40 protein-coding genes (1 of these 40 only partly in view) are annotated in these 44,144 nt (G+C 68.6%); 23 read left to right on the top strand and 17 right to left on the bottom strand.

Translation table 11 applies throughout. The features are described from left to right. Positions 1–8: 8 nt before the first annotated feature. Positions 9–308, bottom strand: coding sequence for a hypothetical protein (locus ASE86_RS12645; protein ID WP_056427508.1), 300 nt, complete (start codon positions 306–308; stop codon positions 9–11). After that, positions 301–969 carry a ParA family protein gene (locus tag ASE86_RS12640; protein ID WP_056427505.1) on the bottom strand — a complete coding sequence of 223 codons (669 nt, stop codon included), beginning with the start codon at positions 967–969 and terminating at the stop codon, positions 301–303. Before ASE86_RS12640 ends, ASE86_RS12645 begins: the two co-directional genes overlap by 8 nt. Positions 970–1,304: 335 nt before the next feature. On the opposite strand from ASE86_RS12640, the gene ASE86_RS12635 reads away from it, so the two are divergent. The 4 genes from ASE86_RS12635 (at position 1,305) to ASE86_RS12620 (ending at position 8,073) form a co-directional block, all read left to right on the top strand. Then, positions 1,305–1,820, top strand: a complete 516-nt coding sequence (locus tag ASE86_RS12635; RefSeq protein WP_056427502.1) for a hypothetical protein — start codon at positions 1,305–1,307, stop codon at positions 1,818–1,820. Next, entirely contained in the window at positions 1,817–2,263 is a 447-nt protein-coding gene (locus tag ASE86_RS12630) for a hypothetical protein (protein WP_056427499.1), read from the top strand. Before ASE86_RS12635 ends, ASE86_RS12630 begins: the two co-directional genes overlap by 4 nt. A 43-nt stretch (positions 2,264–2,306) precedes the next feature. After that, complete coding sequence (locus ASE86_RS12625; protein ID WP_056427496.1) at positions 2,307–3,176, top strand: FkbM family methyltransferase; 870 nt, start codon at positions 2,307–2,309, stop codon at positions 3,174–3,176. Between the two features lie 280 nt (positions 3,177–3,456). Continuing rightward, positions 3,457–8,073 (top strand): Calx-beta domain-containing protein, encoded by a 4,617-nt coding sequence (locus tag ASE86_RS12620; protein WP_056427494.1) that lies wholly within the window; start codon positions 3,457–3,459, stop codon positions 8,071–8,073. Positions 8,074–8,273: 200 nt separating this feature from the next. Here ASE86_RS12620 and ASE86_RS12615 read toward each other — a convergent pair whose 3' ends face one another. The 3 genes from ASE86_RS12615 to ASE86_RS12605 are packed head-to-tail and all read right to left on the bottom strand — an operon-like array spanning position 8,274 to position 12,990. Next, positions 8,274–9,575: an HlyD family type I secretion periplasmic adaptor subunit gene (locus ASE86_RS12615; protein WP_056427491.1), complete on the bottom strand. Its 1,302-nt coding sequence runs from the start codon at positions 9,573–9,575 to the stop codon at positions 8,274–8,276. 8 nt (positions 9,576–9,583) lie between these two features. Next, positions 9,584–11,314, bottom strand: a complete 1,731-nt coding sequence (locus tag ASE86_RS12610) for a type I secretion system permease/ATPase (protein WP_056427488.1) — start codon at positions 11,312–11,314, stop codon at positions 9,584–9,586. Beyond that, a complete protein-coding gene (locus ASE86_RS12605; protein WP_056427486.1) occupies positions 11,311–12,990 on the bottom strand; it encodes a TolC family protein in 1,680 nt (559 codons plus the stop codon). Before ASE86_RS12605 ends, ASE86_RS12610 begins: the two co-directional genes overlap by 4 nt. Before the next feature lie 265 nt (positions 12,991–13,255). Between ASE86_RS12605 and ASE86_RS12600 the strand changes: the two genes are divergently transcribed. Beyond that, positions 13,256–13,567, top strand: a complete 312-nt coding sequence (locus ASE86_RS12600; RefSeq protein ID WP_056427483.1) for a hypothetical protein — start codon at positions 13,256–13,258, stop codon at positions 13,565–13,567. Positions 13,568–13,718: 151 nt separating this feature from the next. On the opposite strand, the gene ASE86_RS12595 is transcribed toward ASE86_RS12600, so the two are convergent. Then, complete coding sequence (locus ASE86_RS12595) at positions 13,719–14,564, bottom strand: helix-turn-helix domain-containing protein (RefSeq protein ID WP_082441905.1); 846 nt, start codon at positions 14,562–14,564, stop codon at positions 13,719–13,721. A 427-nt stretch (positions 14,565–14,991) separates the two neighbouring features. After that, complete coding sequence (locus ASE86_RS12590) at positions 14,992–15,927, bottom strand: replication initiator protein A (protein ID WP_056427482.1); 936 nt, start codon at positions 15,925–15,927, stop codon at positions 14,992–14,994. A gap of 306 nt (positions 15,928–16,233) precedes the next feature. On the opposite strand from ASE86_RS12590, the gene ASE86_RS12585 reads away from it, so the two are divergent. Beyond that, the gene (locus ASE86_RS12585) at positions 16,234–16,563 is read left to right on the top strand and encodes a hypothetical protein (RefSeq protein ID WP_056427479.1); all 330 of its coding nucleotides are present in this window, start codon (positions 16,234–16,236) and stop codon (positions 16,561–16,563) included. A gap of 6 nt (positions 16,564–16,569) precedes the next feature. On the opposite strand, the gene ASE86_RS12580 is transcribed toward ASE86_RS12585, so the two are convergent. Further along, positions 16,570–17,661 carry a nucleotidyltransferase family protein gene (locus ASE86_RS12580; RefSeq protein WP_056427476.1) on the bottom strand — a complete coding sequence of 364 codons (1,092 nt, stop codon included), beginning with the start codon at positions 17,659–17,661 and terminating at the stop codon, positions 16,570–16,572. A 135-nt stretch (positions 17,662–17,796) separates the two neighbouring features. On the opposite strand from ASE86_RS12580, the gene ASE86_RS12575 reads away from it, so the two are divergent. The 3 genes from ASE86_RS12575 (at position 17,797) to ASE86_RS12565 (ending at position 20,384) form a co-directional block, all read left to right on the top strand. Continuing rightward, positions 17,797–18,066 carry a WGR domain-containing protein gene (locus ASE86_RS12575; RefSeq protein ID WP_056427473.1) on the top strand — a complete coding sequence of 90 codons (270 nt, stop codon included), beginning with the start codon at positions 17,797–17,799 and terminating at the stop codon, positions 18,064–18,066. Between the two features lie 240 nt (positions 18,067–18,306). After that, positions 18,307–18,861, top strand: a complete 555-nt coding sequence (locus tag ASE86_RS12570; protein ID WP_056427470.1) for a hypothetical protein — start codon at positions 18,307–18,309, stop codon at positions 18,859–18,861. Between the two features lie 86 nt (positions 18,862–18,947). Next, on the top strand, positions 18,948–20,384 hold the full coding sequence (locus ASE86_RS12565; protein ID WP_056427467.1) for an FAD-binding oxidoreductase: 1,437 nt from the start codon (positions 18,948–18,950) through the stop codon (positions 20,382–20,384). A 106-nt stretch (positions 20,385–20,490) separates the two neighbouring features. Here ASE86_RS12565 and ASE86_RS12560 read toward each other — a convergent pair whose 3' ends face one another. Continuing rightward, on the bottom strand, positions 20,491–21,303 hold the full coding sequence (locus tag ASE86_RS12560; RefSeq protein ID WP_082441904.1) for a sterol desaturase family protein: 813 nt from the start codon (positions 21,301–21,303) through the stop codon (positions 20,491–20,493). A gap of 121 nt (positions 21,304–21,424) precedes the next feature. Here ASE86_RS12560 and ASE86_RS12555 point away from each other — a divergent pair, with 121 nt between their 5' ends. From ASE86_RS12555 to ASE86_RS12545, 3 genes are read left to right on the top strand one after another with little or no spacing between them, the layout of a single operon-like run. Then, the gene (locus ASE86_RS12555) at positions 21,425–21,604 is read left to right on the top strand and encodes a hypothetical protein (protein WP_056427462.1); all 180 of its coding nucleotides are present in this window, start codon (positions 21,425–21,427) and stop codon (positions 21,602–21,604) included. Positions 21,605–21,632: 28 nt separating this feature from the next. Beyond that, the gene (locus ASE86_RS12550) at positions 21,633–22,496 is read left to right on the top strand and encodes an exosortase/archaeosortase family protein (protein ID WP_082441903.1); all 864 of its coding nucleotides are present in this window, start codon (positions 21,633–21,635) and stop codon (positions 22,494–22,496) included. After that, positions 22,441–22,953, top strand: coding sequence for a hypothetical protein (locus tag ASE86_RS12545; RefSeq protein ID WP_156347161.1), 513 nt, complete (start codon positions 22,441–22,443; stop codon positions 22,951–22,953). The genes ASE86_RS12550 and ASE86_RS12545 overlap by 56 nt, the downstream gene beginning before the upstream one ends. A 210-nt stretch (positions 22,954–23,163) precedes the next feature. Here ASE86_RS12545 and ASE86_RS12540 read toward each other — a convergent pair whose 3' ends face one another. Both ASE86_RS12540 and kdsA read right to left on the bottom strand, forming a co-directional pair. After that, positions 23,164–23,916: a class I SAM-dependent methyltransferase gene (locus tag ASE86_RS12540; RefSeq protein ID WP_235524103.1), complete on the bottom strand. Its 753-nt coding sequence runs from the start codon at positions 23,914–23,916 to the stop codon at positions 23,164–23,166. Positions 23,917–23,978: 62 nt separating this feature from the next. Next, a complete protein-coding gene (gene kdsA, locus ASE86_RS12535) occupies positions 23,979–24,809 on the bottom strand; it encodes a 3-deoxy-8-phosphooctulonate synthase (protein WP_056427453.1) in 831 nt (276 codons plus the stop codon). 140 nt (positions 24,810–24,949) lie between these two features. Here kdsA and ASE86_RS12530 point away from each other — a divergent pair, with 140 nt between their 5' ends. From ASE86_RS12530 to ASE86_RS12510, 5 genes are read left to right on the top strand one after another with little or no spacing between them, the layout of a single operon-like run. Then, positions 24,950–25,942: a KpsF/GutQ family sugar-phosphate isomerase gene (locus ASE86_RS12530; RefSeq protein WP_056427450.1), complete on the top strand. Its 993-nt coding sequence runs from the start codon at positions 24,950–24,952 to the stop codon at positions 25,940–25,942. Next, positions 25,935–26,774: a 3-deoxy-manno-octulosonate cytidylyltransferase gene (locus ASE86_RS12525; RefSeq protein WP_056427447.1), complete on the top strand. Its 840-nt coding sequence runs from the start codon at positions 25,935–25,937 to the stop codon at positions 26,772–26,774. Before ASE86_RS12530 ends, ASE86_RS12525 begins: the two co-directional genes overlap by 8 nt. Further along, entirely contained in the window at positions 26,765–27,379 is a 615-nt protein-coding gene (locus ASE86_RS12520) for a histidine phosphatase family protein (protein WP_056427444.1), read from the top strand. The genes ASE86_RS12525 and ASE86_RS12520 overlap by 10 nt, the downstream gene beginning before the upstream one ends. A gap of 47 nt (positions 27,380–27,426) precedes the next feature. After that, on the top strand, positions 27,427–29,037 hold the full coding sequence (locus tag ASE86_RS12515; protein WP_235524102.1) for a beta-3-deoxy-D-manno-oct-2-ulosonic acid transferase: 1,611 nt from the start codon (positions 27,427–27,429) through the stop codon (positions 29,035–29,037). Beyond that, positions 29,034–30,227, top strand: coding sequence for a glycosyltransferase family 4 protein (locus tag ASE86_RS12510; protein ID WP_056427541.1), 1,194 nt, complete (start codon positions 29,034–29,036; stop codon positions 30,225–30,227). Before ASE86_RS12515 ends, ASE86_RS12510 begins: the two co-directional genes overlap by 4 nt. Before the next feature lie 4 nt (positions 30,228–30,231). Here ASE86_RS12510 and ASE86_RS12505 read toward each other — a convergent pair whose 3' ends face one another. Next, entirely contained in the window at positions 30,232–30,777 is a 546-nt protein-coding gene (locus ASE86_RS12505; RefSeq protein ID WP_235524101.1) for a sterol desaturase family protein, read from the bottom strand. 186 nt (positions 30,778–30,963) lie between these two features. Between ASE86_RS12505 and ASE86_RS12500 the strand changes: the two genes are divergently transcribed. After that, positions 30,964–31,773 (top strand): SDR family NAD(P)-dependent oxidoreductase, encoded by an 810-nt coding sequence (locus ASE86_RS12500; protein WP_235524100.1) that lies wholly within the window; start codon positions 30,964–30,966, stop codon positions 31,771–31,773. Here the strand turns inward: ASE86_RS12500 and ASE86_RS12495 are convergent. Then, positions 31,757–33,217: an LTA synthase family protein gene (locus ASE86_RS12495; RefSeq protein WP_321162993.1), complete on the bottom strand. Its 1,461-nt coding sequence runs from the start codon at positions 33,215–33,217 to the stop codon at positions 31,757–31,759. The two genes, ASE86_RS12500 and ASE86_RS12495, sit on opposite strands and share 17 nt — an antisense overlap. Positions 33,218–33,372: 155 nt before the next feature. Then, the gene (locus tag ASE86_RS12490) at positions 33,373–34,968 is read right to left on the bottom strand and encodes a carbamoyltransferase C-terminal domain-containing protein (RefSeq protein WP_056427529.1); all 1,596 of its coding nucleotides are present in this window, start codon (positions 34,966–34,968) and stop codon (positions 33,373–33,375) included. 259 nt (positions 34,969–35,227) lie between these two features. Between ASE86_RS12490 and ASE86_RS12485 the strand changes: the two genes are divergently transcribed. The 3 genes from ASE86_RS12485 to ASE86_RS12475 all read left to right on the top strand — a co-directional run bounded on the left by ASE86_RS12485 (position 35,228) and on the right by ASE86_RS12475 (position 38,058). Continuing rightward, positions 35,228–36,565: a capsular biosynthesis protein gene (locus ASE86_RS12485; RefSeq protein WP_200911546.1), complete on the top strand. Its 1,338-nt coding sequence runs from the start codon at positions 35,228–35,230 to the stop codon at positions 36,563–36,565. Positions 36,566–36,628: 63 nt separating this feature from the next. Beyond that, positions 36,629–37,735 (top strand): DUF2279 domain-containing protein, encoded by a 1,107-nt coding sequence (locus ASE86_RS12480; protein ID WP_235524099.1) that lies wholly within the window; start codon positions 36,629–36,631, stop codon positions 37,733–37,735. Between the two features lie 14 nt (positions 37,736–37,749). After that, entirely contained in the window at positions 37,750–38,058 is a 309-nt protein-coding gene (locus ASE86_RS12475; protein WP_056427441.1) for a hypothetical protein, read from the top strand. Here ASE86_RS12475 and ASE86_RS12470 read toward each other — a convergent pair. From ASE86_RS12470 to ASE86_RS12460, 3 genes are read right to left on the bottom strand one after another with little or no spacing between them, the layout of a single operon-like run. Beyond that, entirely contained in the window at positions 38,052–38,834 is a 783-nt protein-coding gene (locus ASE86_RS12470; protein WP_056427438.1) for a DUF5672 family protein, read from the bottom strand. The two genes, ASE86_RS12475 and ASE86_RS12470, sit on opposite strands and share 7 nt — an antisense overlap. After that, entirely contained in the window at positions 38,816–40,360 is a 1,545-nt protein-coding gene (locus ASE86_RS12465; RefSeq protein WP_056427435.1) for a glycosyltransferase, read from the bottom strand. The genes ASE86_RS12470 and ASE86_RS12465 overlap by 19 nt, the downstream gene beginning before the upstream one ends. A gap of 13 nt (positions 40,361–40,373) precedes the next feature. Beyond that, positions 40,374–41,534, bottom strand: a complete 1,161-nt coding sequence (locus ASE86_RS12460; RefSeq protein ID WP_056427430.1) for a polysaccharide biosynthesis/export family protein — start codon at positions 41,532–41,534, stop codon at positions 40,374–40,376. Positions 41,535–41,755: 221 nt separating this feature from the next. Between ASE86_RS12460 and ASE86_RS12455 the strand changes: the two genes are divergently transcribed. After that, positions 41,756–43,525: a glycosyltransferase family 2 protein gene (locus ASE86_RS12455; protein ID WP_056427428.1), complete on the top strand. Its 1,770-nt coding sequence runs from the start codon at positions 41,756–41,758 to the stop codon at positions 43,523–43,525. Then, positions 43,525–44,144: the 5' portion of a phytanoyl-CoA dioxygenase family protein gene (locus tag ASE86_RS12450; RefSeq protein WP_082441901.1), read on the top strand. The gene runs 481 nt beyond the window's last position; only the first 620 of its 1,101 coding nucleotides appear in the window; the start codon lies at positions 43,525–43,527; its stop codon lies beyond the right edge, outside the window. Before ASE86_RS12455 ends, ASE86_RS12450 begins: the two co-directional genes overlap by 1 nt.

Genomic DNA, 44,144 nt, shown 5'->3' with positions numbered 1-44,144 from the left:
CCCCCCCCCTACTCCGCCGGGTTCGCCGCGCGGTACAGTTTCCACGCTTCCTCGATCAGCACGCCCTGCGTCACGCCGCGGCGGGCGGCTTCGTCGGCGATGTCGGCGGACACGTCCGGGTACACCTTGGCGTGCACCTGGCCGGTGCGCGGGCTCGGGCGGCGGCCCGGGCGGCGGCCGGGTTCGCGGGCGATGAAGCCGTGGCGTTCGGCGACCGTGTCGGCCTCGGCGATGCGGCTCTGCGGCACGTCCTTCTGGCGCGACTTCAGGCTGGCCAGGTCGATGGCGAAGGCGGGTTTGTCAGTCACGGGCCAGCCCCTTCAGCAAGCGGTTCATCACGGCCTGCGCGAAACGCGCGGCATTGTCCTGCGCATTCGCGATATTCCCTTGCGCGGGCATCGAGGCGAGATCGCCGCCGAATTCGAAGAAGCTGGCGAACGCCGCCCGCTCCATCAACTCGGGCTCGATGATGTCGACGCCCTGTTCGCGGAGCGACGCGTAGATGCCCGAATGCTGCTTCGATCGCACCGCCTTGGTCATCGTGAAGACGATCGAGAACGGAATCTCGCGACCCAGCGCTTCCTCCTCCTCCTGGATCAGCGCGATCGTGCGCGCGCCGACCATCGCGTCGAGCGTCGTCGCGCGCATCGGCGTCACCACCAGGTCGGCCTGCGAGATCGCGCGCGACATCAGCCGCGACGCGACGCCCTCCAGGTCGACGATCACGATCTGGCCGTCGCGGTCGTGCTGCTTGATCGTCTTGATGATGTCGGATTCGGAAATGTCGCCGAACACCTGTATCCGCTCGGGCACCGTCCCGCGCGACGCCCACAATGACAGCGACCGGTTGGGGTCGCAGTCGAGCATCGTCACCGACACGCCGGCGCGCGCGATCTCGGTGCCGAGGATGACGGCGGTGGTACTCTTTCCCGCACCGCCCTTGGGTGATGCGATCGCGATCGTCGGCATTCCTCGCTCTCCATTTTCCGGTATATATCCGGTATACGTATTTACCTGGTTCAACCCGGTATAATTTGCAATTCGGTTAGACCGGATATACACATTTACCCTATCGGATTTTAGTCCTTATCGGGTAGTAACCTGATTACAACATATATCCGGTTTGTTACAAACCGGATACGTCAAATATCCGATAATCTCGGTTACCGGTTTTGACGGAACAGCCGTCAGGCCCGCTCCGGGGAATCTCGCCCGTGGGTCTTGCCGACCGATCCGCGGAGTATCTTCCGAACTTCCCCGTCCACCGATTGCGGTGCCCCTCGGGATCGCGCATCGTGGCGGTGATGCGGACCATCCACGCACTCCTGGCGGCTCTCGTGCTCGGCCTGTCCGGTGTCGCCGGGATCGCCGGGGGGCAGGCGGTGCGAACCCCGCGCGGGTTCGTGACGCTGCGATCCCACCCCGCGATGATCGACACGCTGGGCATCGGACCCGGGACATGTTTCGGGCCGGCGTGTCCGGCCGGCGTGGTTCTTCGCCGGACGGGGTGGGGCGCGCTTGTGCGGAACGGCGAAACGGGGCTGGAGGAATTTTCGGGGTTCCGCTTCGATCCGGTCGCCTTCGAGACGCTGGCGACCCGCGCGGCCGACATCCGCCACCGCGGCCTGCCGTGCACGTTGCAAGTCACCGATGGCGGCGGTGCGTCGATCTTCTGGACCACCGGGCGGCAGCGGGTCGAGATCGCCTTAACGAACGGTTGCCCGAACAAGGACGATGCGCCCGTGCTGGCGTTCTACGATGCCGTCGTCGGTGTGCCCGAGGTCAAGGCTGCACTGGCAGCCTACCACCGCGCGCCATGACAGGCACCACGCGCCCGGCACGGTTCGTCGCACCCGCCGCGATCACCGCGGCCGCCGCGCTCGTCGCGGCGGGCGGGGATGGCGCGGCGGCGCGCGGCGCGGCAAAACTGCCCGCAGGCTACCGCCAAGGCCGCTGCCTCTACGTCGTCGATGGCGTCACGCGGATCGCGGGGCAATGCTTCTACCGGATCGCGCGCGACGGCTCGATCGACATCGACGGACCCCGCCAGGTCTATGGTGGACGCGACACGGTCGATCGGGGTGCGTCGGCGCTGACCTATTCGCGGGCCTGGTGGGCGCAGGTCACGCCCGACGACGGCGGATGGTCGGGCTATGGCAACGAGCGTATCCCGGACGTCCACGGCGGCCGGCCCTGGACCCTGCGTCGGCGAGGTGCCTGCTTCCTGGGCGACGGAGTGACGCTCTGCGTGTGGCGGCGATAGGCGTGGCGGGGGCGCGGTGGCGGGGCCTGTGGGGAGGGGGACGATGAGTTTCCTGCGTCGCCTCCGCCGCGAACTCGGCTCGGTCCGGCAGGCCTTTCGATCGGGCAGGCCGCTGGGCGTCGTGCGCGCGCGCCGCGCCGCGCGGGAGCGCCGGATCGCCGACGATGCCGCGGCGCTCGGTTGCGACCCGGAGGAGATGCGCAGCGCCCATGACGTTCGGCGCGGAGGCGTCGCGGTGCTCGCGACCCGCTTCGGCCCGGTGCATCTTCGCCGGCAGGACACCGACCTGCTGGCGATCCGGCAGGTCCTGGTCGATCGCGAATATGATCTTGCCGGCCTGGCGCAGATGGATCGCCTGCGCGCCATCTATGCCGCGCATCTCGCGCGCGGTCGGCGGCCCGTCATCATCGATGCCGGCGCCAACATCGGCGCGGCCAGCCTGTGGTTCGCGTCGGTCTTTCCCGACGCGGCGATCGTCGCGGTCGAACCCGAGCCCGCGAACGCCGCCATCGCCCGGCTGAACCTGGCGGCCCTCCCGCACGCACGACTGGTGGAGGCGGCGATCGGCGCCGCCCCGGGCACGGTCGGCCTGCGGACGGTGGAGAACCAGGGCTGGGCCGCCCGGACGCACCGCGACACAGGCGGGGAGGGGGGCATCGCGGTCGTCACCGTGCCCGACCTGGTCGCCGCCGTTCCTCAGGGCCGGCCGTTCATCGTCAAGGTCGATATCGAAGGCTTCGAAAGCGACCTGTTCGACCGCAACATCGCCTGGGTGGAGCAGGCGGCGGCGATCATCGTCGAGCCGCATGACTGGATGCTGCCCGGCGCCGGCACCAGCCAGGCATTGCAGGCCGCGCTGTTCGGCAAGGGACGGGAAGTGCTGATCTCCGGCGAGAACCTGATCGTCATCTGATGCGCTGCGGCAGGGCGGGGCAGGGCGCCGCACCGCTTCGGGGCAGGAGCGGGGGGAGCGGGCCGGGAAGCAGGGCGGGCGACCGCCACCGTACATCCGGGCCGAGATACCCACAGAAAAATCCGATGCCCGGTAGATTCTGCGCAGGTGACATGAAACTGTCGCGGACGCACCGTAGCGCGGCGGGTGTTTTGCGGGATCGCCGGCTCGACACAGCGCATCCGCTCGCCTGGGCGTGATGGATGAGCGGCCGGTTCTGGAACTTCGGGGGAAAATCGATATGGCGAACGTGATCAAGGCGACGGGCCTGACCTATGGCACATCCTTCGGCACCAGGATGGCGGACAGCTTCGGTTCGGACGCAAACACCCCGTATGCAGCCGGTGATCTGCAATGGTCGTTCTGGAACGGCGCGGTCTCGAGCGTCGGCGACCGGTACGCCTACGGGTCGGGCGGCGCCGCCGACCGCGCACTCGGCCAGCTGCCCGCTGCGACGGCGATCGCGGCAGACACGACGATCTTGCCCGGCGTGAATGTCCCGGCGTGGGTCGATGTCGATACCGGCGATGTCCCTGCGCTCGTCGCGGTGCCCGCCGCGGCGGTTCCGGCCGGCCGGATCGACCTGGCGAACACGATCACGTCGTCGACGCTGACATACACGCAGAACTTCAACGCGCTCGCCAGTAATTCGGGCGGCAGCATCGTCCAGGATGCGACCGGTCCGAGCGATCTGGCGTTCCTGTTGCCCGGATGGGCCGCGGTCGAGGCCGGAACCGGGCCGAACACGACCTATTCGGCCGGCACGGGCAGCAGCACGACCGGCGACACCTATAATTTCGGGACCACCGGCGCGCCGACCGATCGCGCGCTCGGCAGCCTTGCCTCCAACGCGCAGATCTCGACCTTCGGCGCGGCCTTCGCCAACAGCACCGGCGGCACGATCACGTCGCTCGCCATGTCCTACACCGGCGAGCTCTACCGTGTCGGTGCGACCGGGCGCGAGGATCGCCTGGATTTCCAGATCAGCTTCGATGCGACCAGCCTGACGACGGGCACGTGGCAGGACGTCAACGCGCTCGACTACGCCGTCACCAGTGCCGCCGGCACCGCCATCGGTGCGAAGGACGGCAATCTGGCGGCGAACCAGACCAACCTGTCGACCACGCTGTCCGGCCTGGCGATCGCCAACGGGGCGACCTTCTGGATTCGCTGGGTCGATCTGAACGTGACGGGCAACGACGATGGCCTTGGCATCGACAATTTCTCGCTGACGGCGACCGCTGCGGTCGGCGGGGCAGGCAGTTTCGCGATCGCCGACCTGGCGGCCGCGAACGAGGGGACGGGCGGCGGAACGACCGACTTCAGCTTCACCGTGACACGATCGGGCGGCACGGCCGGTGCGGTGACGATTCCCTTCACGGTCGACTTCGCGGGGCTGACCAACGCCGCCAACGCCGCCGATTTCGCCGCGCTGACCGGGACCGTCAGCTTCGTCGACGGCCAGACGACCGCGCAGGCGATCGTTCGCGTTAACGCCGATGCGACGCCCGAGCTGAACGAGAATTTCCGCGTGACGCTGGGCACGCCGAGCGCAGGCTCGGTCACCACGGCCGCGGCGACCGGCACGATCGCCAACGACGACGGCGCCCCGATCCAGGTCGCGATCAACGACGTCTTCGTGGCGGAGGGCAATGCCGGCACCACGACGATGACCTTCACGGTCACCCGTTCGGGCGGCACCGGCGCCTTCTCGGTCGATTACGCGACCGCCGATGGGACCGCGAGCGTGGCCGGCGGCGATTATGCCGCGACCGGCGGCACGATCAATTTCGCGACCGGCGAGATGACCAGGACCGTGACCGTCCAGATCAACGGCGATACCACGATCGAGCCGAACGAGACGCTGTTCGTCAACCTGACCAATGCGACCAACGATGCGATCATCGCCGATGCGCAGGGCGTGGGCACGATCACCGACGACGATACGCCGCTGACGCTCATCTCGGCGATCCAGGGCACCAGCTATTTCTCGCCGATCGTCGCGGGTGCCGGGATCACCGGCTTCGGCACCGGTGCCAGCCTGACGACGAACGCGACCGCCTTCACCGTCACCGTCCGCGCGGTCGTCACCGCGATCGACGGGGTCGGTGCGCGCCAGGGCTTCTACATTACCGAGGAAAATTCCGACTGGGATGCCAACGACTTCACGTCGGAGGGCATCTTCGTAATGACGCGCAACGATTCGAACCTGGGCAGCGCGGTGTCGTCGATCGCGGGCCTGGCCGTCGGAACGGTCGTGACCGTCACTGCCAACGTCATGGAATATCGCCCGTTCAACACCAACGGGCCGCTGACCGTGCTGGTCAATCCGACCGTCCAGCTCGGCGCCACCGGCCAGCCCCTGCCGATCCTGACGCTGGATGCCGCGCACAAGATCCCGAACGCGCTGCTGACCGGCGTCGCGCCCGTCTTCACCGATTCGGTCGATGACGCCGGCGACAGCTTCGATGCGACCAACTACGCGATGTCGTTCTTCGAGACGATCGAGGGGATGCTGGTCACCGTGCCAGACGTGCGCGTCGCGGACGGCTTCACCGCCGTCCAGGGCGGGGGCACGAATTTCAAGGTCTATTCGGGTGTCTCGGCAAACCCGGAACAGATCAACAGCCGCGGCGGCTACACCATCGCGGGCGACCCTGTGCTGTCGCCGCCCGACACCTCGTCGACGACCGACGACGTCATCGCCGGCGGCCGCGGCGTGACCGATGGCGACATCAATCCCGATATCCTCGAGCTCGACTTCTCCGACTTCGCGGTCGGTGCGCCCGGCTATGTGTCGAACGGGCTGCTGTCGATGGGCGACCGCCTGGGCGACATCACCGGCATCGTCGAGTGGAACTTCACCGACATGAAGCTGATCCCGACCGCGGTCGGGACCTTCACCGACACGACGCTGACCAAGGAAGTGACGACGATCGCGGCCAACGATCGCGCGCTGACCTTTGCGACCTTCAACGTCGAGAACCTGGCCGGCAACGCCGCGCAGACGCGGTTCGATGCGATCGCGACGGTGGTGGCGACCAACCTCAACGCACCTGCGATCCTGTCGATCGAGGAAATCCAAGACAACAACGGGGCAGCGGCCGGCGACGGCATTTCCTCGACCGGGACCGACGCGACGACGACCTGGACGCGCCTGGTCGCCGCGGTCAACGCCGCGACCGGCCGGGTCTATCAATGGGTCGACCAGGCTCCGGTGTACAATGCCGAGGGCGGCGAGCCCAACGGCAACATCCGCGTCGGCTTCCTCTACGACACCGGCCGCGTCCAGCTCGGCAACCTGGCCGCCGATGCGCCGATCGAGGAACGCCGCAAATACGTCGATCGCCTGGGCGACAACGTCCGCGATGCAGGCGACCTGATCGCGTATTCGGACAACATGGTCTCGGGCATCAACACCGCCGACTATACGACGACGCGGCTGTCGCTGCTCGGCCAGTTCAGCTTCAACGGCAACACCGTGTTCGCGCTCGCCAACCACCTGCCGTCGAAGGGCGGGTCGGGCACGTTCTGGGACGCCAGCCAGATCAACCCGCAGAACGGCACGCCGGTCAACGCCGACTGGGTGCAGCGCTCGAACATCGGCGAGGACATCTATTCGCTGCTGAACTACATCCAGACGCGCAACGGGTCGGCCCACGTACTGTCGGGCGGCGACTACAACGATTTCTACTTCTACCGCCCGCTCGAAACCGCGACCGGCTACGTCTTCGCCGACGGCACCGCGCGCAACGACGGGGCGAGGCTGGTCAACCTGGCGCTGTCGCTCAGCGAAGCCGAACGCTACACCTACACCTTCGACGGGCGCAGTCAGGCGATCGACCATATCCTGGCGGACGCGCGCACGGCGGCAGCGGCGACCACCGATGTCGTCCACATCAATTCGGGCTTCGCCGCCGCCAATCGCATTTCGGACCATGATCCGGTGCTGACGTCGATCGACATGCGCAATTTCGCCGAGACGCTGACCGGTACCGCCGGCAACGATGTCATCAACGGCTTCGACGGCGACGACACGATCGACGGGCGCGGCGGCAATGACACGATCGATGCGGGCGGCGGCAACGACTATATCTTCGTGACGGGCTCGACCGGTGCCGCCACGACCAGTTCGATCAATGGCGGGGCCGGAGTCGATACGCTGCGGCTCGGGACCGGCTTCACGGTCGATCTGGCCGTCGGCACCGCGCAGTCCGGCAATGCGACCTTCGCCCTTACCAGCATGGAACGCGTCGCAGGCCATGCCTCGGGCAACGGCGGTGTCGGCAGCATCGTGCTGGGATCGGCCGGCAACGACTATCTGAAGGTCTATTCCGAGTATGACGACGGCACCGCCGGCGTGCAGTACGAAGGCCGCGACGGCGACGACACGCTGCTGGGCGGGCTCGGCAACGATCGCCTCGACGGCGGGATCGGGAACGACCGGCTGCACGGGCGTGGCGGTGCCGATACGCTGATCGGTGGGGCAGGGGACGACATCTTCTTCGTCGACAGCCTCGACGACGTCGTGGTCGAGAACGCCGGCGAAGGCTTCGACGAGATCTTCACGACGATCCTCAACTACGTCGCGCCCGCCAATATCGAGCGCGTGACCTATGTCACGTCGCAGTTCCAGGTGCCGCAGTTCTTCGAGCTCGCCGAACCCACCAGCAACCCGATGGTGGCCTTCAATCCCACGATCGGGGTCGGGACCACGCCGACGCCTGTCGTGCCGGTCTTCGATGTCGGCTTCGCACCCGACCCGGCCGTCTTCCTGATGGGCGGGGCGGATGCCGACGGTCTGCGCTACGTTCCCGTGATCTACGATCCGACGACGCTGGCCACCGTCATCGCGTGATGCTGCTGCACCGGGATCGTCGCAGGGCGATCCCGGTGGACCGGCGTCGCCACTCAGCCGCAGCCGGGGACGTCAGCGGTCGCGGACAGTGCGTGCCGTACCAGACACAGACGGGGCGATGAACGCGGTTGCGTCCATCGCCCTTTTCTTGTGTAAATCCGGTAATTTACTTCACCGGATAATCCTGTTCGAAACGCGCCTTACTCCCGGAACGCATTCTCGCGCAGGCGGGTGAAGGGGGACAGGATGTAGGCCATGACCGAGCGCTTGTCGCCGATCAGGTTGACGTCCGCGGTCATGCCCGGGCCGATCACGAGCCGCTGGCCGCTCGGCCCGCGGAAGTTCTGCGCGTCGGCGCGGACGCGGACGGTGTAGTGGCTGGTGCCGGTGCGCTCGTCGACCGTGGCGTCGGGCGAGATGGTGATGACGTGGCCGTCCATGCCCCCGTAGATCCCGGATTCATAAGCCGAGATGTTGACGCGCGCGTGCTGGCCGATGCGGACCGAGGCGATGTCCTTGGGATCGACCATCGCTTCGATCGTCAGCGCGTCGGCCGAGGGGACGACCTCGACGATCGGCTGACCCGGCGCGGTGCTGGCGCCGACGGTCGAGACGAGCACGCGGTTGACGCGGCCGTTAACCGGGGCGGTGATCGTCGCGCGGCCGAGGCGTGCGGTCAGCGCGGGCATCGCCTGGCGCCGCGCACCGAGTTCGGCCTGTGCCGCGGCCAGTTCGGTGCCGGCCTGCGCGCGCCACGCGCCGCGCACCTGCGACAGGCTGGCACGCGCTTCGGCGACGGCACCCTGCGCGCGTGCGATGGCGGCCGACGCCTGCGCCGCATCGGTCGTCGCGACGGCAGCGGCGTTTTCCAGCTGGATCAGCGTCATCTGCGGTTCGATCCCGCGCTGGACGAGGGGGCGGATGAGTTCGAGCTGGCGCCGCGCGCTGTCGCGGGCCGATACGCGCGACTGGTACGCGGCCTGCGCCTCGGCGACCGCGCGCGATGCCTGCGCTTCGCGTGCGACACCGGCCGAGCTGAGGCTGGCCAGATCGCTCATCCGCGCGGCATGAAGCGAGCGCTCGATACCGATCTGCTCGGCGATCTCGCGCGACGTGGCGGCGGGATAGACGGGCTCGCGGCCCGCTATCTCGGCCTGCAACCGTGCGATCTTGGCCGACAATGCCCCGACCGTCGCCTGCGAGCTGCCGAGTTCGGACCCGGCCTGCGTACGGTCGAGCCGGACCAGCGCCTGGCCGCGACGCACGACGTCGCCCGCGCGCACCAGGATTTCGGACACGATGCCGCCCTCCAGATTGCTCAGCACCTGCAACCGGCTCGACGGCACGACGCGGCCGGGCGCGTGCACCGTCCGGTCAAGCTCGACCAGGCTTGCCCACAGGATGAAGATGGCGACGAAGCCGAGGATCAGCCACAGCAGCAGGTTGCTCACCGCCTTGGGCTTGATGCGGTCGGCGAGGTCCTCGAGATGGGTATCTGACATCACTGGTCTCAGGCGGCTCGAGGGCGTTGGAGGTCTTGCAGCACGGCGTCGCGCGGTCCATCGCGGACGACGCGGCCGTTCTCGATCACGACGATGCGGTCGACCAGGCTGACAAGGGCAGGGCGATGCGTGATGAGCACGAAGGTACGGTCCTTCAGCTCGCCCTGCAGCTTGGCGATCAGCTGCGCTTCGCTGCCCTGATCCATCGAACTGGTCGGTTCGTCGAACACCAGGATCTGCGGCTTGCCGGCCAGTGCGCGCGCGAGGCTGATCGCCTGGCGCTGCCCGCCCGACAGGCCTTCGCCGCGATCGGTCAGCTTCAGGTCGTAGCCGTTGGCGATCCGGCCCATGAAGTCATGCGTGCCCGACACTTCGGCGACGCGCAGCATCTCGTCGTCGTCGACCTGTTCGCGACCCAGCACGATATTCTCGCGCACACTGCCCGACAGCAACACCGGTTCCTGGAGCGCGGTGCCGATCAGCCCGCGCATGACCGCGGGGTCGTACTGGCGGATGTCAGTGCCGTCGATCATCACCAGCCCTTCCTGGGGCGGATAGAGCCCGAGGATCAGGCGCGCGATCGTCGACTTGCCCGATCCGACCTTGCCGAGCAGCGCGACGCGCTGGCCGGCCGGAATGACCAGGTTCAGCCCGTCGAGCGCCTTTTCGGCGGCACCGGGATAGCGGAATTCGACACCGCGAAATTCGATGCGGCCGTCGAAGCGGGCAGGGCGCAACGCACCGGCTCCCGGCTCTTCCGACCCCGTCGACATCATCGCATCGATCTGCCGGTACGCGACGCGGGTCGCCGACAGGCGTGAGAGGAGCGCAGCGATGGTGGCGAGCGGCTGCACCGCACGGCCCGACAGGATCGAACACGCGATCAGCGCGCCGGTCGTCAGCTGGTGGTCGGCGATCAGGAACACGCCGACGACGACCGTGCCGGCGTAGGACAGCGTGTTGGCCGATGCCGCGACGGTCGTCGCGATGGTCGAGACCAGACGCTGGCGGGTCGAGCTGTCGCCATGCGCGATATTGGCCTGGCTCCAGCGCCGGCCGAGCAGGCGGTCGGCGCCGCTGGTCTTGACCATCTCGAGTGCACCGACGGTCTCGACCAGCACGCTCTGCTTGGACAGGCCCTCGCTCATCGATTTCGCCGACAGCCGGTCGAGCGCGGGGCGCGTCAGCCAGCCCGCGCCGACGACGATCGGGATCGCCGCCAGCGGCACCCAGACCAGCGGCCCGCCCAGGATGGCGATGAAGACGAGCGTCACGACGATGAACGGTACATCGACCAGCGCGGTCATCGTGGCGGACGCAAAGAAGTCGCGCAGCGTCTCCAGCTCGCGCATCATTCCGGTCAGCGCGCCGGTCGATCCCTTCTTTTGGTCCAGGCGGATCGCGACCAGGCGGCGGAACACACGCCCGCCGATGTCATGGTCGATGTCGGCGCCGGCCAGGTCGGTGAAATAGGCGCGCAGGATGCGTAGCAGGAAATCGAACACCACGACGACCAGCAGCCCGATCGACAGCGCGATCAGCGAGGTGATGGCGTTGTTCGGAACCACGCGGTCATAGACCGTCATGGTGAACAGCGAGGTGATGAGGCCGAAGATGTTGATCATCGCCGCGGCCAGCGCGACCTTTATGTAGATCGCCTTGTTGCGCAGCATCGGCTCCATCAGCCACGCCGCAAAGCGGGGGCGGGGGTGCTCGACCGTATCGTGGGACGTGTTCATCGCGGATCCAGGGTTGCAGGAGCGATATCGAGGGCCGGCAGCAACCGGCCGGTCCGGGCGAGAAGGGCGTAGCGGGCGCTGTCCAGCTCGATCACGGTCTGGACGTAGCGCGCGGCGATCGCAAAGTAATTGCTCTCGGCATTGACGACGTCGACCAGCGTCCCGCGCGACACGCGGAAGCGTTCGACCAGCACGTCGCGCGACTGGCGACTGGCGATGTAATTCGCCTCGATCGCCTCGCGTGCCGCCTCCAGCGCGGTGACGTCGGCCAGTGCGATCTCGGCATCGCGCGTCGCCTCGACCCGCGCGCGATTGAGCCGCGCATCGGCGCCGTTGGCGCGGGCCTTGGCCTGGCGCACGCGCTCGGCCGCACCACCGCCCAGGCGGACCGACATGGTCAGGTTACCGCGGATGTCATAGTCGCGCGCGGTTTCGAACACGCCGTAGCGGCCGGCATCGACGCCGGCGGTCACCTGCGGCAGGCGATCGGACTTCAGCGCGCGGGCATCGAGGCGCGCAGCCTCCGCCGCCAGGCGCGCCCCGCGCACCGCCGGCAACTGATCGACATCGCCAGCGATCGATCCTGCTCCAATGCCGTCGAGCGGCGGGACGGGCGCGCGACCCAGGCCGGGTGGCGGCGCCGTCCCGACCAGCGCGGTATATTGCGCCTCGGCGCCGGCCAGCAGCCGGCGGAAATCGGCGGTCTGCGCATCGGCCGAGGCGATATAGCCATCGACCTGCGCGACATCGGCCGGCGCGGCCGCACCCTGGCGGACGCGGTCCTGAAGCGCGGTGCGCAGGTCGCGCTGGTTGGCGGTGAAGCTTTCGGCCAGGCGCACCAGCACGCGGTAGCCATAGACCTGGTACCAGGACGAGATCGCGCGGAGCGCCACCTGCGTTCCCGTATCCTCGACATTCGCGCGGGCGGCGTTCAGGCGGGCGCGCGCCGAGCGGACCCGGCTCAGGCCCGATCCCCAGTCGAGCACCGGCTGCTGGAGGCGCAGCAGGCCATCGGTACGCCGGTTCGGGCGCGAGCGTTCGAGGACGTTGCCGGGATCGTTGGAAAACGCGCGGCTGATGACGCGGAAGCTCGACACCGACGCATCGAGCGTCGGCAGGCGGCGGGCCTGCGCCTCGTCGCGCGCGGCATCCGCCTCCTCGACCTGGGCCGCCGCTTCGTCGATCGCGGGATTGCGCCGGACGGCGTCCGCAATCGCGGCATTGAACGGCTCGGGCGCGATCGTCGTGCGCGCCAGGCGCAGCACGGGGTCGTTCGTGGGATCGATGCGCAGCGGGTCGCCGGTCGGGATGGGCAGCGCCCCGTCGCGCTGGCGACGGACGAAGGGCAGGGGCGCGGCGGGCGCCACGCTGCCCGACACGCTGCGGGTGGGGCCGACGGTGATCGGTGCGGGCAGCACCGGCCCTTGCGGTGTCGCGGTCGACGTCACCGGCTCCGGACTGGACGGCGGCAGAGGCGTCGAGACCGGGGGCAGGGGTCGCGGCGTCGCGCCCTGCTGCGGATCGACGACCAGGGAACCGGACGGCAGCGATGCGCCCGGCGACGGCGTGCCGACTTGCCCGGCCGCCACGGGTGCGGCGGCAGCGATCGACAGGCCGACAAGGAAAACGGTGCGACCGGCACGACCCGTACCGCCGCTGGGTATTGATTGGCTCATGCCGATCCTGTTCCGGCTGTATGACGGCAGGCCGATGCCCGCCTTCCTCCCCCGAGGATCTCGACGTTATCGCAAAGACAACCGTCGCGGAAGGCTACGTTTTCAGGAGAATTGCGCAGATGGCGCCGGCCGGTGACAGGGCAGGGCAAGTGCCATAGACATCGTGATCCAGGTTCGCTGGAGGATCGACGTGCCGCGTTTGTCGTTGCCATTGCCACTGATCGCCGTCGTGACGGCGTGTTCGCCTCCATCACAGGACATCGCCATGACCAGCTCCGACGTGCGCATTCCCACTGCTGCGACAACCGAGGCCACGACACCTGCGGCCGGATCGCTCGATGCGCAGGCGGTGGGCCGCCGCATCCTGTCTACCGCGTTCGTCCGGGTCGGGCCCGATGGGTATCTGACCGTCGAGGAGCACGGCGGTCGCACCCTGGTGCTGCGCGACGTGACGATGGGCAAGCACGACTATTGCGGTATCCAGGCATTGCCCGATGGCACCACCGGCAAGATTTGCGCAGCCTATGGCGACGTCGTTGCCGCTCGTGCCGGGGGTGGTCCCACGCACTCCGACTGATCCCGTCGTTGCTCCACCCGTCCGGCTCGCGATAACCGGCTGCAGGACCCGCTTGCTCTCGTCGGAGAGCATCGGACCGGCGAAGCCGGGCCGTCCTGAACGTGCTGTTGTTCGAGGTGGTTGTTGCTTTAGTATTTTTGGCGTCCTGCGGTCACGCGTAACGTCGCCGACCGGTTGGGTCGGCGTCAGCACATGCTTTATCAATATCTTTGGTATGCGGTTGAGGATCGTCCTGAGACTCGCACTCCTTCGCATCGATCGCGGCGCCCAGACGGGCGAGCATCCGGCCGAGCGCGCCGCCGACGGTCACGCCGGCCAGGTCGCGCGCGCTGAGCGTGGCCTTCATCCCGGCAAGCTCGGCGGCCTGGTCGGCATCGCGTTGCGCCTGGTCGCAGGGAACCGGGGCCGGGCGCATCCAGCGCGGCAACAGCGCGAGCAGCCGCTGGGGTAGGGTGGGGCGATAGGCGTTCGAGGTCTGGGCGTAGCGCGGGCCTGCGCCTTGTCCCTCGATCCGGGTGAAGCGGCGCTGGCGCACCAGGAAGCCGGTATCCTCCAGCGCGGTGAGCGCGCGCGCGACGGTCGCACGGCCGAGGCCCGTCACTGCCGCCAACCGGTCGTAGCTCGGATAGACCCGCCCGCGGTTGACCCGCGCGAGCATACAGACTTCCTCGTAGATGCGCACCGCACTCGCGGTCAGGCGGGTCAGCGCGCGCTCGGCGGCACTCAGCGCGCGCTCGCCGCTGCGCTCGATCCGCGCGAAGCGACGGCCGGCATCCAGCGCTGCCCGCGCGACGCGCAGCATATGGTCGCATTCGCCCTTTGCCGGGACCGCGAAGAACATCTCCTCGAACGTCCCCGCCTCGATACTGTCGCGGCGCACGGCCGCACCCGTGCGGTGCAGGCCGCCGCGCCGGGCAGGGCGGAGCGGGCGCACGCCGGCTACCCCCACGCCGGCCAGGGCCCGCGCGGTCGCTTCGCCCAGGGTAAACACCGTCATCTTCCGTCCCCTCGAGGGGGCTGGGACAGGCACGCAGAAAGTCGTGGCGCGAAACACGCGCATCCTTGAACCGGCAAGGGTTCCGGGGTATCTGGAGGGTCTCGTACCAAGACCTTCGGATCGGCGTCGCCAAACGCCGCTCCAACACCCAAGGGATGCCCGGCCATCGTGCCGGGCGTTTCTTTATGTGGTCACAGCCGCTCCACTAGCTTGATGCAGGCACGACGCCCGCGAAGCGGCGAATTTTGCAGCTAATATCCAACAACGGAAGCCGAAGAAGTTCGTGCTTTCGGATATGAAATGCAGAAAAACTTCGTGCTATCGGATATCAATACTGCGAAATCTTCGTGCTATCGGATATCAATTGCCGCGCGACTTCGTGCTTTCGGATATCAAATCCCGCCCGAGTCGCGACTCGGGGGGTCGATCAGGCCGCGGGTGATTCGCCAATCGATTCGTCAGCGGCCAGCAGATGCGGTTTCGGGCGGATGACGACGGTCACCGCACCCGCCTTGCGCCCGCGCTTGGCGACCGACGGTTCGGCATCGGGCGCGCCCTCGATCAGCTCGATCGTATAGTCGGGGATCGAATTGGCGAGCGCGATGGCTTTGAGCGCCGAGCGGAAGTTGGCCAGCGGGTTCTGGTAGCCGATCTGGAGGCGGAAGGTCGCCAGATCGATCTCGAGCCGCTCGCCGTCGCAGGTCGATCTGGCGACCTCGTAGATCCGCCGTTCGATCGGCCCCAGCTGGAAATAGGCCGCGGCATAGTCGAGCACCTGCCGGTCGCGCAGGATCGCGCGGTACAGCCAGTCGCACAGCCGCACCTTCACCGCCTTTAGCCGCCGCTCGCCGGTCCGCGTCTTGGAATAGTGCAGCCGCGCTTCGCTGAGCCACGAGAAGAAGCCTTCCTCGCCCTCGCCGCCGGCTTCGATATTGGTCTTGATCTGCGTGCCCTGCAGCCGCTCCAGCGCCTCGGACAGCCGCGAATAGGACCGCGCCGACTGGTTGCTGCCGGTGACCGAGAACAGGTCGTGCGCGGTGAAGATGAAATCCTGCGCGACATCCTCGCCCGCCTCGACCTTCGCGGCCATCAGGCTGGCGATGTAGAGCACGATTTCCTTGTCGTAGATCGTCGCGACGCCGCTCGCCGACGGGCGCACCTCGATCGAGACGGTCGCATGGTCGTAGGTCAGCGGCTTCATCCACGCGTTCTTGCTGAGCGCGAAGAACGGGAAGGCCATCAGCGAGCGTTCGCCGCGGATCTCGCCGGTCAGCGGGCTGTCGAGCTGGAACAGGTCGCGCTGGGGCACGCTGCGCGAAGACTTCTTGGGCGGGGACGGGGGAGGTGTGGCCATGGCCGACATTTCCTACTCGAAAGCACGAACTTTGTGCATCCCCAAGCCGACGCCACAGTGGGAAAAGCCGTCCGGGGCGGCAATCTTCGTGCTTTCAGGTATAAAATCATCCGGATCGAACCGAAGCCGCTAGTACGCCGCGGCCCCGGATTTGCCGGCCACCATCGTATCGCCGCGTTGCGGTGGCGCGAGGGCCCGGAATGGCGGTTTTCCGGGGTTCCGGACACGATCGCGCGCTCGGCACCGGCATTGGCCACGCCCCGGCGAGCGTGTAGGGCCCCGCGCTGGCGCTTCCGCCGGAAGGACGAAACCCCCGTGTTCAAGCTCGCTCTCGCGTGGGAGTCCTTCAAGGTCTGGCTGACCGATACGCTGCCGTTCAGCCACCACGACTATCACCTGATGCTGGGCGTGCTGCTGACGCTGGGGTTCGGGTGGCTCCTGCGCCGCCCGCTCGGCTCGTGGCTGCCGCTGATCCTCGTCTTCGTGCTCGAGATGATCAACGAGGTCCTCGACTTCACCCGCTACTATCTCGACAGCTACCCCTGGGGGCCGGGCCCGGCGCTGATCGACATCGCCATCACCATGCTGCCGCCGCTGGCGATCGTACTGGCCGCGCGGTGGGAGCGGCGCCGGGTCGCTCGCTGACGCGCCTCAGAACAGTCGCGCGCCGATCCGACCGCGCAGGACATCCGCCTTGTACCGCCATTCGGGCCGCAGCGCGAAGTGGATGCGGTGGAGGGGAAGGGTGCCGAAGCGGGTGTCGGTCACGTCGCGGATCGTGGCGCCGCCGCGCATGACGCCGAGCGATAGGTCGACCATCGCTGGCACCGCACGGTCGCACTCAAGCTCGCGACGCAGGGCATCGTCGATCGCCAGGCCGAACATCCGGTCGGCCAGCAGCAGCGCCAGCGCCGATGCGCGGGCGGCACCGATCGCGCTTGCGTGCGCGTGCAGGCGCCGCAGTGTGGCGGTGTCGGCCGCGCCGAACAGCGCGACGAGATCGGCGATCCACTTCAGCCGCGACCAGCCACTGCTGGCGCCGTGCACCGCCAGATAGGCGTACAGGTCGTCGTCGCAGAGCGTCGCGACGCTGCGCGGGCCGGCGATTTCGACCGGCCGTGACGGCGAGTCGGCGCCTACCCCCATCAGCGAGAGCGGGCTGTCGGTCAGCGCGGTGTGCAGGTCGATCATCCGCCCGCTCGCCGCGTGGCGCCACGAGGATTCCTTGCTGTAGCGGTGCCAGGCGGCGATCCGCGCGCGATCCTTCGCCGGCACGACCATGCGATACCCGCGCGCCTCGATCACCCGCGCCGCCGCCTCCAGATCGACGGGCGAGATCAGGATGTCGATGTCGTGGTTGGTCTTGATCCCGATGTCGCCGTACGCGAGCCTGGCAAGCGTCAGCCCCTTGACGAACAGCCGCGCTACCCCGGCCGCGTCGAGCGCGTCGTCGAGCGCGAGATACTCCGCCGCCATCGCGATGTTCTGCAGGGCGATCGCCCGGGCCTGCCCGGCCAGAGCAGTCTCGACGGAGGCCGGGACAGGGATGGCGGCGGCGCGAAGCGCACGGTGGGCGAGGCCGTGGACCCGGTGCCGCGCGACCATCGCCAGGAACCGCGTCCAGTCGATGCCCGACGCCCGCGCGCGCACTACCGCCAGCGCGGCCTCGTCCTGCGGCCAGCGGCAACAGGCGGCGCACAGGTCGAACTCGGCGTCGCGCGTCGGGAAGGGGACATGGGGCATCGTGCGTGCAGCATCGACGCTGACGGCTACGCGCGCAAGGCGCCGCGCCGTTCATCGACCGGCTGACTCACCGCCGGCGCACTGATTCAGACAAGTCGTGAGACGCGTCCTCGCGGCCGGCTTAAAATCGCGGCCATGGACACGCTCCCGCTCGACCCCATCGACCTGGTCGCGATCGATCGCTCCCGCAACATCCGCCGCCGCTGGAGCCTGGTCGCCTCGACCGACCTGTTCGGCCATGTCCTGGTCGAGCGGCGCTGGGGCCGGATCGGGACAGCAGGCCGCGCGACCGTCCACAGTTTCGCCGATCCCGCCGCGGCGCTGCGCCACGTCCGCGCGCAACTTGCCCGCCGGACCACCGCCCCGCGGCGCCTGGGCGTCGCCTATCGCCCGGTTGTGCTCTAAGGTCACACGACGGTCACACTATGCCGACCGCAAATTCTCGTCCGGACGACCCGCCGACGAAGCGGTGCGAAGCCAACGCGGGCAGCAAAAAAATCAGCGATGAGAAAGAGCCGTCGTCGGACCTATACGCGACGTTTTCCAACATTGCCCTAACAACCGACGAACGAGCGTCTGCTGTCGCCCAATTGTGGACACTCGGTCACGGTGGCACTCTCGGCTTGATGAGCATGGAAAGGCGCGATGCGGATACCCATACGCAACAAGAGCGACAGCCCCCTGACGGTATTCGTGGAGCTGCAATGCGACCAATTCGAAGTTCCGGTTGGGGGTGAGGCGATTGTTCGGCTCGCGGACGGCCGTCCACACTCAATTGACGTCGATCGTGATTGGGTTACCATCTGGGACGAAGAGGGTAACGCATCCGTCGAGGTCATCTCCAACAGTGACAAGCGCGTTGACGACGCACTGATGCTCGCCCGGGTCTGGCTTCATAGAATGGGCGCAGATACCGACGCGTTGCTTCTCGACGACACCGTGGAACGTCTAGAGCCGGACATCGGCTATTTCGCCGCTCGAGACCGAGTATTTCAGACTTTCTATACGGGCTTTGCAGGCCACGAAGTGCCTTCCCAGAACGATGAAACACTCGTGGCGTGTTGGCGTGCTGGAGCAACTGCCGCCCGGCTGAACGAGGCAGCTCGCAAGGCGCGGACCTTTCCCGAGCTAAACGCTGCACCCTTCGACACCGACATGGCCCGCACGGCTTTTAATCGGGCTTTGGGCAACGGCAGCTAACCGCCAAAAGCAGACGCTCCGCCTTGGCCCTGTCGATACCCGCTGACATGGCGCACGTTCGGCGCACGTGCTAGCGGCCCCCGTCGATGCCCCCTGCCCAGACCCGCCTCGTCGACACCGTGATCGCCCGGTTCGGGACGAAGGCCGCGACCACCGTGCGCGAGGATATCGCGCCGTGGCTGACTGACTGGCGGGGGCGGTATCGTGGCGATGCGCCCGCGATCCTGTCGCCCGAGACGACCGATCAGGTCGCCGCGATCGTGTCGCTCGCGCGCGAGCATGGTGTCGCGCTGGTGCCGCAGGGGGGGAACACCAGCATGGTCGGCGGGGCGACGCCGCCGGCGGACGGGTCGGCCCTCATCCTGTCGCTGCGGCGGATGAACCGCATCCGGTCGCATTCGCCCGAGGATGCGCTGATCGTGGCGGAGGCGGGGGTGATCCTGGCCGACCTCCACGATGCGGCCGAGCGCGGCGAGCAGCGCTTTCCGCTGACGCTCGGCGCGCGCGGGTCGGCGACGATCGGCGGGCTCGTCTCGACCAACGCCGGCGGCACCCAGGTGCTGCGCTGGGGAACGATGCGCTCGCTGGTCGCGGGCGTCGAGGCGGTGCTGCCCGACGGATCGATCCACGACGGGCTGACCCCGCTCAAGAAGGACAACCGCGGCTATGACATCGACGGCCTGCTGATCGGGGCGGAGGGCACGTTGGGCGTGGTTACGGCGGCGACTCTGCGCCTGGCACCGGCGATCGCGGCGCGCGGTGTCGCCTGGGTCGCGCTTCCCAGCCCGCACACCGCACTCGCCCTGCTGCGGCGCCTGGAGGCGGCGACGCGCACGATCGAGAGCTTCGAGATCATCCCCGGCGACAGCCTGGCGCTGGTGCTCCAGCATATCCCGGCGACGCGCAGCCCGGTTACGGGCACGCACCCCTGGCACGTGCTGATCGAGGCGGTGACCGCCGATCCGACCGAGGAGAACCCCGCGGCGCTCCTCGAACGGCTGCTCGGCGACGCGCTGGAGGGGGGCCTTGCCGACGATGCCGTGGTCGCGGCGAGCGAAGCGCAGGCCGATGCCTTCTGGCGCATCCGCGACTCCCTGTCGGAAGCCGAGCGCGCCTCGGGCCCGGCGGTGCAGCACGACGTTTCGGTCCCGGTCGCGGGGATGCCCGAGTTCATGATCGCCGCGGCGCGCGCGGCCGAAGCCGCCTTCCCCGGCACCCACGCCACCGCCTTCGGCCATCTGGGCGACGGCAACGTCCATTTCCACGTCCGCGCGCCTGCCGGAACTGGCGCCGGCGCCGAGCGCGACCGCTGGTACGCCGAGCAGGCACCCGGCATCACCCGTTTCGTCCACGACCAGGTCGTCGTCGCCGGCGGATCGATCTCGGCGGAACACGGCATCGGCCAGATGAAACTGGCCGAGTTGCAGCGCCTGGGGCCAGCGTCCCGCCTGGCCGCGCTGGCCGCGATCAAGCGCGCGTTCGATCCGGCGGGGTTGTTCAATCCGGGGAAGCTGGTGCCGTGACCGATGCGCCGGATCGATCCTATCGCTTGCCAAAGGCCTCTCGGCGGACCGGCTTTGGCGTGTTCAATATCCCGCTGCCGTTGCGACCTAGACGATCGGTAGAACCCTAGCGCAGCAGCGGTCCCGTCAGCTGCTTGATAAGACTATCGGCGCCGACGTCGTGATGGGGTCCCAATCCGACGCGCATCGTTTGGCGCTGGACTGGCGAGTGATGCCTGAGGGTTCGGAATAGCCAGTCCCACACGATCAGGACTTCACCATAGTTGGTGTCCGTATCGTGCACGTTCGCACCGTGATGCACGCGGTGCAGACCCGGCGTGGCGATGAAGCGCGACACGAACGCTTCCGTCCGATCATTCAGCGAAGCGTCCGCATGCTGCGGGACCGAGAGCAGCAGCACGACAAGTGCGTAGACAGGGACCGCGGACGCCGAGAGCCCGAACACCAGGCCCAGCATCGACATCCACGCCAGCGCGACCAGCAGCTCGCCCGGATGGTGTCGAAACGTCGTCGTGATATCGAGCGCGGTGTCGCTGTGATGGACGCGGTGCAGCCGCCATAGCCATTGCCATCGATGCGACAGCCGATGAAGGCCATATTGCCCGGCGTCGAGGACCAGGAGCGATCCCAGAAACGCCGGCCATCCCGACAGGCCGATGACGGCGAACAGGCCGATGCCCTGGTCCTTCGCGATCGCGGCCAGTGACGTCACGGTGGTCGGAACCAGTGCCGAAAGGCCGAGCCAGAGTATGCCGAGCGCAACGTTCGTCACCATCCGCCGATCGCCCGCCTCCGCCGAAACCATGCTCGGCCCCTCCGCCAGGAGTTCCCAGGCCGCGGTGCCGACGAGGATCGCGAACAGGCATGACCAGAATGTCATCGGCGCGCCGAGCCAGGAAGCCAGTTGGTCTGCGGTCATCCTGAGGTAGTCCCGTCCCGCACGCTACGCCGTCTCCCGTTGGCGCAAAGCACAAACCGTTGGCAAAAACCAGATGACGCCTTTAGGCATCGCGCCCGTCACGTTGAAAAGGGGTTTTTACATGCGGCTCTCTTCGTCTTTCCTCGCCACGGCGATCATCATCACCGCATCGGCGGCATCGCCCGCGCTGGCAGGCGTCGTTCAGCCTGCGACGCCGGGCCCGCTTCTGGGCGCAGGGATCCCCGCAGCGGCCGGCCTGGCCTATCTGTACCGCCGCATCCGTCGCAGCAAGCGCGGCTGAACGAGACGCGGATACCCGGTTAGTCCGGATGACCGGCCAAGTACGATCCACCGGGTTGCTCCGCACGCGCGAGCAGTTGTTCGCGATCCTGTTTCCGGCGCTTGCGATCAATTCCGCCGCCACGATCGCCCTGCAAGCCGTGCAGGCGGAGGGGCTGGTGGCGGCGACGCTCAACCTGTGGGGGATCAGCGCCGTCCTGTGGCTGGCCGGGATCGCCGGTCTCCATCTTTTGCTGACGGCGTCGGATAGCGACACGGGGAACGTCGGGGACGACGTTCGGCGCGGGGACGACGTTCGACGCGGCGACTGGGTGCTCGCCATCGCGACGATGGTCGCCATGGTGCTGCCGTCGCCTGCGCTGAGCGGGGTCGCGCTCAGCGTCGCGTGCCTGTGGGCGATCGCATCGGCGCCCTCGGACGCGCTTCGTCGCGCGTCGCTCATCTACATGGCCATAACCGGCAGCCTGCTCTGGGGACGATTGCTGCTGTCGATGGGCAGCGGCGTGCTGTTGAGCCTGGATGGCTGGATGGTCGGTCAGGTGGCGGGCACCGGTGGCAGCGACAATCTGGTGACGTTTGCAGAAGGGGCGGGCGCCTTCGTCGTCGCACCCGGCTGCTCGTCGCTCCAGGGCATATCGATCGCCATGGTCCTGTGGGTCACGGCGACGCAGTTCCATTCAATCGCGCTGACGCGCCGGGCGTGGCTGACGCTGCTGGCGATGGTGATCGCCGCGATCGCCAGCAACATATTGAGGCTGACCGCGATCGCGCGCTTCCCGGCCCATTTCGACACCTTGCACGTCGGCCTGGGTGCCACGGCGTTCGGGTGGATCGGCCTTGCCGCAGTCGTCGGCGCGTTGTGGATTGGCCTCGGTCATGCGCTTCGTTCGTGAAGGGGTGTGCATCGTCGCGATCGCCGTGACGACGCTCGGCATCAAGGCATTCGCCCTGAATCGTGCCGAACCGCAGGAAACGACCGCCGCCTATCTCCGCGGCCTCGACGCAGGCCTGCGGTCCGAGGGATTTGCAACACGCCCGTATATGGCGAACTCGATCCTGGCGACACGCGGACCCTGCGTGCTGCGCGCCAGGCCGTTCTCGCCCTATGGGTTCTCGCGCGCCAGCATCGAGAGCAAGGGCGCCCGTATCGGTCCGACGCAATACGCGTATGAAGGTCGCTGGCGAAACGATCCGCCCAAGATCAAGCCGCTGACGATATTCTATGTGCAGCGCGAGCTTGCCCGACTGGGCATAGTCTTCGACGTCCCGGGAATCACCGCCGTATCGGTCTCGCGCGGATGCCGCGAGTTGCCTGTGCGATGGACCGATCTGACGATCCGACTGCAATAGGATGCTATCCGTTGGTTGCCCGGATGCGCGATGCGGTGCGCATTCGTGCCGCTACCATGCGCGGAGGAGACGTCGAGGCCCGGCAACCCGGTGAGCATCAGGCCGTCATCCCCGGGCGGTCCGAAACATTCCCGATCTGGCTCGCACCGAACCGGCACGGGTGGAATTGCGGGGCCGTCCATGGTTATCCACGGGCGCCAACGCACGTCGTCAGCCCGCAGGCTTGGTCATCGTCGCCAGTGCCTGCCAGAAGGGGGCGTGGTGCGTTTCGTCGCTGCCGTCGGTGAAGTCGGGCCGGGTGAAGCCCAGGCGCTCGGCCCACAGGACGATCCAGTCGCGGTGCAGGAACGTGTCCATCAACGGCAGCGACGCCTCGCGCGCGGTGCGATCGACGCGGTTGTCGAACACCACCCAATGCGCCGGATCGGTCAGTTCGAGAAACGAGAAGACGATGCGCCCGCCCGGTTTCAGCGCGCGGAAGCTGTCGCGCAGATAGAGGTAGCATTCCTCCGGCGGCAGGTGCGTGAACACCGACCAGTGGAAGATCAGGTCGAGCGTCTCGTCCCCGGCGAGCAGGCTCGGCCGGCGATGGACGTGCGCTTCGTAGCCCGGGCATTTCGCGCGCAGTTCGTCGATGAAGCCCGGCACGATGTCATGGCCGATGTATTTTCCGGTCCAGCCCGAACGTTGCAGCGCCTGCGCCGTCCGGCCGCAGCCGCAGCCGAGATCGTAGACCGCCATGCCGTCGGTCAGGCCATGGTGACGCAGCACCGCGACATGGCCGTCGCCCTGGGAGTGGAACAGTTCGACGCTGGGCGATCCGACCGCCTGGGCGAACGCCAGATCGCGGTCGTCGCCATGCTTCGCCAGGGTGCCGTCGAGATGCTGCGTATAGGCGGCGACGGAATCATAGTTCGCCGTCGATGCGGCACTGCGGTTGCGCCACAGGCGACCCAATTTCATTCCCAATTCCTCCCCCGAATGCATTGTTATTGCGGGGGATACGTCCTTTGCTCAAGGCAAATCTACCGCCCCTTCGCCACGCCGTCGATTGCCAGCAGCCGTTCGAGGAGCGGTTCCAGCTGGTCGAGCGGCCAGCTGTTGGGGCCGTCGGAAAAGGCGGTGTCGGGGTCGGTATGGGTTTCGATGAACAGGCCCGACAGACCGGCGGCGACCGCGGCGCGGGCGAGGACGGGCACGAACTCGCGCTGGCCGCCCGACCGGTCGCCCTGGCCGCCGGGCAACTGCACCGAATGCGTCGCGTCAAAGACGACCGGGCAGCCGGTGTCGGCCATGATCGCCAGGCTGCGCATGTCGGAGACGAGGTTGTTATAGCCGAAGGTCGCGCCGCGTTCGCACACCATAAAAGTGTCGTCCGGCACCCCGGCGGCAACGGCGGCGGCGCGCGCCTTGGCCACCACGTTCACCATGTCGCCGGGCGCCATGAACTGCGCCTTCTTGATGTTGACCGGCTTGCCGCTGGCGGCGACCGCGGCGATGAAGTCGGTCTGGCGCGCAAGGAAGGCGGGCGTCTGGAGCACATCGACCACCGCGGCGACCTGTGCCACCTGCCCTTCCGTATGCACGTCGGTCAGCACCGGCAGCCCGGTTTCGGCGCGGACCTTTTCCAGGATGCGCAGGCCTTCGTCGATGCCGGGGCCGCGGAACGACGTGCCCGAGCTGCGGTTCGCCTTGTCGAACGAGCTCTTGTAGATCAGCAGCACGCCCAGACGGTCGGCAACCGCGCGCAGCCGCGTCGCCATCAGCAGTGCGTGCGCCTCGCTTTCGATCACGCACGGGCCGGCAATGAAGAACAGCGGCTGATCGGCACCGATATCCGCGCCACATAATTTCATAAAGATGTTCCCGTGCTTTCAATAAGTGCCAATACCGCAACATCGGCCGCGCCGAGGCCCTCATTTGCCGCAAAGCACTGGAAGTCAACGCAAGCCAGGATTAGAAGTCGGCGTTCAGGCTGGACGAAATCGGGGTTGCCATGCGGACGGTAGTGGATGCGCTCGATGAGTCCGGGCTGCTGTCCGCCCTCAGGACGACGCGGATCGAGACCGAGGCGTTGCAGGCCCTGTCGGAAGCGCTGCGCTCACCCCCGCTGCGCCAGGGCTTCATCGATGCGATCGGCGCGATCGCCGGGCAGTCGGGCCGGCTCGTCGTGTGCGGCATGGGCAAGAGCGGCCTCGTCGGGCGCAAGATCGCCGCGACCATGCGATCGACCGGCACGCCGTCGCTGTTCCTGCATCCGGGCGAAGCCAGCCACGGCGACCTCGGCATGGTCGGGCGCGACGACATCGTGCTCGCGCTCAGCTGGTCGGGCGAAACGTCCGAACTGGGCGACATCATCGCCTATTGCCGGCGCTTCGCGATCCGGCTGATCGTCGCCACGTCGCGCAGCGACAGCACCGCAGCACAGGCAGCGGACATCCGCCTGATCCTGCCCGCGGTCCGCGAAGCGTGCCCGAACGAGCTCGCCCCGACGTCGTCGACCACGATGCAGATGGTGCTGGGCGATGCGCTGGCGGTCGCGCTGGCGGAGCGGCGCGGGTTCACCCGGTCCGATTTCCTCGCCTTCCACCCCGGCGGGCGGCTCGGCGCGCAGCTGAGCACGGTCGGACAGCTGATGGCGCGCGGCGATACCGTGCCGAAGGTGCATCAAGGCGCGACGCTGATGGATGCGACGGTCGAGATGAGCCGCAAGCGCTTCGGCTGCACCGCCGTCGTCGATGATACCGGCAGGCTGATCGGCGCGTTCACCGATGGCGACCTGCGTCGCAGCTTCGCCAACCGAAGCGTCGGCGATGCGATCCGCGACCATATGACCGCGCCGGCGCTGTCGGTCGGCCCGGACCTGCTGACGTCGGATGCGCTGCGCATCCTGAACGAGAAATCGGTGTCGGCGCTGTTCGTCTGCCGCGACGACCGACTGATCGGCGTCATCCACATCCACGACATCCTGCGGGCCGGCGTTGCCTGAGCGCGGATCGGTCGCCGCACCCGACCTCATCGTCATCCCCGCGCGCTATGGGTCGCAGCGACTGCCGGGCAAGCCGCTGATCTCGATCGCCGGGCAGACCCTGCTCGGGCGCGTCGTTGCCGTCGCGGAAGACGCGGTGCGCCGGATCGGCCGTGCCGAGATCGTGGTCGCGACCGACGACGACCGCATCGCCGCGCACGCGCAGGACCTGGGGTGCGCCGCGGTCCTGACCGATCCCGCGATCAGTTCGGGATCGGGCCGCGCCTGGGCGGCTGCCGCCGTGCGGACGCCCGCGCCCCCGATCGTCGTCAACCTGCAAGGCGATGCGCCGTTCGTCGCGCCCGATACCATCGCCGCGCTGATCGGCGCGCTGCGTGCCTCGTCGTGCGGCGTCGCGACGCCGGTCGTGCGGCTGTCGTGGGACGCGCTCGATGCCTTGCGCGACCACAAGCGCCTCTCGCCGTTCAGCGGCACCACCTGCACGCGCCGCGCCGACGGACGCGCGCTGTGGTTCTCCAAGACGGTGATCCCGGCGATCCGCGACGAGGCCTGGCTGCGCGGGGACGACGCGCTGTCGCCGGTGTATCGCCATATCGGGCTCTACGCCTATCGCTACGCCGCGCTGGAGCGGTTCGAGGCGACGCCGCCGACGACCTACGAACGGCTCGAGGGGTTGGAGCAGTTGCGCTTCCTGGAGCAGGGCGTGGACATCGCGACGATCGAAGTGCCGCCCCCCCGCCACGCCATGTCGGGAATCGACACGGCCGAGGACGTCGCGATGGCCGAGCGGCTGATCGCGCTGCACGGCGAGCCTGCGCTGTCATGGACGTGAGGGGCGATCTTACCGTCACGATCGTCCGCCACGGCAATACCTTCGGCCCCGACGAGATACCGCGGCGGATCGGTGCACGTACCGACCTGCCGCTGGTCGCGAGCGGGATCGTGCAGGCGCGCGCACTTGGCGACGCCTTTGCCCACCGACGGTTCGACCGCGCGATCGCTGCCCCCCTCCGGCGGACGCGCGCGACGATCGACCATATCCTCGCCCGGCAGAGCACGCCGCCTGCGACCGAAACCGCCGACTGGCTGACCGAGATCGACCATGGCCCGGACGAGGATGCGACCGACGCGGCAGTCATCGATCGCATCGGCGCCGCGGCACTCGCCGCCTGGGACGCGCGGGCCGTGCCGCCGCCCGACTGGATCGTCGAGCCCGACCGCCGGGTCGCCGGGTGGCGCGGGCTGTGGCGGGCGGGCCAAGGCGATGTCCTGATCGTCACCAGCAACGGTGCGGCGCGCTTCGCGCTCTTCTCCGATCCCGACGTGCAGGCGCAGGCGACCGGCCTGTCGACGCTCAAGCTGCGCACCGGCGCGTACGGCGTTATCGAACGGCGCGCGGGGCGCCTGCGCCTGGCCGCCTGGGACCTTCGGCCCTGAGTGCGCGGCTTGCGTCGTCTGCGGATTTGCCCGACAGACCGGCGACCGTGATCCAGCCCGATCTGCCCCTGCTGCGCGAGCCGCCGTTTCCCTGGGCCGATGCGACGATCGCCCGGCCAGCGCAAGACATACCGGATTTATCGACCGACCCGTCACCGGAGCGGATCGACACGCTGTTCGCCACGATCCGCGAGGGTCGCGTGGGTGGGTGTTTCTGGGGCGCCCCCGGCGCTGTCCCTGCCGGCGCGGTGATCGTACGCACGACCGACGCCATCGCCGGGCCGCCGCTGCCGGCGGGGCCGGTCGTCCGGATCGCAGACACGGCGCAGACCGATCCCTGGAGCGCGATTCCACAGGCCGCCGCCGTCGTCGCGCATGGCGACGACCCCTGGACGGCAATCGCGACGATCGCCGGCGTGCCGGTACATCTGCTGTCGGCCGGTCGCTTCGGCACGCCCGGTGACGACGCACCACGCCTGCGCATCGCGGTCGCCACCGACCTGCTGCGTGCAAGTTACCGCGACCCGTTCACCGGAGAGGACAGCGATGTCGACGCGAGCGTCGCCACGCTGGCGCTGTGGCGGCAGGTGCTCGACGCCAATCGCACCATCGTCGCCGCGGTCGGCTTCAGCTGGTGGAAGCGAAGCGAGATCGCACGCTTCCTGTGGAGCCCCGCGCGTCGCCTGCGGTTCCTGCGCTCCGAACGCCGCGCGCTGACCCATGCCGCACGCACGGGCGGCGCCGTCGCGGTCTGGCCGTCGCGCATCTCACCCGCGATGGTCGCCGACGCCGCGAGGCGCGGTGTGCCGCTGGTCCGGGTCGAGGACGGGTTCGTCCGGTCGGTGGGCCTGGGCAGCAATTTCGTGCCGCCGTCGTCGGTCACGGTCGACCGCCGCGGCATCCATTACGACCCGAGCCGGTCGAGCGACCTGGAAGCGATGCTGGCCGAGCGCGACTTTTCATCCGCACTGCTCGCGCGCGCCGACCGGCTCCGCGACACGATCTTGGCGGCCGGCATCAGCAAATACGGCCAGGATGCGCCCGCCGATGCGCCCGCGCGCCGACCGGACGGCGTCCGCCGCGTGCTGGTGCCGGGGCAGGTCGAGGACGATATGTCGGTGCTGCTGGGCGGCGGCGGCCTCGCCAGCAACCTCGAACTGCTGGCCCGCGTCCGTGCGCTGGAGCCCGATGCCGAGATCTGGTTTCGCCCGCACCCCGATGTCGATGCCGGCCACCGCACGGGGACGGTACGCGACGACGATGCGCTGCAACATGTCGATCGCGTCGTGCGCGGCGGCGGGATGGCGACACTCCTCGACCAGGTCGATGCGGTGCATGTGCTGACCTCGCTCACCGGGTTCGAGGCGCTGCTGCGCGGTCGCGAGGTCGTGTGCCACGGCCTGCCGTTCTACGCAGGCTGGGGGCTGACGCGCGACCTGGCGCCGGTCCCGCCGCGGCGCGGCCGCACCCGCACGCTGGAGGCGCTGATCGCGGCGGTGCTGATCGCCTATCCGCGCTATCTCGACCCCGTGACCGGCCTGCCGTGCCCGCCCGAGATGCTGATCCGTCGGATGAGCGACGGCAGTACCTTTGCCCGCGACGGGTGGATCACGCGGGCACGCCGGGTGCAGGGCTGGCTGCTGAAGGGATGGCGATGACGGGTCCGGTGATCCTCGATCTCTCGCGGCTCGTCTCGCGCGTGCGGCACCACACGCCCTCGGGCGTCGACCGGGTCGAGATGGCTTATGCGCGCGGCCTGTGCGACCGTTTCGGCCGCCGGCTGCTCTTTGCCGCGCTGCATCCAACCGGCGTCCATGGTCGGTTGCCCCATGACAGCGCTTTGCGCTTCCTCGACATGCTCGAACGCCGCTGGGAAAGCGAGGACGGCACGGTCCGCCAGCGCCCAGTATCCGCCGTCCTGCCGACGCTGGCCGGCCTGATGCCGCGACGGGTGTCCGCGGTTCCGGACAGCGTCTATGTCCAGGCGTCGCCGCACCACCTGACGAACCCCAACCAGATGCGCGCCATCCTGGCACGCGAACGCGCGCGCTTCCTGTGCCTGGTCCACGACCTGATCCCGATCGAATATCCCGAATATGCGCGGATCGGCGGCGCGCGGCTGCACGAGCGGCGGATCGAGACGATCACGGCGCTGGCCGACGCGGTCATCGTCAATTCGAGCGCGACGGGGGAGTCGCTGAAACCGTGGATCGCGCGCAGCGGGCGATCGATCGCCATGCATGTCGCGCTGCTCGGCACCCATGCCGTGCCTGCATCGACGACGCCCGTCGTCGTGCCCGACGAACCCTATTTCCTGTGCGTCGGCACGATCGAGCCGCGCAAGAACCATCTGCTGCTGCTCAACCTGTGGCGCGCGATGGCGACTACGCTGCCGGCGTCCGAGGTGCCAAAACTCATCATCGTCGGGCGCCGCGGGTGGGAGAACGAACAGGTCATCGACATGCTGGAGCGCTGCCCCGCGCTGATCGGCCACGTCGAGGAACGCAACGGCTGTTCGGACCGCCAGCTCGATGCGCTGCTGCGCGGCGCGCGCGCGGTGCTGCTGCCGTCGTTCGCCGAAGGCTTCGGGATGCCGGTGACCGAGGCGCTGTCGGCGGGCACGCCGGTGATCTGCAGCGACCTGCCCGCGCTGCGTGAGGCGGGCGGGCCGGTGCCCGACTATCTCGATCCGCTCGACGGGCCGGGCTGGCAGCGGCTGATCCTGGACCACCACCGCGCCGGACCGCATCACGCCGCACAGCTGTCGCGTCTGGCCGGGTGGCAGGCACCGACCTGGGAAGCGCATATCGACATCGTCTGCGACGCGATCGCCGCGCTACAGCGGTGAAAGCTCAGCGCTTGGCGGCGACATTCGTGCCGAACACGCGGTCGAGGAAGATCGCGGTGATCGCGTAATTGCCGTCCTCCTCGCTGCAATGATGGCGGATGTGGTGGCGGCGCAGCCGCCCCATCAGCTTGCCGCGCACCGGCAGCTGGTGGCAGGCGTAATGGACCGTGTCATAGGCGACATAGCCGAGCGCGAAACCGAGGAAAAGCAACGACCCGCGCGCGCCGAACGCCGCCGACAGCGCCAGCCAGATCGGGATCGCGAGTCCCACGCTGATCAACGGCGGCATGATGTTGCGATAGGGGTCGCCCGGCACGGCATGATGATTGCCGTGCGCAAGGAAGATCAGGCGGCGTCCGATGGCCGAGCGCAGCTTCAGGTGGAAGAAGAAACGGTGCATCGCATATTCGAAGAACACCCAGGCCGCGATCCCGACCGCGATCAGCCCGGCGGCCGTCAGCGGCGCCGCCGCCCCCCAGCTGGCCCGGATCGCAAGCGCCAGAATGACCGTCCAAATAATCGCAAATGTCCGGAAGGACACCAGCGTCATCCGTTCGAGCCGTTCGTTGCGGAACAACCGGGCGCGCGGCGATGAAGAACCGTATTTTATCATCAACAGGCCTCGGTTACGCTCCGCCGACAAGGATGTCGATCCTGTCATATGGACTAGGCGGTATAAGCAATATCAAGCTGCGGTGCAGCAAAAATCATCCTTTCTTCCCAGTAACTCCAGGAATTGTCTTCGATCGTGCCCGATGCGCATCATCTTTCGCCCGGAGGCGCGGTTCCCGACCGCATCCTGATTACCGGGGCCTCGGGTGGCCTGGGACGTGCGCTGGCCATGCATTATGCGGGACCCGGGCGCCGGCTGATCCTGTGGGGCCGCGATCCCGACCGGCTCGCGGCGACCGCACGGATGTGCCGGGCGGCGGGAGCGGACGCGACGATCCGGTCGGTCGATCAGGCGGATATCCCGGCCGCGCTGGCGCACCTCGCTGACGAGCAAGCCGCCGGGCCGATCGGTCTCGCGCTGCTCGTCGCCGGGCTGGGCAATATCCGCGCCGCCGACGACTTGGTCGAGGATGCCACGCAGGTCGCCCGCACCGGGCTGGTCAATTTCGTCGCGACAGCCGCGCTGGCGGCCGCCCTTGCCCGCACGATGGCGACGCGCGGCGCGGGGCGGATCGTGCTGGTCGGGTCGGCCGCCGCCTTCCACGCGCTGCCGTTCGCGCCGGCCTATGCCGGGTCCAAGGCCGGACTTGCGCGATTTGCCGAGGCGCTGCGGATCGAGGTCCGGCGCCACGGGGTCGGCGTGACCCTGGTGTCGCCGGGCTTCATCGATACCGCGCTCGATCGCACCGTGCCGGACAAACGCCCGTTCGTCATCTCCGCCGCCCAGGCCGCGGCGCGGATCGCGGCCGCCGTCGATCGGGGCAGCGCCCACGCGATCTTCCCCTGGCCGTTCGTGGTGCTGCGCTGGGTCGACCGGTTGCTGCCGCGTCCCTTGCGCGACCGCCTGCTGGGGTCGCTCACGCCGCCGGGCTGACACCGCCCCCGGCGACCGCCCGCAGGATGGCGTGGTGGAGTTCGGCCGGCGTCAGGTCGACGCGTCCCGGGCGCGCGCCATCGTCCGCGCCCCTCCCGAACCGCAGCATGACATAGGGCGTGTGCCGGTCGCCGCCGGGCAGCGATGCCCCGGGAATGCTCGGCCGGTGATCGCCGAAGAAGACCAGCAGCGCCGACCGGCCGTCCCGGTGCAGCCGGTCGATCAGATCCCCCAGCATCGCGTCGCTGCTGCGCACATGCCGCAGATAGGCCGCCAGCGCCGAACCGTCGCCCCGGCCCGTGCCGCCGTCCCACGGCCCGTGGTTCTCCATCGTGACCGCGTAGATCAGCGTGGGTCCCTGCGCCGCCGTCACCATGCCCCCCAGCATCGCCGCCAGGCTGCGGTCGTCGACGTAGCGCTGGCCCACCGGCGGCGATGCGAACGCCGCCTCGCCGGTCAGCTCGTCGAACCCGATCGCGGGCATCAGCCGGTGGCGGTTGTAGAAGCGCAGGTCGTGCGGATGGACGAAACGCCCGTGATAGCCCGCGCCCCGCAGGCGCATCGGCAGGGCGTGCGACGCCTCGCGCGCCGCGGTCAGGAACGGATCGTAGCGCCGAAAGCCGAGGGCGTCCTCGCTCCGCCCGAACAGCACGCCGTATTCGGTGCGCATCGTATAGGCGCCAAAGCCGCTGACGTTCAGGTCGCCACATTGCCACGCCGCCGCGCGCGCCGCCGCGAGGGCCGGTAGCGCCAGCGCCGCGTCGCCGGTCAGGTCGACCGGGTCGGCAAAGGATTCGCATTGCACCACGACGACGATCTCGGGGGCTGGCGGCACGCGTGTATCGAGCGGGGGCAGGGGCGCCGGATCGCCTTCGCGCCGCCAGCGCCACCAGTAGAGCAGCAGCACGGCGAACAGCCCGTGTTGCGCGACATCGCGGTCGAGGTCGGGCGTGGCGGCGGTGGCGGCGAGCCAGCGGCTGTCGACGACCCCGCGCAGGGCGGCGAGCGCGCCCAGCGCAATGCCCGCCCCCGCCAGATGCGCGGGCAGCCGCGGCGTGAACAGCGCAGCCAGGCCAGCCACGACCGCCAGCGCGCCGATCGCGCAGACCCAGCGCTTGTCGCGCGGGATCGCGGTGAAATAGAAGCGCGGATGGCTGACCAGCGCGCCGATCAGCGCCAGGTCGGAAAAGATCAGCGGCTCGCCCAGCACAGCATGTTTGGCGTTGGAGGCGACGACCAGCAGCGCGACGAGCGCGGCCGCCAGCCCCGCTGCCACCGGCACGCCGCCCAGCAGCATCAGGCAGGTGCCGAACGCCGCGGTCACGACCAGCAGGTGCACCGCCACGCCGCGCGCGCTGCGCAGGGTCCCCGCGTGCGGTCGCGCCAGAGCCTCGACAGCCACCGTCGCGACCAGCATCGCCAGGAAGAAAAGCAGGTCGGTCACGGCAGTGCTATCGTATCGCCCGTTGCGGTCGCACTCTCGATCGCGCCGGTCACTGGGCTGCAAGAGCGGAAGGTGCGCCGATAGCGGCGATTGTCCGGACTGTCACGACTGCGGCCGATCGGACGAACGCCGGACGCACGCCTCGCCTATTGCCCCTATCCGGCGCGATAGGCGCGGTATGCTTCCGATGCGCGACGAATATAGGCTCGCCCCTCGACCACGAACCCGTCGAGTTCGTGCTTTAGCGTATAGGCGGCCAGGTCGGCGATGGTGTTGATGAAGCCGGTGCCGTTGAAATTGAGCGATGTGTTGCACAGCACGCCGTAGCCCGTCTGCGCGCGGAAGGCGGTGAGCAGCGCGAACATCGCCGCGTTCGATGCGGGACTGACGGTCTGGATGCGCGCGGTGCCGTTGACATGAGTGACCGCGGCCAGCGCATCGGTCGTCGCGACATAGGTATAGAGCATGTAGGGGCTCGGATGGTCGCAGCCGAACCAGCGCGCGGCATCCTCCTCCAGGCAGATCGGGGCGATCGGGCGGAACTGCTCGCGCTGCTTGATCCGGTTCAGCCGGATACGGGTCGCGTCCGTGAACGGCGCCGCCAGGATCGACCGGTTGCCGAGCGCCCGCGGGCCGATCTCCCACCGCCCGCTGACCCACCCGAGGATCAGGTCGTTCGCCAGCAGGTCGGCGACGCGGCCCGCGTCGGCGTCGAGGATCTCGAACGGGGCCGGGTCGAACGGAGTGTCGGTCCGAAACGCCTCGCCCGCATACACGTCCCAGCGGATCGTCGGGTCGCCCGTGAAGTGCCGCTGCGCGTCGATCGCGGTGCCGATGGCGGACCCGGAATCGTTCGCGACCGGCGGCACGAACACCTGGGGGAACAGCCCGCTGGTCCGCCAGCGGCTGTTCCAGTCGCAGTTGAGCCCGCAGCCACCGGCGATGACCAGCGGCAACCGCTTGGGCATGTTCTCTCGGACAAAGCCATGGAAAGCATCGAAGATGCGATCGCTGAGGATACCGGCGAAGTCGCGGAAATCGGGATCCTCGACGCCGACGTTGTAATGCGGCGCGGTCTCGATACCGTCGTACAGGTCGAGCCGCGGTTTCGGGCCGGACAGCAGGAACGTCAGCAGCCGCTCCTCCTCGGCCGTAGCGTCGCGGGCCCGCGCAAACGACGCCAGCGCCATCAGCTTGCCCGCATCGGTGAAGCGCGCCTCGACCGCGGTCTTGTCGAACGTCGGGTCGGCCAGGCCATAGGCAAAGGCATAGCGGACGCCCGGGTGAGTCATCGGCTCGCCGAGCTTGGTGATGGTGAAGTCGGCGTCGATCTCGTAGAACGCGCCGATCACGCCTTCCCAGATCAGCGCATAGCAGGGCGTGCCTTTCGGCAGCCCGGACATGCCGAACGCGCAGAGCAGGTGCGAGCGTTCGTGCGACGACGAGAAATAATCGACCGTATGGCCCGATATGGTCCGCTGCCGAACGGCCACGCTGTCTTCTCCAATGCCCAGATAGAAGACATGGGGAAAATTCTGCACCAGCGTAGACTCGGCCGGCCAGAATCCGCCTGTGCAGACGACATCGGGCAGCACATTCAGGTCGGCGATCGCGGCCAGCACATCCTCGGGCGTCAGGGGGGAATAGCGTGGCCGAGAGTTCTTCTCGGCTTCGCGCGAGAAGACCAGCTGGCCATCGACGATATAGGCGACGGCCCCGTCATGTCCGGGATTGCAGGCAAGTATTCTCACCTGCACATCCTGTCGCAAAACGCGCGCGCATTGCAAGAAACCCCGCCGCACGGTGACTTCCCGTGTCCCGAAAAATTCATTTCACCGTGACGAACCGCCATGGTGAAGCCCGGCCGGGCACACTCCGGAGCTGGCAAATGGGTCAAGTTCACTAGAATACAGGGTAAAAATTTACACAAGACAGGATGGCGCGGCTATGCGACCCGTCGTCATTGACCCGGCCGAACTGATCGTTTCGCGTAGCCAAGGATTGAACCGCATGCCGGACGGGCTTGCTCATACCCCCGTCGCGATGGCGCAGGTTCCGGCACCGGGGGGCTCCACACCGCTTCCCCAGCGCAACGTGCTGCTGCTGCAGGGCCTGATGGGCCCGCTGTTCCGCCGCGTCGGCCAGGCGCTGCTGCGGGACGGCTACGGGGTGTACAAGGTCAATTTCAACGGCGGCGACCGGGTGTTCTGGCGCCTGCCCGGCGGGATCGACTATCGCGGGACGCCGGCGGACTGGCCGGACACGCTCCGGCGGCTGATCGACGAATTGAAGATCACCGACGTCGTCCTGTTCGGCGATTGCCGACCGATGCACATGGCGGCGATGGCGGTGTGCCGCGAGCTGCACATTCCAGTCCATGTGTTCGAGGAAGGCTATATCCGGCCCGACTGGGTGACGCTGGAGCTGGGCGGCGTGAACGGCCATTCGACGCTGCCGCGCGATCCCGACTGGTACCGTGCGCAGGCCGCCGCGCTGCCGCCCGCGCCCGAGCATCACCCGGTCCCGTCGTCCTTCCGCCGCCGCGCGCTGGAGGGGCTGCTGTACAACGCCGCCGATGTGCTGACGCGCTGGCGTTATCCGCATTGGGAGAACCATCGTCCCTGGCCCCCGCTGGTCGAGGGGATGGGCTGGCTGCGCAAGCTGATGCGGCGCAAGGCGATGGCGACGCGCGCGCATGTCGTGCTGACCGATCTCGCGACCCATCCCGGCCCCTACATGCTGTTTCCGCTGCAGCTCGATTCCGACGCGCAGATCCGGCTGCATTCGACCTTCGCCGGCATCGCCGACGCGATGCGCCTGGTCATCACGTCGTTCGCCGCCCATGCGCCCGCCGACCTGCGCCTTGTCATCAAGGAACATCCGCTCGACAACGGGGTGCGCAACTGGCGGGTCGAGGCGATGGACCTGGCCGCGCAGTTCGGCGTCGCCGACCGCGTCCTCTATCTCGACAGCGGCGACATCGTACCGGTGGCGAAGCGCGCGCGCGGCGTGGTGACGATCAATAGCACCAGCGGGACGCTGGCGCTGGCGCTGGGCGTGCCCGTGATCGTGCTCGGCCATGCCGTCTACGACATCGACGGGATCACCGACCAGGGGACGCTCGACGGGTTCTGGAGCGATCCGCAGGCGCCCGATGCCGAGACCTTTGCCGCGTTCCGCCGCGTCCTGATCGACCGCTGCCTGGTCGCCGGCGGCTTCTTCTCCGACGAAGCGCTGGACAAGGTCACGCGCGGCGTCGTCGCGCGGCTCGAGGCGGCAAGCCCGATCGCCCCCCCGCCGGTCGTCCGGCACGACACCCAAATCCCGCTTCTCGCCGAGATACGATAGCGGTTTCGCTCTCCGTCCTTGCCCGGACACGGCGGTCCGGACTGCCGCACAGAAAGTCTTACCATGTTCGCTTCGCCGGCCCGCCGCACTTCACGCCCCCGCATCGCACGCCTCGCGGCCGATTTCGCCGGACTGTCGGCGACCTGCCTTGCCGCACCCGCCTGGGCCGGGGAACTGCCCCATGCGATCGCGGTATCCGCAGCGGAGCTCGCCGCGCTCGATACCGCGTTTGCCGACGGGACGCCCGACCTGCCGGCGCCCGCGCCCACCGTGATCGACCTTCCGGTGGCCGCGCCCGTTCCAAGCACGGAAGTCACGCCGATCCGTCTCGACCTGTCGGCCGGGCAGGAGGATGCGGCCGCGACAGGCCCTGACCAGCGGGTGATGCGCGCGCGCCGGCCCAATGCCTCGTTCGGCGCGGATGTCGCATCGATCAAATGGGAACTGGGCGCAGTCGCGGCCTATTACACCGCGATCAACGCGCCCAAGCTGTTCATGAACCCCCGCGCACCGCGGTTCAAGCGCGAGGGCTGGTTCGGCCTCGACACGACGACGGTCGGCGTCGACAAACTGGCCCACGCCTATTCGGCCTATGTCATCAGCGAAGTGCTGTACTACCGGCTGAAGCGCAACACCGGCGGCGCGCCCGGCATCCAGTATACCGCCGCCGCGCTGGCGGCGGGCATCATGCTCTATACCGAGGCCTATGACGCGATCGAACCCGATGGCGGATGGTCGTGGGAAGACGTGACCATGAACACCGCAGGCGCGGCGTTTTCGGTGCTGCGCAATTCGGTGCCGGGGCTCGACCAGAAGCTCGACTACCGGCTGATGATCGTCCCCAACGACAAATTCTTCGTGTCGAAGGGCAAGGCGCATTTCCAGCAGCAGCGTTATTTCTTCGCACTGAAGCTGTCGGGGTTCGAGGCGTTCAAGCGCAGTCCCTTGCGCCTGCTCGAGCTGCATCTCGGCTACCACGGCGACGATTTCCTGAATTCGGATCGCGACGCCGGCATCCGGCCGAAACGCCACATCTTCGTCGGCGCCGGGATCAACCTGCGCGAGCTGCTCTTCAAGAATTCGCGCAGCCGCATCGGCCGCGCGGTCGGCGAGGGCCTGGATTACTTCCAGCCCCCCTATACCGCGGTGCATACGCACCTGACCGACTGAGCGGCGGACGGGCGATGACGTGTGGGCATTGCGCGCATCTCGACGAACACGTCCGCTTCAGGACGCGCGGCGAACTATTCCGGGCCATCGCCACGATCCGGCAGGCGGTGGCCGATGGCGATGTCGAGGAGATCGATGCCGGGCCGATGAAGGGCACGCTCCCCTTCGCGGCGCTGACCGAGACCGGTCCGCTCGACGACATCCTGCTCTATCGGTTCCGCTGCCCGACATGCGGGCAGAATTACGTCCTGGGGGCCGAGACGTATCACGGCGGCGGCGGCGGCGCGTGGCACCGGGCCGCCCCGCTCGCATCCGGTCAGTAGCGCCGCCCGGCAGGGTCGCGCAGGCGGCGCCAGACCGCGCGGGCCAGGCGCCAGTCGCCGCGCAGCAGGGCCGCGCGCAGCAGTTCGCGGTGTTCGCGGCGGTTGAGCAGGCCCGGCTCGATCGTCGCGAGCAGCTCGGCCAGCGCGCCGTCGCGGTCGACCATGTTGAACGCGCCGTGGAAGCCGAACTCGCCGCCGCTCGGGGCACCGCGTTCCCAGGCGAAGCGCGCCGCGACCGCTTCGGGCGCGAAACGGATAGCGAACCGATCCTCCAGCATCGCGCGGTGGGTGCGACAGATCGCGATATCCTCCGCCTCGTCGGTCACCGGCAGGACGCGGCAGGCCGCGATCAACCGTTTCGAGCGCAGAGAGAACCCGCCGTTGCCCACCCGCATCCGGTCGGCGAAATGCGGCCAAGGCGCGCCGATATAGTCGTATTCGAGGAACGCGGGGTCCCAGGCGGTGGGGTTCAGGACATAGCCGTCCCACTGCACGCACAGCGCATGGTCGGTGGCGATGTGCGCGGCCAGATCGTGGAGCAGGAACCGCGAATAGCCCTGGCGTGACCCCAGCGGCGCGATTTCGCGCCAGGTCGCGGGCGTTCCCGGCGGGGGCGGGGTGGGGGACAGGAACAGCACCTCGCCGAACCGCAGCCCGGCCTGCGACAGGGCGACCGCGCGCGCGGTCGCAGGGATCGCGACATCGGTCACCGCGACCAGCGTCACCTGCGACAGGTCGCGGATACCCACGGCCGGGGTCAGAACGCCAGCAGGCATCGTTCGGCCTCGCGACGAAACAACGGGCTGTGGTGCGGGTCGATCGCGCTTTGCGTCCCCCAGCGCGCGCGCAGAGCCGCCAGTTCCAGGTCGAACCGCGTGCGGGCCGCCCCGACATGGCCGATGCCGCGCGACTTGGATTCATGATGCACCAGCACGGCCTCGGCGCAGTAGACCGTTCGCCAGCCCCGCTCCCCCAGGCGCAGGCACAGGTCGACATCGTTGAAATCGACCGCGAACGTGTCCGCATCCATGCCGCCGACCGCGGCGAACCGGTCGGCGCGGACCAGCAGACAGGCCGCGGTCACCGCCGACACCGTCCGCGTCTCGGCGTGCCACGGCGCAAAGGCGCCGGGGACGGGCGTCATGCCCTTGTCGACATGGCCCGCCGCGCCACCGATGCCCAGCGCGACGCCGGCATGCTGGATCGTCCCGTCGGGGTAGAGCATCTGCGCGCCCACCGCGCCGGTCCGCGCATCGAGTGCCAGCGGCACCATGTGCAGCAGCCAGTCGGGATCGCGCACTTCGATATCGTTGTTGATCAGGCACAGCAGCTCGCCCGTTGCCACCGCCGCGGCGGCGTTGTTCATCGCGGCGAAGTTGAACGCGCCCGGATAACGCAGCACGCGCGCGCTGCCGGAGGCCGTGACGCGATCGAACAGCGCCAGCGTTTCGGGCTCGCGACTGTCGTTGTCGACGATGATGATCTCGTGAGGCCCGGGAAAGCGCGTGGCGGCCAAGCCGGCGAGACAGGTTTCGAGCAAGCCCGCCCGGTCGCGGGTGGGCACGATGACGCTGATGCTTGCCGGCGGGACAGGAAGGGCTACGCGAGCAGAGGCGCGTCGCTCCTGCGCTCGATGCGTCAGGATCAGCGGGATATGGCATGGGGGGGCACCGCTGCCGGCCAGGCGCGCAAGCGCATCGCCGGTCGTCAGGTCGGCCAGATCCAGGCCATCGCCGCGCACGACGCACGCACTCGTCAGGCCATCCACCGCGCCGAACAGTACGGGATCCCAGTCGGGCTTGATCCACGGTGCGGTGCGCGCGGCACTGTCCCACCGGTCCTCGTCCCAATAGACCATCGCCGCTGCACGGTCGGCCAGGCGATCCGCCAGCACAGCGCCCAGCGCCGGTGCCACCCGGTCGCCGCTGCGGATCGGCAACAGCCACGCCGGGCGCTCCGCCGGCAGTGTGTCGACGAAGACCGGCACGTCCGCGCCGAAAGCGTCGATCAGGCTCTGCCGGGTCGCGGCATCGTCCCCGCCGATCAGCAATACCCCGACCGGCACCGACGCACCGGATCGCGACGCCGGCAGCAAGGCAGGCTCGGCGTGCGCGATCCAGGCGGCGTACCAGCCCGGATGCGCGGCGGCTGCGGCGGCCAGGATGTTCCATCCCCGCACGCGCTTGCCCCGCAGCAGCGCCAGCAGGCCGCGCACGCCCGCCGCCGGACGCGCGGCCAGCGCCAGACGCACCACGGTCGGCCACGCCTGTGGGATCTGGCGTGGGACCGGGCGTGGCGTCATCGGCGGCGCGGCGTCAGTTGCGCAGGATCTGGACCGCACTGGTGGCCGTCACGATCGGCGCGAACAGCTGGCTGATGATCTGAACGAGCTTGCTCGGCTGATTGGCGCGCGCATTGCCGACGTAGACGATGTCCTTGTCCCGCATGGGAAAGCGCTGCGCCAGGAAATAGCTGCCGGCCTTCATCATGTTCACGTGATAGACGACCGGGCGCAGGACGTTCTGCGGATCGGGGACATAGCGGAACACGAAGATCGCGGCCGGGTCGCCGAACTGCGGGTTCGACCCGCCCGCCTGCGCGATGGCTTCGGCCAGCGACACGGTGGGCGTGCCGAACGGGAACAGCTGCACGACGCCTGGCGCACCCATCACCGAAAAGGTACGCGGCGACCGCACGATCGACAGGCGGTCACCGGGGTAGACCCGCAGCTCCGCCGCCGGCCCGGTCAGGACATCGGTCAGCCGGATCTCGTCAGTCACGTCGCGGCGCTGGATCCGGACGGCCAGGTCCTTGGCATCGCCGCGATAGCCGCCCGCCAGCGCGATGGCATCGGCGACCGTCTCGCGGTTCGTCGGCAGCACCAGGCGGCCGGGCCGCGTGACTTCGCCGCCGACGATCACGCTGTTGGTGATCATCTCGCGGATGGTGACGACGATCTGCGGGTTCTGCGAAAAGCCGCGCAGCGCGGTGCGGATCATGGCGGCGACCTCGCTGACGCTCCGGCCGGCCACCTGCAGGCGTCCGGCATAGGGCAGCTGGATCGCACCGCTGTCATCGACCCGCGTGCCACCCATGCGCTCGACCTTGGCCGAGGAATCGAACGCCGGCGTGTCGGCCGACAGTCGTGCGGCGCTGCCGCCGCCGCCGAACAGCGTCACGCCGGATTCGTAGATCGCGATGTCGAGGATGTCGCCCGGTCCGACCAGATCGGTCGGGGGCGGGGGCAGGTTGGCGAGCTGCAACGGCGCCGCCACCTGCGCCGCGGGCAACGCCTGGGCATCGAGCACTTCGACCAGCTGGATGTCCGATGCCTGCGCCGCGACCGTCTTGCGGATCTGGTTGCCGGTCGGGCCGCTCGACGGCAGCGTCGCGCACGCCGACAGGCCAAGCGTCGCGAGCAGCGTCACGATCGCCACATGCGCGCGGCGACCGGTTCGAAAATGAAGGAAACTCATGGGATACAGCTAAGTCCGGCTAGGGCGCATGTCGCAGGCCTGCGTCCTTAGCATCGCGCGCCTTGCCGACGCAATCGTGCGCGGCGGCGCGGCACCGGGCCGAGGTCCGCGGACTTTGCAGGCGCGCATCCGGACGGCTATGACGGGCAACCGCCGCTCCGCCGGTGCCCCGAACGCGCGGGTACGGCCCCCACCCAATTTCTTCGCCATCTGGTCCGCTCATGCGTCGCAGCCCTAGCCGAACCGATCCTGCGCCGCCCTGGCTGACGCTGTTCCTGATGGTGCTGCGCCACCGGCCGCGGCAGGCGCTCGACGTCGCCTATTGCTGGCTGCGCGGCCGTCGGGTGCGGGCCAGGAACCGCCTGTACGCGGCCGGCGCGACATTGCCCGACAGCTACCGCTTCTGGATCAAGGCGATCGAGCGACCGGAAGTCGCCGCGCTAGCGCGTACCGCGGCGGAGCGGATGGGGGCGCCCACGATCAGCGTCGTCGTCGATGCCGCGGCGTGGACCGATCACACGACGCTGGCCGCCACGCTGCGATCGATCCGCACGCAGAGCGACCCCGGCCTGCAACTGATCGTCGTCGGCGGGGCAGGGGCGGCGCGCGAGGGCGACGTTCACTTGGCCGGCGACGTGCAGCACGCGCTGGCGGCGGCGGACGGCGGCTTCACCATCATCATGCCCCCCGATGCGCTGCTGCCGCCCTGGGCGATCGCGCGCTATCGCCACGCCGCTCTCGCCCACCCCGATGCGACGATCCTGTTCGGTGACGAGGATGCGATCGATGCGACGGGCAGGCGGCAGCGCCCCTGGTGGAAGCCGCAGTGGAATGCCGAGCTGATCCTGGCCAGCGACTATCTGTCGCACGCCTGCGCGATCGCGACGCCGGCGCTGCGCCGTGCCGCGGGTCGGGTACCGGCCGGGACGCCCGACCTCCGCTATGCGCTGGTCCTCGCCGCCGCCGCCGAAGCCGGCGCGGTGATCCGTCATATCCCGCACATCCTCTGCCACCTGCCGCTGTCCGCACCGACGACCGGGCCCGAGGACCGCGCCCGCGTCGTCGCCGATCATCTGGCGGGCGCGCAGGCGACGGCGGCGGTGGGACCGTTCGGCACGGTGCGCGTGCGCTGGCCCTTGCCCGTCACCGTACCGTCGGTGACGATCATCGTACCCACCCGCGACCGGGTCGAGCTGATGGAGGCCTGCGTCGGCAGCCTGCTGCGCGAAACCGACTATGCCGATTACGACGTCCTGATCGTCGACAACGGCAGCGTCGAGCCCGAGACCCATGCCTGGTTCGCCGCCGTCACGACGGCCGACGCCCGCGTCTCGGTCCTGCCGTACGACCGGCCCTACAATTATTCCGCGATCAACAATTTCGCCGCGGGCCAGGCGCGCGGGCAGTATCTGTGCCTGCTCAACAACGATACCGAGGTCATCGACGGCGCGTGGCTGAGCGAACTGATGCGCTACGCCGTCCGCCCCGGGGTGGGCGCAGTGGGGGCAAAGCTGCTGTACCCCGATCGCAGCATCCAGCACGCCGGCGTCGTGATGGGGATGGGCAATGCCGCGGGCCACCCGCACCGGATGCTGCCCGACGATCAGCCCGGCTATTTCGCGCTGGCCCATGCCCCGCATGAAGCAAGCGCGGTCACGGCCGCCTGCCTGGTCGTCGAGCGCACGAAGTTCGCCGCGGTCGGCGGGCTCGACGCCGACCATCTGCAGATCGCCTACAACGATGTGGATTTCTGCCTGAAGCTGGTCCAGGCTGGCTGGCGCAACATCTATGCACCGCAGGCGGTGCTGATCCATCATGAAAGCAAGTCCCGCGGACAGGATCTGTCGCCGCAGCATATCGAACGCTACACCCGCGAACTGGCGACGCTGCAGGAACGGTGGGATACCACCCGCGTGATCGATCGCATGCACCACCCACGGCTCGACCGCGCGAGCGAAACCTATCTCATGCACTTTCGAGGACTGTCCTGATGTCGACGACTGCGTCCCTGCTGCCCGGCGTGCCGCTGGTGGAATCGCCGCTGTTTCCGACCCTCGTCGACACGCTTGACTGGAGCGACCGGGAAAAGGAGATCGCGCGCAGTCTCAACGAGCGCGGCTATGCGGTCATCGACTTTCCCGATCCCGACATTCTCGCCCGGATCGACCGGATCAAGGCGCGGCTGACAGCGGGGTTCGGCGTCGACCTGGATACCGCGGACAGCAACAAGACGCCGGGTGCGCTGCGCGTGCAGGACGCGTGGCGGACCGATCCCGACGTGAAGGCGATCGCCGCCAATCCGGGCGTCGCCACGCTGCTCGGCCGGCTGTACGGGCGAGAGGCCTTTGCCTTCCAGACGCTCAATTTCCCGGTCGGGACCGAACAGCACCCGCATACCGATTCCGTCCATTTCTCCAGCCAGCCCGAACGCTTCATGTGCGGCGTATGGCTGGCGTTCGAGGATACGCATCCCGATGCCGGGCCGCTGGTCTATTACCCCGGCTCGCACAAATGGCCGATCCTGACCAACGCGATGATCGGGCGGCGGGGCTGGCACAGCACGGCGCCGTCGGCACAGACCCCGTTCGAGCCGGTGTGGCGCGCGATGGT

Origin of the sequence: Sphingomonas sp. Leaf33, assembly GCF_001421785.1 — a bacterium.
Lineage (GTDB): Bacteria > Pseudomonadota > Alphaproteobacteria > Sphingomonadales > Sphingomonadaceae > Sphingomonas.
This window is presented reverse-complemented; position numbering and strand designations above follow the sequence as displayed.

Excerpts from the sequence above, each read along its gene's own strand:
- ASE86_RS12640 (WP_056427505.1), bottom strand. The coding sequence starts at position 969 with ATGCCGACGATCGCGATCGCATCACCCAAGGGCGGTGCGGGAAAGAGT.
- ASE86_RS12635 (WP_056427502.1), top strand. The coding sequence starts at position 1,305 with ATGCGGACCATCCACGCACTCCTGGCGGCTCTCGTGCTCGGCCTGTCC.
- ASE86_RS12630 (WP_056427499.1), top strand. The coding sequence starts at position 1,817 with ATGACAGGCACCACGCGCCCGGCACGGTTCGTCGCACCCGCCGCGATC.
- ASE86_RS12625 (WP_056427496.1), top strand. The coding sequence starts at position 2,307 with ATGAGTTTCCTGCGTCGCCTCCGCCGCGAACTCGGCTCGGTCCGGCAG.
- ASE86_RS12620 (WP_056427494.1), top strand. The coding sequence starts at position 3,457 with ATGGCGAACGTGATCAAGGCGACGGGCCTGACCTATGGCACATCCTTC.
- ASE86_RS12615 (WP_056427491.1), bottom strand. The coding sequence starts at position 9,575 with ATGTCAGATACCCATCTCGAGGACCTCGCCGACCGCATCAAGCCCAAG.
- ASE86_RS12610 (WP_056427488.1), bottom strand. The coding sequence starts at position 11,314 with ATGAACACGTCCCACGATACGGTCGAGCACCCCCGCCCCCGCTTTGCG.
- ASE86_RS12605 (WP_056427486.1), bottom strand. The coding sequence starts at position 12,990 with ATGAGCCAATCAATACCCAGCGGCGGTACGGGTCGTGCCGGTCGCACC.
- ASE86_RS12600 (WP_056427483.1), top strand. The coding sequence starts at position 13,256 with ATGACCAGCTCCGACGTGCGCATTCCCACTGCTGCGACAACCGAGGCC.
- ASE86_RS12595 (WP_082441905.1), bottom strand. The coding sequence starts at position 14,564 with ATGACGGTGTTTACCCTGGGCGAAGCGACCGCGCGGGCCCTGGCCGGC.
- ASE86_RS12590 (WP_056427482.1), bottom strand. The coding sequence starts at position 15,927 with ATGTCGGCCATGGCCACACCTCCCCCGTCCCCGCCCAAGAAGTCTTCG.
- ASE86_RS12580 (WP_056427476.1), bottom strand. The coding sequence starts at position 17,661 with ATGCCCCATGTCCCCTTCCCGACGCGCGACGCCGAGTTCGACCTGTGC.
- ASE86_RS12575 (WP_056427473.1), top strand. The coding sequence starts at position 17,797 with ATGGACACGCTCCCGCTCGACCCCATCGACCTGGTCGCGATCGATCGC.
- ASE86_RS12570 (WP_056427470.1), top strand. The coding sequence starts at position 18,307 with ATGCGGATACCCATACGCAACAAGAGCGACAGCCCCCTGACGGTATTC.
- ASE86_RS12565 (WP_056427467.1), top strand. The coding sequence starts at position 18,948 with ATGCCCCCTGCCCAGACCCGCCTCGTCGACACCGTGATCGCCCGGTTC.
- ASE86_RS12560 (WP_082441904.1), bottom strand. The coding sequence starts at position 21,303 with ATGACCGCAGACCAACTGGCTTCCTGGCTCGGCGCGCCGATGACATTC.
- ASE86_RS12555 (WP_056427462.1), top strand. The coding sequence starts at position 21,425 with ATGCGGCTCTCTTCGTCTTTCCTCGCCACGGCGATCATCATCACCGCA.
- ASE86_RS12550 (WP_082441903.1), top strand. The coding sequence starts at position 21,633 with ATGACCGGCCAAGTACGATCCACCGGGTTGCTCCGCACGCGCGAGCAG.
- ASE86_RS12540 (WP_235524103.1), bottom strand. The coding sequence starts at position 23,916 with ATGAAATTGGGTCGCCTGTGGCGCAACCGCAGTGCCGCATCGACGGCG.
- kdsA (WP_056427453.1), bottom strand. The coding sequence starts at position 24,809 with ATGAAATTATGTGGCGCGGATATCGGTGCCGATCAGCCGCTGTTCTTC.
- ASE86_RS12530 (WP_056427450.1), top strand. The coding sequence starts at position 24,950 with ATGCGGACGGTAGTGGATGCGCTCGATGAGTCCGGGCTGCTGTCCGCC.
- ASE86_RS12520 (WP_056427444.1), top strand. The coding sequence starts at position 26,765 with ATGGACGTGAGGGGCGATCTTACCGTCACGATCGTCCGCCACGGCAAT.
- ASE86_RS12510 (WP_056427541.1), top strand. The coding sequence starts at position 29,034 with ATGACGGGTCCGGTGATCCTCGATCTCTCGCGGCTCGTCTCGCGCGTG.
- ASE86_RS12505 (WP_235524101.1), bottom strand. The coding sequence starts at position 30,777 with ATGACGCTGGTGTCCTTCCGGACATTTGCGATTATTTGGACGGTCATT.
- ASE86_RS12485 (WP_200911546.1), top strand. The coding sequence starts at position 35,228 with ATGCCGGACGGGCTTGCTCATACCCCCGTCGCGATGGCGCAGGTTCCG.
- ASE86_RS12480 (WP_235524099.1), top strand. The coding sequence starts at position 36,629 with ATGTTCGCTTCGCCGGCCCGCCGCACTTCACGCCCCCGCATCGCACGC.
- ASE86_RS12475 (WP_056427441.1), top strand. The coding sequence starts at position 37,750 with ATGACGTGTGGGCATTGCGCGCATCTCGACGAACACGTCCGCTTCAGG.
- ASE86_RS12470 (WP_056427438.1), bottom strand. The coding sequence starts at position 38,834 with ATGCCTGCTGGCGTTCTGACCCCGGCCGTGGGTATCCGCGACCTGTCG.
- ASE86_RS12465 (WP_056427435.1), bottom strand. The coding sequence starts at position 40,360 with ATGACGCCACGCCCGGTCCCACGCCAGATCCCACAGGCGTGGCCGACC.
- ASE86_RS12460 (WP_056427430.1), bottom strand. The coding sequence starts at position 41,534 with ATGAGTTTCCTTCATTTTCGAACCGGTCGCCGCGCGCATGTGGCGATC.
- ASE86_RS12455 (WP_056427428.1), top strand. The coding sequence starts at position 41,756 with ATGCGTCGCAGCCCTAGCCGAACCGATCCTGCGCCGCCCTGGCTGACG.